55 protein-coding genes, 2 tRNA genes and 1 pseudogene (2 of these 58 running past the window's edge) are annotated in these 55,858 nt (G+C 56.6%); 31 read left to right on the plus strand and 27 right to left on the minus strand.

Going from position 1 to position 55,858, the window contains the following annotated elements; translation table 11 throughout:
- Positions 1-779: the 5' portion of a LysR family transcriptional regulator gene (locus tag Q0775_RS15240; RefSeq protein ID WP_298862713.1), read on the minus strand. Its footprint begins 145 nt before the window's first position; only the first 779 of its 924 coding nucleotides appear in the window; its start codon is at positions 777-779; its stop codon lies off the left edge, out of view.
- A 165-nt stretch (positions 780-944) separates the two neighbouring features.
- Here Q0775_RS15240 and Q0775_RS15245 point away from each other — a divergent pair, with 165 nt between their 5' ends.
- Genes Q0775_RS15245 through Q0775_RS15260 form a run of 4 tightly spaced genes read left to right on the plus strand, consistent with a single transcriptional unit; the run spans position 945 to position 4,113 of the window.
- Positions 945-1,247, plus strand: a complete 303-nt coding sequence (locus Q0775_RS15245) for a DUF1330 domain-containing protein (RefSeq protein WP_298862715.1) — start codon at positions 945-947, stop codon at positions 1,245-1,247.
- A 55-nt stretch (positions 1,248-1,302) separates the two neighbouring features.
- Positions 1,303-2,289, plus strand: coding sequence for an LLM class oxidoreductase (locus tag Q0775_RS15250; RefSeq protein WP_298862718.1), 987 nt, complete (start codon positions 1,303-1,305; stop codon positions 2,287-2,289).
- Positions 2,282-3,076, plus strand: a complete 795-nt coding sequence (locus Q0775_RS15255) for an SDR family NAD(P)-dependent oxidoreductase (RefSeq protein WP_298862721.1) — start codon at positions 2,282-2,284, stop codon at positions 3,074-3,076. The genes Q0775_RS15250 and Q0775_RS15255 overlap by 8 nt, the downstream gene beginning before the upstream one ends.
- A 23-nt stretch (positions 3,077-3,099) precedes the next feature.
- Positions 3,100-4,113 (plus strand): zinc-binding alcohol dehydrogenase family protein, encoded by a 1,014-nt coding sequence (locus tag Q0775_RS15260; protein ID WP_298862723.1) that lies wholly within the window; start codon positions 3,100-3,102, stop codon positions 4,111-4,113.
- A gap of 139 nt (positions 4,114-4,252) precedes the next feature.
- On the opposite strand, the gene Q0775_RS15265 is transcribed toward Q0775_RS15260, so the two are convergent.
- Positions 4,253-4,768, minus strand: a complete 516-nt coding sequence (locus Q0775_RS15265) for a TetR/AcrR family transcriptional regulator (protein ID WP_298862725.1) — start codon at positions 4,766-4,768, stop codon at positions 4,253-4,255.
- A gap of 74 nt (positions 4,769-4,842) precedes the next feature.
- On the opposite strand from Q0775_RS15265, the gene Q0775_RS15270 reads away from it, so the two are divergent.
- Positions 4,843-5,895 (plus strand): alcohol dehydrogenase family protein, encoded by a 1,053-nt coding sequence (locus tag Q0775_RS15270; RefSeq protein ID WP_298862728.1) that lies wholly within the window; start codon positions 4,843-4,845, stop codon positions 5,893-5,895.
- A gap of 33 nt (positions 5,896-5,928) precedes the next feature.
- Here the strand turns inward: Q0775_RS15270 and Q0775_RS15275 are convergent, their stop codons facing one another.
- Complete coding sequence (locus Q0775_RS15275) at positions 5,929-6,477, minus strand: hypothetical protein (protein WP_298862731.1); 549 nt, start codon at positions 6,475-6,477, stop codon at positions 5,929-5,931.
- 363 nt (positions 6,478-6,840) lie between these two features.
- On the opposite strand from Q0775_RS15275, the gene Q0775_RS15280 reads away from it, so the two are divergent.
- From Q0775_RS15280 to Q0775_RS15290, 3 genes are all read left to right on the plus strand, one after another.
- Positions 6,841-7,635 (plus strand): SDR family oxidoreductase, encoded by a 795-nt coding sequence (locus Q0775_RS15280; RefSeq protein WP_298862734.1) that lies wholly within the window; start codon positions 6,841-6,843, stop codon positions 7,633-7,635.
- Positions 7,636-8,207: 572 nt separating this feature from the next.
- Positions 8,208-9,938 (plus strand): hypothetical protein, encoded by a 1,731-nt coding sequence (locus Q0775_RS15285; protein WP_298862737.1) that lies wholly within the window; start codon positions 8,208-8,210, stop codon positions 9,936-9,938.
- A gap of 441 nt (positions 9,939-10,379) precedes the next feature.
- Positions 10,380-10,456 (plus strand) — tRNA-Asp (locus Q0775_RS15290).
- Positions 10,457-10,513: 57 nt separating this feature from the next.
- On the opposite strand, the gene Q0775_RS15295 is transcribed toward Q0775_RS15290, so the two are convergent.
- Positions 10,514-11,335 (minus strand): hypothetical protein, encoded by an 822-nt coding sequence (locus tag Q0775_RS15295; protein WP_298862738.1) that lies wholly within the window; start codon positions 11,333-11,335, stop codon positions 10,514-10,516.
- 89 nt (positions 11,336-11,424) lie between these two features.
- Between Q0775_RS15295 and Q0775_RS15300 the strand changes: the two genes are divergently transcribed.
- Positions 11,425-12,297, plus strand: coding sequence for a glycosyltransferase family 2 protein (locus Q0775_RS15300; RefSeq protein ID WP_298862741.1), 873 nt, complete (start codon positions 11,425-11,427; stop codon positions 12,295-12,297).
- Here the strand turns inward: Q0775_RS15300 and Q0775_RS15305 are convergent.
- From Q0775_RS15305 to Q0775_RS15325, 5 genes and pseudogenes are all read right to left on the minus strand, one after another.
- Positions 12,294-12,713: a hypothetical protein gene (locus tag Q0775_RS15305; RefSeq protein WP_298862742.1), complete on the minus strand. Its 420-nt coding sequence runs from the start codon at positions 12,711-12,713 to the stop codon at positions 12,294-12,296. The two genes, Q0775_RS15300 and Q0775_RS15305, sit on opposite strands and share 4 nt — an antisense overlap.
- 80 nt (positions 12,714-12,793) lie before the next feature.
- Positions 12,794-13,396, minus strand: a pseudogene (locus Q0775_RS15310) (PHB depolymerase family esterase); the annotation flags it as partial.
- 15 nt (positions 13,397-13,411) lie between these two features.
- Complete coding sequence (locus Q0775_RS15315) at positions 13,412-13,612, minus strand: hypothetical protein (RefSeq protein WP_298862745.1); 201 nt, start codon at positions 13,610-13,612, stop codon at positions 13,412-13,414.
- Entirely contained in the window at positions 13,612-14,355 is a 744-nt protein-coding gene (locus Q0775_RS15320; protein WP_298862748.1) for a DsbA family protein, read from the minus strand. The genes Q0775_RS15315 and Q0775_RS15320 overlap by 1 nt, the downstream gene beginning before the upstream one ends.
- Before the next feature lie 15 nt (positions 14,356-14,370).
- Positions 14,371-15,693 (minus strand): M48 family metalloprotease, encoded by a 1,323-nt coding sequence (locus tag Q0775_RS15325; RefSeq protein ID WP_298862751.1) that lies wholly within the window; start codon positions 15,691-15,693, stop codon positions 14,371-14,373.
- Between the two features lie 23 nt (positions 15,694-15,716).
- On the opposite strand from Q0775_RS15325, the gene Q0775_RS15330 reads away from it, so the two are divergent.
- The 7 genes from Q0775_RS15330 to Q0775_RS15360 all read left to right on the plus strand — a co-directional run bounded on the left by Q0775_RS15330 (position 15,717) and on the right by Q0775_RS15360 (position 25,117).
- Entirely contained in the window at positions 15,717-16,859 is a 1,143-nt protein-coding gene (locus Q0775_RS15330) for an aminotransferase class I/II-fold pyridoxal phosphate-dependent enzyme (RefSeq protein ID WP_298862754.1), read from the plus strand.
- Positions 16,860-16,934: 75 nt separating this feature from the next.
- Positions 16,935-18,149, plus strand: coding sequence for an N-acetylmuramoyl-L-alanine amidase (locus Q0775_RS15335; RefSeq protein ID WP_298862757.1), 1,215 nt, complete (start codon positions 16,935-16,937; stop codon positions 18,147-18,149).
- Positions 18,150-18,286: 137 nt separating this feature from the next.
- Positions 18,287-20,830, plus strand: a complete 2,544-nt coding sequence (locus Q0775_RS15340; RefSeq protein WP_298862760.1) for a penicillin-binding protein 1A — start codon at positions 18,287-18,289, stop codon at positions 20,828-20,830.
- Positions 20,831-20,937: 107 nt separating this feature from the next.
- Positions 20,938-22,062, plus strand: a complete 1,125-nt coding sequence (gene prfB, locus Q0775_RS15345; RefSeq protein WP_298862763.1) for a peptide chain release factor 2 — start codon at positions 20,938-20,940, stop codon at positions 22,060-22,062.
- Positions 22,062-22,874: a hypothetical protein gene (locus tag Q0775_RS15350; protein WP_298862766.1), complete on the plus strand. Its 813-nt coding sequence runs from the start codon at positions 22,062-22,064 to the stop codon at positions 22,872-22,874. Before prfB ends, Q0775_RS15350 begins: the two co-directional genes overlap by 1 nt.
- 51 nt (positions 22,875-22,925) lie before the next feature.
- Positions 22,926-24,341, plus strand: a complete 1,416-nt coding sequence (locus Q0775_RS15355) for an amidase (RefSeq protein WP_298862768.1) — start codon at positions 22,926-22,928, stop codon at positions 24,339-24,341.
- 5 nt (positions 24,342-24,346) lie between these two features.
- On the plus strand, positions 24,347-25,117 hold the full coding sequence (locus Q0775_RS15360; RefSeq protein WP_298862769.1) for a DUF2189 domain-containing protein: 771 nt from the start codon (positions 24,347-24,349) through the stop codon (positions 25,115-25,117).
- Here Q0775_RS15360 and Q0775_RS15365 read toward each other — a convergent pair.
- The 7 genes from Q0775_RS15365 to Q0775_RS15395 all read right to left on the minus strand — a co-directional run bounded on the left by Q0775_RS15365 (position 25,114) and on the right by Q0775_RS15395 (position 31,629).
- A complete protein-coding gene (locus Q0775_RS15365) occupies positions 25,114-25,332 on the minus strand; it encodes a hypothetical protein (protein WP_298862770.1) in 219 nt (72 codons plus the stop codon). The two genes, Q0775_RS15360 and Q0775_RS15365, sit on opposite strands and share 4 nt — an antisense overlap.
- On the minus strand, positions 25,329-26,492 hold the full coding sequence (locus tag Q0775_RS15370; protein ID WP_298862772.1) for an aromatic ring-hydroxylating dioxygenase subunit alpha: 1,164 nt from the start codon (positions 26,490-26,492) through the stop codon (positions 25,329-25,331). Before Q0775_RS15370 ends, Q0775_RS15365 begins: the two co-directional genes overlap by 4 nt.
- Before the next feature lie 101 nt (positions 26,493-26,593).
- Positions 26,594-27,154, minus strand: coding sequence for an acetolactate synthase small subunit (ilvN, locus tag Q0775_RS15375; RefSeq protein WP_298862774.1), 561 nt, complete (start codon positions 27,152-27,154; stop codon positions 26,594-26,596).
- A complete protein-coding gene (locus tag Q0775_RS15380; protein WP_298862775.1) occupies positions 27,154-27,438 on the minus strand; it encodes a hypothetical protein in 285 nt (94 codons plus the stop codon). Before Q0775_RS15380 ends, ilvN begins: the two co-directional genes overlap by 1 nt.
- Positions 27,439-27,441: 3 nt before the next feature.
- The gene (locus tag Q0775_RS15385) at positions 27,442-29,193 is read right to left on the minus strand and encodes an acetolactate synthase 3 large subunit (RefSeq protein ID WP_298862777.1); all 1,752 of its coding nucleotides are present in this window, start codon (positions 29,191-29,193) and stop codon (positions 27,442-27,444) included.
- A 349-nt stretch (positions 29,194-29,542) separates the two neighbouring features.
- Positions 29,543-30,187, minus strand: coding sequence for a response regulator transcription factor (locus tag Q0775_RS15390; RefSeq protein WP_298862779.1), 645 nt, complete (start codon positions 30,185-30,187; stop codon positions 29,543-29,545).
- Complete coding sequence (locus tag Q0775_RS15395; RefSeq protein WP_298862781.1) at positions 30,184-31,629, minus strand: cache domain-containing protein; 1,446 nt, start codon at positions 31,627-31,629, stop codon at positions 30,184-30,186. Before Q0775_RS15395 ends, Q0775_RS15390 begins: the two co-directional genes overlap by 4 nt.
- A gap of 259 nt (positions 31,630-31,888) precedes the next feature.
- Between Q0775_RS15395 and Q0775_RS15400 the strand changes: the two genes are divergently transcribed.
- The 4 genes from Q0775_RS15400 to Q0775_RS15415 all read left to right on the plus strand — a co-directional run bounded on the left by Q0775_RS15400 (position 31,889) and on the right by Q0775_RS15415 (position 36,751).
- On the plus strand, positions 31,889-32,977 hold the full coding sequence (locus tag Q0775_RS15400; protein ID WP_298862783.1) for a TRAP transporter substrate-binding protein: 1,089 nt from the start codon (positions 31,889-31,891) through the stop codon (positions 32,975-32,977).
- A 137-nt stretch (positions 32,978-33,114) separates the two neighbouring features.
- Entirely contained in the window at positions 33,115-34,083 is a 969-nt protein-coding gene (locus tag Q0775_RS15405; protein ID WP_298862784.1) for a C4-dicarboxylate ABC transporter permease, read from the plus strand.
- Entirely contained in the window at positions 34,083-36,437 is a 2,355-nt protein-coding gene (locus tag Q0775_RS15410) for a TRAP transporter large permease subunit (protein WP_298862785.1), read from the plus strand. The genes Q0775_RS15405 and Q0775_RS15410 overlap by 1 nt, the downstream gene beginning before the upstream one ends.
- A 95-nt stretch (positions 36,438-36,532) precedes the next feature.
- Positions 36,533-36,751: a DUF6500 family protein gene (locus Q0775_RS15415; RefSeq protein ID WP_298862786.1), complete on the plus strand. Its 219-nt coding sequence runs from the start codon at positions 36,533-36,535 to the stop codon at positions 36,749-36,751.
- A 98-nt stretch (positions 36,752-36,849) separates the two neighbouring features.
- Here the strand turns inward: Q0775_RS15415 and Q0775_RS15420 are convergent, their stop codons facing one another.
- The 3 genes from Q0775_RS15420 to Q0775_RS15430 form a co-directional block, all read right to left on the minus strand.
- Entirely contained in the window at positions 36,850-37,671 is an 822-nt protein-coding gene (locus Q0775_RS15420; protein ID WP_298862787.1) for an arginyltransferase, read from the minus strand.
- 109 nt (positions 37,672-37,780) lie between these two features.
- The gene (locus tag Q0775_RS15425) at positions 37,781-38,206 is read right to left on the minus strand and encodes an RDD family protein (protein WP_298862789.1); all 426 of its coding nucleotides are present in this window, start codon (positions 38,204-38,206) and stop codon (positions 37,781-37,783) included.
- Positions 38,207-38,279: 73 nt separating this feature from the next.
- The gene (locus Q0775_RS15430; protein WP_298862791.1) at positions 38,280-38,693 is read right to left on the minus strand and encodes a DUF2852 domain-containing protein; all 414 of its coding nucleotides are present in this window, start codon (positions 38,691-38,693) and stop codon (positions 38,280-38,282) included.
- Between the two features lie 239 nt (positions 38,694-38,932).
- Here Q0775_RS15430 and Q0775_RS15435 point away from each other — a divergent pair, with 239 nt between their 5' ends.
- From Q0775_RS15435 to Q0775_RS15455, 5 genes are all read left to right on the plus strand, one after another.
- Positions 38,933-41,737, plus strand: a complete 2,805-nt coding sequence (locus Q0775_RS15435; protein WP_298862793.1) for a glutamine-synthetase adenylyltransferase — start codon at positions 38,933-38,935, stop codon at positions 41,735-41,737.
- Positions 41,737-42,006 (plus strand): hypothetical protein, encoded by a 270-nt coding sequence (locus tag Q0775_RS15440; RefSeq protein ID WP_298862863.1) that lies wholly within the window; start codon positions 41,737-41,739, stop codon positions 42,004-42,006. The genes Q0775_RS15435 and Q0775_RS15440 overlap by 1 nt, the downstream gene beginning before the upstream one ends.
- A gap of 168 nt (positions 42,007-42,174) precedes the next feature.
- Positions 42,175-42,879, plus strand: coding sequence for a DUF6778 family protein (locus tag Q0775_RS15445; RefSeq protein ID WP_298862795.1), 705 nt, complete (start codon positions 42,175-42,177; stop codon positions 42,877-42,879).
- Between the two features lie 37 nt (positions 42,880-42,916).
- Complete coding sequence (locus tag Q0775_RS15450; protein WP_298862797.1) at positions 42,917-44,131, plus strand: RSP_2647 family RNA methyltransferase; 1,215 nt, start codon at positions 42,917-42,919, stop codon at positions 44,129-44,131.
- A 4-nt stretch (positions 44,132-44,135) separates the two neighbouring features.
- Positions 44,136-44,678 carry an RSP_2648 family PIN domain-containing protein gene (locus tag Q0775_RS15455; RefSeq protein WP_298862799.1) on the plus strand — a complete coding sequence of 181 codons (543 nt, stop codon included), beginning with the start codon at positions 44,136-44,138 and terminating at the stop codon, positions 44,676-44,678.
- A gap of 35 nt (positions 44,679-44,713) precedes the next feature.
- On the opposite strand, the gene Q0775_RS15460 is transcribed toward Q0775_RS15455, so the two are convergent.
- Positions 44,714-45,397 carry a M48 family metallopeptidase gene (locus Q0775_RS15460; protein WP_298862801.1) on the minus strand — a complete coding sequence of 228 codons (684 nt, stop codon included), beginning with the start codon at positions 45,395-45,397 and terminating at the stop codon, positions 44,714-44,716.
- 202 nt (positions 45,398-45,599) lie between these two features.
- Between Q0775_RS15460 and Q0775_RS15465 the strand changes: the two genes are divergently transcribed.
- On the plus strand, positions 45,600-46,319 hold the full coding sequence (locus Q0775_RS15465; RefSeq protein WP_298862804.1) for an FkbM family methyltransferase: 720 nt from the start codon (positions 45,600-45,602) through the stop codon (positions 46,317-46,319).
- On the opposite strand, the gene Q0775_RS15470 is transcribed toward Q0775_RS15465, so the two are convergent.
- The 4 genes from Q0775_RS15470 to Q0775_RS15485 all read right to left on the minus strand — a co-directional run bounded on the left by Q0775_RS15470 (position 46,309) and on the right by Q0775_RS15485 (position 50,514).
- Positions 46,309-47,496 carry a VWA domain-containing protein gene (locus tag Q0775_RS15470; RefSeq protein ID WP_298862806.1) on the minus strand — a complete coding sequence of 396 codons (1,188 nt, stop codon included), beginning with the start codon at positions 47,494-47,496 and terminating at the stop codon, positions 46,309-46,311. The two genes, Q0775_RS15465 and Q0775_RS15470, sit on opposite strands and share 11 nt — an antisense overlap.
- Positions 47,496-47,663, minus strand: coding sequence for an apolipoprotein acyltransferase (locus Q0775_RS15475; RefSeq protein ID WP_298862809.1), 168 nt, complete (start codon positions 47,661-47,663; stop codon positions 47,496-47,498). Before Q0775_RS15475 ends, Q0775_RS15470 begins: the two co-directional genes overlap by 1 nt.
- A 25-nt stretch (positions 47,664-47,688) precedes the next feature.
- Positions 47,689-49,047, minus strand: coding sequence for a DUF2927 domain-containing protein (locus tag Q0775_RS15480; RefSeq protein ID WP_298862812.1), 1,359 nt, complete (start codon positions 49,045-49,047; stop codon positions 47,689-47,691).
- A gap of 627 nt (positions 49,048-49,674) precedes the next feature.
- Complete coding sequence (locus Q0775_RS15485) at positions 49,675-50,514, minus strand: MoxR family ATPase (RefSeq protein WP_298862815.1); 840 nt, start codon at positions 50,512-50,514, stop codon at positions 49,675-49,677.
- 170 nt (positions 50,515-50,684) lie between these two features.
- Here Q0775_RS15485 and dksA point away from each other — a divergent pair, with 170 nt between their 5' ends.
- Both dksA and Q0775_RS15495 read left to right on the plus strand, forming a co-directional pair.
- Positions 50,685-51,107 (plus strand): RNA polymerase-binding protein DksA, encoded by a 423-nt coding sequence (gene dksA, locus Q0775_RS15490; RefSeq protein WP_298862866.1) that lies wholly within the window; start codon positions 50,685-50,687, stop codon positions 51,105-51,107.
- Positions 51,108-51,207: 100 nt separating this feature from the next.
- Entirely contained in the window at positions 51,208-52,386 is a 1,179-nt protein-coding gene (locus tag Q0775_RS15495) for an FAD-dependent monooxygenase (protein WP_298862820.1), read from the plus strand.
- On the opposite strand, the gene rocF is transcribed toward Q0775_RS15495, so the two are convergent.
- Positions 52,383-53,303 carry an arginase gene (gene rocF, locus Q0775_RS15500; RefSeq protein ID WP_298862823.1) on the minus strand — a complete coding sequence of 307 codons (921 nt, stop codon included), beginning with the start codon at positions 53,301-53,303 and terminating at the stop codon, positions 52,383-52,385. The two genes, Q0775_RS15495 and rocF, sit on opposite strands and share 4 nt — an antisense overlap.
- A 108-nt stretch (positions 53,304-53,411) precedes the next feature.
- Between rocF and Q0775_RS15505 the strand changes: the two genes are divergently transcribed.
- Positions 53,412-53,837, plus strand: a complete 426-nt coding sequence (locus Q0775_RS15505; protein ID WP_298862826.1) for an Lrp/AsnC family transcriptional regulator — start codon at positions 53,412-53,414, stop codon at positions 53,835-53,837.
- Position 53,838: 1 nt separating this feature from the next.
- Here the strand turns inward: Q0775_RS15505 and Q0775_RS15510 are convergent, their stop codons facing one another.
- Together Q0775_RS15510 and Q0775_RS15515 are read right to left on the minus strand one after the other, a co-directional pair.
- Positions 53,839-54,294 carry a disulfide bond formation protein B gene (locus Q0775_RS15510; protein ID WP_298862829.1) on the minus strand — a complete coding sequence of 152 codons (456 nt, stop codon included), beginning with the start codon at positions 54,292-54,294 and terminating at the stop codon, positions 53,839-53,841.
- A complete protein-coding gene (locus Q0775_RS15515) occupies positions 54,294-54,872 on the minus strand; it encodes a VTT domain-containing protein (RefSeq protein ID WP_298862832.1) in 579 nt (192 codons plus the stop codon). Before Q0775_RS15515 ends, Q0775_RS15510 begins: the two co-directional genes overlap by 1 nt.
- Before the next feature lie 154 nt (positions 54,873-55,026).
- Between Q0775_RS15515 and Q0775_RS15520 the strand changes: the two genes are divergently transcribed.
- Positions 55,027-55,110: transfer RNA gene (locus tag Q0775_RS15520), tRNA-Leu, on the plus strand.
- Between the two features lie 164 nt (positions 55,111-55,274).
- Positions 55,275-55,858: the beginning of an MFS transporter gene (locus tag Q0775_RS15525; protein ID WP_298862834.1), read on the plus strand. Its footprint extends 601 nt past the window's final position; only the first 584 of its 1,185 coding nucleotides appear in the window; the start codon lies at positions 55,275-55,277; its stop codon lies beyond the right edge, outside the window.

The following is a 55,858-nucleotide window of genomic DNA, read 5'->3' on the forward strand; positions in this document are numbered from 1 at the left end:
TAGTCTGGCAACACCCTTACCAGGCTGCCGCTGGCAAGCTCACGGTGAACGCTCCACAATGAATTGATGGAAATGCCGGCCCCAGCCAGCGTCGCGATCTTCTGGCTTTGCCCGTCATCGCACAGCAGGCGTGATGTTGCGGCCTTGGGATCGAAGTGCGCTTGCTCTCCAGCACGGTTCACCAAGCCCCTGATGGAGAAATCCTTGAATGCAATGAGGCGATGTCGCGCAAGGTCGCTTGGTCTTTCTGGCGAACCGTATTCCGCGATATAGGCCGCAGAAGCGCAGAGAACGCGGGTATCATCGGCAAGTTTGCGCCCCTTTAAGCTGCTATCTGAAATCTCCTGATTGCGCAGGGCCAGATCAAAACTACCCTCAATCAAGTCGAACTGCGTGTCCGACAGCCGCAGATCGAGGGTAATATCGGGGTAGGCGTTTAGAAATTTGGGCAAGATCGGCGCAATGTAGTTTTGCGCGAAGGTGCTGGGGGCAGCAAACCGCAATGTACCGCTCACAGTCGGAGTAACCATACCCAAGGCTGCAAGGGCGGCATCTTCTTGGGCCAGCATTTCCTTTGCGAATGGCAGGAAATCGGCACCTTCTAGCGAAAGGGATACCTTGCGCGTTGATCGGCGCAACAAATCCGCGCCTAGCGTTTTTTCCAGTTTAGCCAGCCGCGCACTTGCGACCGCAGGTGCCATGCCCAATTCTCGACCGGCTGCGCTGATGTTCAGCTTTTCGGCGCTCAGCACGAATAACCTGACGCTCTCTGTATCCATATGATTATATACCAAATCCGAATTATGAAATCAAATATATCTATCTTATATATTTTTCAAAGTTAATGCATATTGGGTTGGGGAACGAAAAGAAAGGGCAGCACGGGCTCATTCGTCCTAATGTCGACCATAGCGCGCAACAGAATTCTATGAGGAACTACAGCCATGTCCTACTATTCCGTTTTAGCCGTCACACCTACGTCTGAAGATTGGATTTCCGATTATATTGAGCCTGCAAACACGCTTGTTGCCAAGCACGGTGGAAAGTATCTGGCGCGCACGTCAAACCATTCACAGCTGGAGGGTGCGGACAACCCGGCGACGCTTCGTATTCTGATTGAATGGCCAACAGCACAAGCTGCACAGGCGTTCATGTCTGATCCAGAATATGTGCCGCATTTAAACGCCCGAACTGCTGGCTCTGACAGTGAGCATTTTTTGATCGAGGCAAAAGACGATCTGGAATAGTCGGATATCCGCTTTGTAACAAACACCGCTCCATGACCAGCCAAGGCTAAGCCCCATGAAGATGCACAAACCGATCGCACAGTTCGCACCCATCAACGCGGCCTATAATACCGTTTTCCAGCCAAACCTGCTGAGCCTCGGTCTGGTCGTTCCACTGGAACGCTATACCAATGGCCCAGTGCCAACCATGACCTGTCATCTGGAGCGTGTTCGCATGGCGGAAGACCTCGGGTTTGCGGCAGTGTGGCTGCGTGATGTTCCGTTCAATGTGCCTTCCTTTGGTGACGCGGGGCAAACATTCGATCCATTTGTGTATCTTGGCTTTCTTGCAGGCCAGACAAGCCGCATCGCCTTGGGCGTTGCCAGTGTGATCCTGCCGTTGCGCCACCCTGCACACGTGGCGAAGGCAGCGGCGAGCGTGGATGTGTTGTCAGGCGGACGCTTGCTGCTTGGCGTGGCATCCGGTGACCGGCCCGAAGAATATCCCGCAATGAATATGTCGTTTGAGGATCGCGGTGGCCGCTTCCGTGACAGCATTGACTATATCAGAGCTATGGCGGCTGATTTTCCCGAATATGAGACCAAGCAGGGGGTATCGCATGGAGCGATGGATATGTTGCCGAAACCAATGGGCGGGAAGTTGCCGTTACTGGTTACGGGCGGCAGTTGTCAGCATCCTGATTGGGTCGCTGCGAACAGTGACGGCTGGATCACCTATCCACGCGACGCGGGATCACAGGCTCAGGCCATTGGCGATTACCGCACGCGCGTGGCGACCTTGGCTTTGCCAGATAAACCTGTGATGCAGTCGCTCTACATCGATCTGCTAGACAATCCCGATGCTGAGCCACGCCCGATCCATTTAGGGTTCCAGTCCGGCGTTAAATACCTCCACCGCTATCTTGAGGCTTTGCAGCAGGCAGGCGTCAATCACGTCGCGCTAAATCTGCGGCTCAATTCCGGCGATACCGAAGCAACGATGAAACGGCTGGCAGATGATATTCTGCCTGCGTTTCCAACTGAAAGGGCAGCACATGTCTAAGACTATTCTCATAACGGGAGCCACAGACGGGATCGGCCTTGAGGCCGCGAAACTGCTCGCGCGTGAGGGGCACACCATGCTGGTTCACGGTCGCAACGCCGCTAAACTGGACGCAGCCCGCGCGACCATTGGGGGCAAGACCCACGGCTACTTGGCAGATCTGTCACACACCGGCGATGTTATAAAACTGGCGGACGACATCATCCGTGACCACGCCCGTATAGACGTTTTGATCAACAACGCGGGCGTTCTGAAAGCCCCTGAAACCACTACGGAAGACGGGTTCGATTTGCGTTTTATGGTCAATACGATTGCGCCGTACATACTGACCAAACGCCTGTTGCCTTTGTTGGTCAACGACAGTCGCATCATCAATCTGTCCTCAGCCGCACAAGCCCCCGTTGAAATAGCGGCCCTCAAAGGCGGGATAAAAATGGAAGATATGGACGCATACTCTCAAAGCAAGTTGGCCATCACCATATGGTCTCAATATCTTGCTACAACTCTGCCTGATGGACCAAGCTCCATTTCCGTGAATCCGGGGTCCCTTTTGGCGACCAACATGGTCAAAGAAGGCTTTGGCATAGCAGGTAATGACATCGCGATCGGTGCGAATATTCTGCGCCGCGCGGCTGTTGATCCGGAATTCGCCAATGTATCGGGCAGGTATTTTGACAACGACGCCGGCTCATTCGGCCAGCCTCATCCAGACGCGACTGATCCTGCAAAGGTCAGTGCCGTGATGCAGGCAATTGAGGCCATTACATCTCAACTTTTGACCACCTGAACACACCAGAAGGAAACTACCCCATGAAAGCCGTTGGATACAAAGCAGCAGGCGCACTTGATCGTGCTGATTCACTGATCGACATTGAGATCGATAAACCTGTCGCTACGGGCCGCGACCTGTTGGTGCGCGTGCAAGCCGTGTCGGTGAACCCCGTTGATACGAAAATCCGAATGAACCGTCCGCCCGAAAAAGACACCCCAGCGATCCTCGGCTGGGATGCCGTGGGTGAGGTTGTTAGTGTTGGAGAAGACGCTTCCATGTTTAGCGTAGGCGATCTTGTCTGGTATGCTGGTGCGATCAACCGTTCGGGCACGAACGCCGAATACCATCTGGTCGACGAGCGGATCGTGGGCAAAGCCCCAACCTCCATCACAGCGGCTGAAGCGGCATCGCTGCCCCTTACTGCCCTGACAGCCTACGAAATGCTATTCGACCGTCTTCGTGTGACCGACCCTGTCCCAGGTGCTTCCAACGCTGTTGTTATCATTGGCGGCTCTGGTGGCGTCGGCTCCATCGCTATCCAACTGCTGCGCGCTAACACCGATATGGTTGTTATCGCCACGGCATCGCGTCCTGAAACACAGGACTGGGTCAAAGAATTGGGCGCGCATCATGTCATTGACCACACCAAACCCCTAACACCCCAGATCGAAGCTTTGGGAATTGGCCAGCCGGGCTACGTGTTCTCGACCACGCACACCCATCAGTACATTGATCAAATTGCCGAGTTCATCGCCCCACAAGGTCGCTTTGGTCTGATCGACGACCCTGAAACACTTAACATCATGCCGTTCAAAACCAAAGCTGTGTCGACCCATTGGGAGCTGATGTTCACACGATCATTGTTCCAGACGGCCGATATCACGCGCCAACACGATATTCTGAACGAAGTGGCGGAGTTGCTGGATTCTGGTAAGATCCGTTCAACCGCGACGGAGACCTTGGGCAAGATTGATGCGGCCACGCTGAAACGCGCCCATGCAATACTAGAGAGCAACAAGGCCAAGGGGAAATTGGTGCTTGAAGGCTTTTAAGGTAGCGGCAGGCGGCGCTCGGAGATTAGCGCCGCTTGCACACTTCGCACGGCAAAACCGTATTAAACCGCTTTCCCCAGAAAACGGCTCTTGCGCTCAGTCCGACAAAACAGAGGTTTGCGGCGGGTGTCTCATCATGTTAATTCGATGCAGCCTCCGCCAAACATGCAAGCCTTTTTGCGCTGGCCAAGGCCGCATCTTTGGACAATGGCCAAGCTTGGGTTAACCCCTCGATAATGACCAATAGGTCGCTGGTGCTCATATCGGTTCGTGCTTTCGTGGAAGCCAACTGCGAAACCTCCTCCTTGTGTTTTTCCAGCAGTTTGCGAAGCGCAGGGTCAGTAGGGGATGATGCAACCGCCGCATGGAACAGACAGCCATGGCTTGCTTCGGCCTGCATCCAGCCCGCTATCCGGTCGAGAGTCTCGCTCAGGCTTTGGACCGATTCATCGGTGGGGTGGCCAAACACCTGTGCCAAATACCGTTGATGCCTGTGTTCCAACGCCAACCGGATCATGGCGTCACGCGATTGCGCGTATTTGTAGAGGGTGCGCATGCTGACACCCGCTGCGTCACGCAAGTCTTCGACGCTGGGCTCCGTGAACCCTCTCGCCGCGAAGGCCTGTTCTAACCCGCCTGCGATCTTGGTCATCATGTTATTCATACTTGACGTGGTAGAATACTCCCTCTACCTCCGCAAGTAGAGTGAATATTCTACCGGAGAATTGTATGACCCTCCCTGACACGATGAGCGGCGTTGTTTTGACAGGCCATGGCGGTCCGGAGACGCTTCAGGTGCGGGACAATTTGCCAGTTCCGATACCCGGTCCAAACGACGTGATTGTCCATGTGGGTGCGGCTGGTGTGAACAATACAGACATTAACACGCGCCTTGCTTGGTACTCCAAAGGCGATGTTGAGAATGCAGATGCCACGTGGTCTGGCAAGCCGCTGGAGTTTCCGCGTATCCAAGGGGCCGATGTCTGTGGTCAAATCGTTGCCGTTGGGGCGAAAGTTGCTGTGAGCCGTATCGGCGAGCGCGTTTTGATTGAACCCTGCATCCGCTTTGCAGACGGCGTGGAGCAAACGCCACCTTGGTATTTTGGGTCAGAATGTGACGGCGGGTTTGCACAATATACTCGCGTCGACACGCGGCATGCCTATGCCATAACCAGTGATCTAACGGATATTGAGCTTGCTTCGTTCCCGTGCTCATATTCCACAGCAGAAAATATGTTGACCCGTGCCAACGTGAGAGCAGGAGAGACGGTGCTGGTAACTGGCGCATCGGGCGGGGTAGGGTCTGCCGCTGTTCAGTTGGCGTGCGCACGCGGTGCGAAGGTTATCGCGGTCACAAGCCATGCCAAAATGGAGACATTGCTTGACCTTGGCGCAGAACGGACCTTGCCCCGTGATGCTGATCTTGGATCTGAATTGGGTGCAGGCAGCGTAGACGTGGTGATTGATTTGGTGGCTGGGCCAAATTGGGCTGGCCTTCTGGACGTTCTGCGTGTCGGTGGGCGCTATGCAGTTGCGGGTGCGATAGGCGGCCCCATGGTCGAACTAGATGTGCGGACCCTCTACCTCAAGGACCTCAGCTTTTTCGGCTGCACCGTTCTCGAGCCTGAGGTCTTTGGCAATCTTGTGGGCCGGATTGAGCGTTGCGAAATCAAACCTTTGGTCGCGGAGGTATTTGATCTCAAAAATATTAAGGCAGCTCAGGTAGCTTTTGGCGACAAGGGATATATTGGTAAGATTGTTTTGAAAGTGAGCCGCACTTAAAATTAGAGCAGTTCACATTGTCTTTCATACCTTTCATCGGAACTCTTCCATGTCAGGCTTCTGTCTTTGCATCGCATGAAAATTCTCCATGGTGAAGTCAACTTCCTCGCCGCTGACCCAGCCAAACAGTGACCTCTTCACTGCAGTGAGTGGTTCTTCGTAGATGTGAATAGCGTGGCTTTGCCCGAACCCTTCTGCCGTAATTGCGTGGATCGCGTCAGCACCAAGACTGGTCACTTCACCAGCTGAAATCACCTTGTTTCCACCATGTCTGAGTCGGGTCGGTTCACGCTTGTAAAGAACCTCTACTTTGGTGCCACGATAGACTGCGATATACACAGGCATGCAGTGCTCGTGCGGGGCGAGAACTACGTCTGAATTGTAACGGCAGGTCCAGATCGAACAGAACTCGTCCTCAAAAAGCATGACTTCGTCAGTTTCCAAAGATGCGATGGCATCCGCCATGGTTTCAGACTCCGAAAAACTACTCTTAAGCAATTTGCGGATTGCAAATGTGGCGTTATCAGAAGCCGCTGCGACACGAGCCCTTTCTACAAAACTATTGAGAATAGACTGAGTCATTTCAAATATTCTCTATCTGACAGTGGCGGGCGGTGTTGTTTGAAAGCACCAAATTCTGGTTTTGCGGATCACAATCAACAGCGTATAGTTTTCCTACTTCGAGCAACAGAATTGAGAAAGTATTTCAAGAAAAGAATGATAGCTTCCCTGACGATTGTCGACCTTCATTCCAGAGGTGGAGACCGGCAGCATGTTGCGCATGGGGGCCATTTATACACAGCGCTGCGCATGGCTGCTCGCCGTCCATATTTCGACCCCAATCGATCTAGGCTTGGATAATTTGGCAGGCTGTCCCCTGAACCAAAACGCGATCTGGTTGAATAGCGCTTAGAATATAGAAAACGTACACTTAATGGAGCTTTTATGCCCAGACTACAAAACAAAATAGCCCTCGTAACTGGGGGCGCGAGAGGAATCGGCGCCGCTATTGCAAGCGCCTTTCGCGATGAGGGGGCTGATGTCATCCTGACTGACATAGACGTCGAAACCGGGCAATTCATGGCCGACAGCATTGGTGCAAAATTCGAGCGCGTTGATGTGTCATCTGAGGCTGATTGGGTGGCAGTAGCACAACGCTACCCCACCCTCGACGTGCTGGTGAACAACGCTGGTATAACCGGCTTTGAAGGGCCATTTGATGGCGCGCCGCCCGCTCATGACCCTGAGAATGCGTCTTTGGCAGATTGGCGGGCTGTTCACGCGGTGAACAACGATGGTACTTTTCTCGGCTGCCGTTATGCAATCCGTGCCATGAGGGAAAAAGGCGTGGGAAGTATCATCAATATCTCGTCCCGCTCGGGGCTTGTCGGTATTCCGATGGCCGCTGCATGTGCGGCCTCGAAAGCCGCGATCCGTAACCATACCAAATCAGTTGCGCTCTACTGCGCTGGACAGGGTCTCGCCATTCGGTGCAATTCAATTCATCCCGCTGCGATTATGACGCCTATGTGGGAGCCTATGTTAGGTGATGGTCCTGACAGGGCAGACCGCGAGGCTGCGATGGTGGCAGACACCCCCATGCGGCGGTTTGGCGAAACGAATGAGGTTGCAGCGCTTGCTGTGATGCTCGCTTCCGACGAAGCGGCCTACATGACGGGCACTGAACTGACCATTGATGGTGGTATCCTCGCAGGGTCAACGGCAACGCCGGGCGGGTAATCTGTAATAGGAGCGGATGTTCGGGCACCCGTTCCGATTTCATAAATTGCGGCCCATCAAAGCGATGCTTGAAATGGTGGTAAAACTATGTACCACGATCATTTGGCCGGATAGGTTAATGCACGCTCGTCTCGCAATTGCAGTGAACGGCAACCTTGAGCCCCTTCCAAATACTTTCTGCGATGATCGAGCGCAAATACAACGCAGTCCTTATATAGGTCTATCTGTTCGGCCAATTTAGACCCGTGCCTGCGATGTGGTTGCAAAATCAATGCCGGATCTATTCCGTAGTGGAGGTGATGCCGCTGGTACCGACCCCCAGCGAAGCCCTCACCACACTTACATTTTCCAATTCATGAAACGTGTCCCATTCCTGTGGCAATGACGCAGCGCGTGTGCCGCGTTCCCTGATGTGTATTGCCCCTTCTTGAGACGCGCCGCGGTAAGCCTTTGGCAACTAAAACTCAACGATTTGGAAAAGGTTTGTCGCCATACCGTCAACAATCCAAACCCTCCGTCCCGAAGAGAGGGTGCCACTGACAGGGCCGTTAATTGTATTTGGAGTATCCAATATGCCCATAGGCAAGACCACAAAAGGTAATGACTGCATTACAGGCACAAACCGGAATGAACGACTTGAAGGCGCAAACGGTAATGACACACTGATCGGTGGCGGCGGTGCGGACACGCTGGTTGGTGATAACGGTAATGATCGGTTGATCGCAAGCAATGCCAGCGGCACAACGGGTCTGCGCGGTGGTGACGGCGACGATTACCTTTATGCGTCTATCCCGGGCAAGGGTCAGGTGCATATGTTTGGCATGGATGGTGATGACACGCTTGTCCTTGATCTGACGAAAGACCCCGACAAATTTAGCGACGGGGAGCAGATCAGTTATAACGGTCATCACGCCTATGGGGGGGTGGGTGCAGACACGTTCGCCTTTGTTAACGAAAGCAAAGCAAGCGGCGTCATCATAGGGCGCATAGATGATTTTAACGCTTCCGAGGACGTGCTGATGCTCGACGACGAAGAGCTTGATCTGCGTAACCCACCAGATGATGTGCATCTGTTCGCCTTCAAAGACCAGCAATGGATACAGATCGGTGAGAACGCATATTTCGCACTGGAAGGCGCGCGCGAAGGAGGGACGGAGCGGCACTTCCTCGATGCCACCGATTTGCAGGCGATGCTGCGGGCCAGTAAAGATCCTGATGCCAGAGTCAGATTTGTCGATCAGGTCAACGAGGTGCCCATTGATCTGCTTCCGCGAAACATGGGTTTCGACACCGACAGAAACATTGGGGGTACCAGTAGTGAGCAGAATTTTTTCGGCTCGTCTGGAAATAATGCCGTAAACGATACCCGTGTTCGCAGCGCTACGGACTTCAAGAAGGTCACGGACAACCGTTTCGAGGGGCGTGACGGCAACGATCTGATCAACGCAGGCAAGGGGCATGATACGTTGTCGGGCGGCGAGGGCAGTGACAGCCTTGCAGGCGGTCCAGACGATGATCTGTTGAGGGGCGGCAGAGGCAAAGACTTCCTTTTTGGTGGAAGCGAACATGACACGGTGCTGGGCAATACCGGCGATGATATGCTGGAAGGCGGCAGTGGCAAAGACTGGCTCGGTGGGGGGCAAGGCGATGATGTAATGCGCGGACAGTCAGGGCGCGATACTCTGCTTGGCGGTGCGGGGAACGACGTTATGAGTGGCGGTAGCAGTGCAGACCAACTCAGCGGTGACAGCGGGCGCGACCGCATCTACGGCGCGGAGGGCAATGATTTGCTGCGCGGTGGATCTGGTCGCGATACCCTTTGGGGAGGGACGGGTAGCGATAGGTTAAACGGCGGTGGCTGGAATGATCGCCTGCACGGGCAACGTGGCGACGATAGGCTGACAGGTGGCCAAGGCAATGACACGCTATTCGGCGGCAGTGGCGACGATTGGCTCCGTGGTGGAAAGGATCAGGACCTGACGTGGGGTGGCGCGGGTAGGGACACTTTCGCCTATTCCGATGAAGACTTGCTGAACTGGGTCGATCTTTCCGGTGATGTCGACAACCGGGCTGGGCAGCTTGACCGCATAGAGGATTTTGAGATCGGGGAGGACGAAATTCTGCTATCAGGATTTGCCAACACCGCTGACATATCCGATCTAGACGCCACCACTCTCATTCTCGATGGCAAAAGTTATGGCATGCTGTCTATCGAAGAGACCAATCAGCGCATTCTCGTCCAGCTCGAAAAGGAGGAGGCACTCGAAGAGCTAATGGATAAAGACAATTTCGTATTCTTCTGAGGATAACCTTTCCGATTGGGCGACTTTCGGGTCGGCTCCGCCAAGGATTTCCGCGCTGTGCACCACGCGGGTTACGGCGTGACGGGTCTGGATAACCTTTGTAAAATGGACCTTTTAGGTCTGCTTATTGTGGTCAAACGTGACAGATGAATTCAGTGGAAATAATCTCCGCATTAATGGTTCTGGCGCAGATTAGAATGCGTGGCATGGTCATACTCACATGAGAGCGTGGGGTTCAAAAATGACGTGTTGTTGAACGGTTTGCTAAACTGGAATGAGGTGCTCTTGCGGTCGGATGCGGCATTGTGAGCAAAGCTGCCACTCATCCACACCGCCCACCCAAAGAAATTCCCCAACCCGCCAACTAACCTCTTGACGCATTCCACCCTGTGCAATATCCCGCGAGGACGCTTTGGGGCTTACGCTCTAAAGGTGCAGCGCGCGGTTGTAGCTCAGCTGGTTAGAGTATCGGCCTGTCACGCCGAGGGTCGCGGGTTCGAGCCCCGTCAACCGCGCCACTGCTGCTTAAAAGGCCTTCCTTCGGGGAGGTCTTTTTGCATTCGGATGCTCAGGTTTTACGGTCGGGGCTGCGCGTTGCGGCCAAATCCCAGAATTTCTTCCAGATCATGATCAAGCTGGCTGTTCATCCAATCGCCATCTTCCTTCGACCAGGTCTCGGGGAGAGGCGCACGATGTGCGGTGCTCTTCTTCCAGTTGTTGCCCATGCGGCGTTTCTCGGGGGAGTAGCCGTGTTTGGTCGGCATGAGAGAGAATTCCGCAGCCAGATCGGCGAGGAAGCCCTCGGGATTTGCGTTGAACGCATCAAGGCGAACATAGGCGACCGAGGCACCACGTGCGCGCATCGAAAGCAGGGCACGGTGTTTGAGGTTGCGCATGGCAAATATATTCTCGAACCGCTCGCCTGTGATCGGGTGGCGCTCCCATTGAATTTCCTGCTCTGCGTAATCAAGATCGGGGTTGATATGCTCGAAGAATCCAACCTTATCGACAATGGACTCCCAGGGCGTGCGAATAAACGTAGGGAAATCAAGCGCCTGCAGCCTTGGGTTGGAGTGCCAAGGTCGTTTGTAGAATGACCGCGCCCAGTCGCTTGCGTTGCGCACGGCACAGACCACAAGGAAACTTGGCGGAATGGCGACCATAAAAGGAAAGCTGTGCTTCCAGCCCAAGGCCTCGGTACGCATGATCTTGAGACTGGTTTGCATGGATTTGCGCACGATATTGGTGCCACAGCCGCGTTCGCCCAGCACCTGATATTTGTCGATCGTGGCATCATGCGCTTTGTGAAAGTGCCAGCCTGTGGTGGTCATGTCGTTGGTCATTCTAGCAACGAAGTCGTCCGAGCCGATAGGGCGGGAGGCGAAGGGTATTGTCATTTTGTGTCTCTCACGGCTTACTGCGCGAACACCCCGCAGGTCCGACACAGTCTGGTCAATTGTACGGGAAATGAAAAGAAGGAAGAGGCATGCAGACAGCAGCAGCAGTCACAATGGTGCGCGATGACGCGTTTTTTCTGCGTGCGTGGCTGGCCCATTACGGTGAGATGTTCGGGCGGCAGAACTGTTATGTAATCAACCATGGCTATGGTGAGGAAGTGGCCGAGCTGGCCAAGGGGTGCAACATCATTGGTATTCCAGGTGATCCGCATAAGAACTTTGACGTCAAACGCTGGGGGTTGCTTAACAATCTGGTGGGCGGATTGCGCAAGTATTACCGCCATGTGATTGTGGGCGATGTGGACGAGCTGGTGATTGTCGATCCGAAGGCTGAGATGAACCTGTTGCAGTTTCTGGAGCAGGCGCCCGAAAAGCGGGTGCTGACGCCCTTGGGGCTGGAAGTAATCCACCGCGTGGATATTGAACCAGAGGTAATTACTCACCGCATCCTTGGACCGCGTCGCCATGTGCGCCCTGCGCCGCATTATTCCAAGCCTTGTATTATCTCGGCAGCGGCCAAGATTTCGCGCGGCGGACATTTCTCACAATACCCTAAGCTGCACACGCCTGAGGATTTGTATCTGTTGCATCTGAAGTTTTGCGATGTGGATCAATATACGGGGGCGATGGACCGCCGCAATGCGATCACCAAGGAGATGGGCGACGACATTAAAGGCACCTCCATCGGGCGGCACTGGTTTTCGGAGGAGCGTGGCGCGGATCGTGAGATGTTCGAGGGGTTTGCCGCGTTGACGATGGAGGAGGGGTTCGACCTCGGTTTTATGCGCAAGCGTATGCAACGCTCGTTCAAGGCGCGGGGCGAGACGGGTTTTTTTGAGTTCAACCGCCCCAGCTATGAGACCCAATATCTGTTGCCAGAGCGGTTTGTCGATGTGATCTAGGCCTGTTTGCGCAGGGCGCGTTCTGAGAAAAAGCCCATGCCGAGTGCAAAGAGTTGACCACAGACGAGCCAAATCACGACGTCCCGTCCGTTGAGCGATGACGCGAAAACGACGACCATCACCGCACTCCAGTGCAGGCCTTCGATTACATAATAGGTGTATCTTTTGCGGCCGGGCATTGTGGTCATGTCGGGTTTGGCGAGCATACCGTCGAGATGGGGCGCGCCCGCTGTCAGGGCTGTCTGTGCGAGGTTGAGAGCCGTCACAACGAGGCCGATGAGCAAAAAGAGGAAGGGCGAAACATTCCCTTGCCAAATGGCGCAAAGAAAAAGCAGCGCATAACTGAATGCAAACTGCCAGCCGTTGCGTTTTAGGCGGTCATGGAAGTCTGATTTACTTGGGAAATAATCGTGCATCACACATCCCCGAGTTGGTTGGTTTCTTAGCGCTAAGATATCACGTAATGTTAGCCGTACAAATAGAATATTGTTCTACTTTATGGACTTGCAAAAAATCGCCAGATGGCTGCGGTGGCGTCCAACTCGCGGCTTGCTGGACCTTGGATCCATCTGGCGCGGGGGCCCGCGCCGGGCCATTCGTGACCGTGGCCACGCAGCGTGATGTGCAGGAGAGGGGCGGTGCAATTTGTGTATGTGATGAAGTCGGCAGTGGTGTCGCCGCCTGTCTGGTTAAAACGTTGTACGGGCGCGGGTGGGCCGCAGTGGTTGCGATGTGCCCACTGGCCAAGGGTCTCGGATGTCGAGAGCATTCCGCCGTGGCGGCGGCTGGGCGGCAAACCCTCCGGCGGGACGATCGGATCAGCGCTGCCGTGGATGAACAGGGCGGGCATGGGCCTACCGTCCTTACAATGCGGTCTGCGGGGCGCGTTCATGGCAACAACGGCGATGGCGCGGATCAGGTCGGGGTGGGTGCAGGCCATGCGCAGGGCCATCGCGCCTCCATTTGAATGCCCTGCGAGATAGATGCGGGAGGGATCGGCGCGGCCTTCGGCAATTTGGGTGGTTATGAGATTTGTGAGTGTGGCAACATCGGTAGAGGTGGAGCTGCTGTCGTCCCAGCGCCGACGTGGGCCAGAGGGGTAAGCGACGCTAAATCAATGGGCGCGGGCCAGCGCGTCAAAACCCGTTTTGCGCTGCATCGCGGGGCCTGAGCCGGTGAAACCGTGCAGGACGACGATGAGGGGAGCGGGGGCCACATCGCCGCGCCCGTCGGTGAGGATCAGGGCAGCTCCGGCATTTGCAGGCAGTGTAAAAACTGGCAGCAGTGCAATCACCGCTGCCAGTAAGATCCGCATCAGCCGCGTTTGTCGGCGACGATGGCCTGCATCTGATCAAGGGGCAGGTAGCCGCGCAAAAGCTCGTCCTGCATGACAAAAGTGGGTGTGCCGGAAATGGCGAGAACGCCTGCCAACTCACGGGTGGTTGCGATCTCCGCAGTGACTTCGTCTGAGTTCATGCGGGCCTCAATGGCTTCCATATCCAGACCAAAGGTGTTTCCGAGACGGGCAAGGGCGGGCATGGTCACATCCCCTTTGAAGTTCATCAGCGCGTCGCCCACGGCTTTGTAGCTGTCGCCGCCTGCAATCTGTTTGACTGCGATGGCAAAACGCGAGGCCAGCACTGACGCATCGCCTAGAATGGGCAGCTCTTTCACGATGAGTTTGATGTTGCCATCGCTCTCAAGCAATTCGGCCACTTCGCCATGCGCACGTTTGCAATAGCCGCAGCGGTAGTCGAGGAATTCGACCAGAACGATATCGCCATCAGGATTGCCGCCAACCCATGAGTAGCCATCGTTAAAGATCGACTCGGCATTGTCGCTCACCAAATTGAAGTCAGCCTGTGCCTGATCTTCGGCTTCGCGGTTTTGCAGGATTTCAACGGCCTGCATGATCACTTCGGGGTTCTCGAACAGATAGGCGCGGACTTCGGCGCGAAACAGCGCACGCTCCTCGTCTGTCATGGATTTGAGATCATCCGCAAAGGCGGTTGTGGCTAGCAGCCCCAGCAGGGAGGTCGTGGCAATAAGGCGTTTCATATCAATTCACTCTCGTTATTTGGCGCGTTCGGACGCAATCAACACATCTTGGGCGCGTTGCCAAGGGCCGGAGCCCCGCGACAAAAGGCCTGTGGCGCGTTTGGCGTGGATGCCCGCGTCTTTGATCCGCCCCTGAAGGGCGAAACGTTCGGCGGTGGTGAGGGCGGCCATGCCGGTCTGGCCGCTCTTTGCATAAGCGGTGGCGAGGTCGCGCAGCATGGAGCTGTCGCGGAAGTCCTGACGGCGGGATTTTTCAAGGGCGTTCAGGGCGGATTTTACCTGACCTGAAGCAAGTAGGGCACGGCCATAGCTCGACAGTAAAAGCGGGTCGTTGGGAGCGCGTTGCACCGCACTGGCATGGGTATTGGCAGCGGTGGCAAAGTTGCGGGTTTCCAGCAGGATCTGGCCTTTTTGATCGCGTAGGAAGGGATCATTGGGGCGCGCGGCAATCGCTTTGTCGATGGCGGCGAGGGCTTTTCTGGTATTGGAATTGCGGTGGTGGGCCACCGCCTCGCGCAGCAGGCGCACATCAGCATAAGGCTCGGCGCGCAAGCGGCGCAGCGTCCAGCTGGGCGCGCGGGTATAGGCGGTGAGTTTGCCCTTGAGCCGCGCAAACCAGTACTCGGCGGTAGGGTCAGGGGGCAGCGTGCCATAGGAAGCCACGGCACCCGCCACGGCCCGCATGCGGTCACGGCTCAGGGGATGGGAGCGCATATAGGGGTCTTGGCGACCAACGCTGAGCGTCTCTTGGCCTGCAAAAACCTTGAGCGTGTCAAGCAGACCTTCGGGCGAGGCACCAGCCGATTTCATATAGCGGACGGCGGATTGGTCGGCTGAAGACTCTTCCTCGCGGGTGTGGCCACGAAATGCCCCTTGGGCGGAGCTGGTCGAGCCGAGGGCAATTGCACCTGCCGCTTTTCCGTTGCCCGACGCCGCGGCGGCCGCTGCAAGAGCCAGACCGAGACCTGCGACGGTGCGTGAATTGGCAAAGTTGGTCATGCGCCGTGCGAGGTGACCGTTGGCGATATGGGCGGCCTCATGGGCGATCACCCCTTGCAGCATGGCGGCGCTGTCAAGTTTGTTGATCAGGCCATAGTGCAAAAAGATCGCATCATTGCTCACGACAAAGGCGTTGAGGGAGCTTTCGTTGACGATCAGCACTTTGACGCGGTTGGGGTTCAGACCTGCGGCGCGCACCACGGGGGCTGCGATCTGTTTGAGCGCGTGTTCCATATCCGCATCGCGCAGCAGCCCGATGGCGTAGGCTGGCAGGGCCAGTAGGGTGGCCAAGAGGAGGGCCGCTATTGACGGCAGGTATTTGATCAGGTGAAAGCGCATGGAAGCACTCTAGGAGCAGCATCATGCGGAATTCAAGCCGATCGCGCGTCGATCCCTTTATTGTGATGGATGTCATGCAAGCCGCGACAAAGGCTGAGGCGGCGGGGCGTCATATTATCCACATGGAAGTGGGCCAGCCTGGCACGGGCGCGCCCAAGCCTGCGGCGGTTGCGCTGAGTGCGGCGATGGCTGAAGGCCCGTTGGGATATACGGTTGCCCTTGGCCTGCCTGCGCTGCGGGCGCGGATCGCGAGGATGTACGGTGAGTGGTATAATGTGGACCTTGACCCTGCGAGGGTGGTGGTGACCTCTGGCTCTTCTGCGGGGTTCTTGCTGGCCTTCACAGCGCTCTTTGATAGTGGCGACCGTGTGGGGATCGGTGCACCCGGTTATCCGAGTTATCGCCAGATTCTGGGGGCGCTTGGGATGGTACCTGTGGACTTGCCCACAGCGGCGGAAAACCGCTTTCAGCCTGTGCCAAGTGACTTTGCCGAGATGGATTTGCGCGGGTTGATGGTGGCCTCGCCTGCGAATCCGACGGGGACGATGCTGGATAAGAACGCAATGACGGCGTTGATCGACGCGTGTCACGGTACGGGGGCGTCGTTCATCTCGGATGAGATTTACCACGGCATTGAATATGAGAAGAAGGCGGTCACGGCGCTGGAGATTACTGACGAGTGCTATGTCATCAACAGTTTCTCCAAGTATTTCAGTATGACGGGTTGGCGCGTGGGCTGGATGGTGGTGCCGGACGATCAGGTGCGCGTGGTCGAGCGGATTGCGCAGAACATGTTTATTTGTGCGCCTCATGCCTCGCAGGTGGCAGCCTTGGCCGCGATGGATTGTGTGGACGAGTTGGAAGCCAACATGGATGTCTACCGTGCCAACCGTGCGCTGATGCTGGACGGATTGCCCAAGGCAGGGTTTGACAAGATTGCACCGCCTGACGGGGGATTTTACGTCTATGCGGATGTGAGTGAGATCACGCAGGACAGCCGTGTACTTGCGGCGGAGATATTAGAGAAGGCGGGCGTGGCGGTGACGCCTGGTTTGGATTTTGATCCAGCGCGCGGGCATACCACAATGCGGTTTTCCTATGCGCGTAGCACAGATGATATTCGTGAAGGACTGGCGCGGCTGGCAACGTTTATGCAAAGCCGTTGATCTGCTGGACCGCCTGCGGTGGGCAATGATATGCTGTGCAAAAGCGCCATCTGAAAAACTGTGGCTGGAGCGGTGATGAAACGAATTTTATTTAGTATTATTTTGTGCTTGTGCGCCTCTCCTTATGTAGCGGCTCAAGAGTTGAGTGCGCTTGCACGGGTCGAGCCGGACGCGAGTGTGATCAAGGATGGCTGGTTCGGGCGCACGGATTTGACGCTCAAGCTGAGCCAAGGGGTGCCGTTTCGGGTATTCACGCTGGATGATCCTGCCCGACTGGTGGTGGATTTCCGTGAAGTAGATTTTCGAGGTCTGCGGGCGGCTGACTTGCTGGAGAAAGGCGGGCGCATCTCGGCGGTGCGTTTTGGCGCGTTTCAGCCGGGCTGGTCGCGGTTGGTCGCTGATCTGACAAAGCCGATGTTGCCGCGCGAAATCGGGATGCCTGTGGACCTGAACACGGGCCGAGCCGCGCTTGAGATCATGCTCAAGACTGTGAGCGCAGAGGAATTTGCAGCGGCGGACGGGACGCCGATTGACCCCAACTGGACCCCTGCATTTTTGAGTGCGCCTAAGGCTGCGCGTAAAGGTGAGGACCGTTTTGTTGTCGTGCTAGACCCCGGTCATGGCGGCGTTGATCCCGGTGCAGAGCGCGACGAGGTGAATGAAAAGGAACTGATGCTCAGTTTTGCGCAGACGATGGCGGAAGCGTTGCGGCGTATGGATGTGGATGTGGTGCTGACCCGCGAAAGCGATGTGTTCGTCGCCCTTGAGACGCGGGTGGCGATTGCCCATCAGGTTGAGGCGGACCTGTTCATTTCATTACACGCGGACATCTTGAGGCAGGGTGGAGCCAAAGGAGCCACCGTCTATATCCTGTCCGATGAAGCGAGTGACAAGGCGACCGAGCATCTGGCCGCACGGCACAACCGCTCTGACATCATTGCGGGGGCGGATTTGACGGGATCGGATGATCAGGTGGCGCAAGTCCTGCTTGATCTGGCGCGACAGGAGACGGGGCCACGGTCTTCCGCGCTTGCGATGACGCTGGCCGAGGGTATGGCAGCTGCAGGTGGACCTATGAACCGCAGGCCGCTGCGCGAGGCAGGGTTTTCGGTGCTGAAGTCGGCGGATATACCTTCTGTCCTGGTTGAGATCGGGTTTCTCAGCTCTGATAGGGACCTGTCAAACCTTGGTGATCCGGTGTGGCGGCGCGGTATGGCAGAAGGTATGGCGAAGGCTGTGCTCACGTGGCGTGATACAGATGAAGCACGCAAAGGCCTCGTGCGGCAATAAGGCGCTTCGTTAGGGTACCGAATTTAGGCGGTTAATCGCCCTAATTCCCCTTAGAACAGGCGGTATGCCTTTTGACGATCTGCGCCTTTGCGCGTATAGACAAGGCAATACAAGCGCCATTTAAGGAGCGTTGCTGCGTGTTTCGGATGATCCTGTCGTTCTTCGGGGGTATTTTTACCACCCTGACCATGTCTGTAGGCATGGTTGCCCTCACTATTGGTGCGGTTTTCTGGATGTACGGGCGCGATTTGCCCAGCCACGAATCCCTTGCGTCCTACACGCCGCCGACGATAAGCCGGATTTACTCCGGACAGGGCCGCCTGATTGATGAGTTCGCCAAGGAACGCCGCCTGTTTGCCCCTGCCGATACGATTCCTGATCTGATTAAACAGGCTTTTATTTCGGCGGAAGACAAGAATTTCTACGAGCATGATGGATACGATCTGCGCGGCATTGGTGCGGCGGCGATTGATGCGGTGCGCACGCGCGGTCAGGACGTGCGTGGAGCCTCGACGATCACCCAGCAGGTGATGAAGAACTTTTTGCTGAGTGGTGATCGCCGTGCGGAGCGAAAAGTCAAAGAGATTATCCTCGCTGCCCGTGTGGAAGAGGCACTGCCGAAGGAAAAAATTCTCGAGCTGTATCTGAACGAGATTTTCCTCGGGCAAAACAGCTATGGCGTGGCTGCGGCGAGCCAGACCTATTTCAACAAGACCCTGAGCGAGCTGGCCCCCCATGAGGCGGCGACGCTTGCAAGCCTTCCCAAAGCGCCCTCGGATTACCATCCTGTACGCCGCAAAGATCGCCTGATGGCGCGCCGCAACTTTGTTTTGCGGGAAATGAAGGAGAACGGATATATCACCGAAGCGGCCTATGAGCAGGAGCGTAACATGCCGCTTTTGTCCGTTCAAAATGGCGATTTCGAGAGCTTCAAGGCCGATTTGCCGCCGCGCGACTACTTTACCGATGAAATCCGCCGCCAGTTGTCCGAGGACTTTGGTGAGGGTGAATTCTTTACCGGTGGTTTGAGTGTCCGCGCGACGATCGATAATGAAATGCAGCCGATTGCTGCAGATGCCCTGCGCCGTCAGTTGGAAAGCTTTGATCGCGGTCAGGGTGTATGGCGCGGCACAGGTCAGACTTTGCCTGCAGAAGCACTGGTTGACGAAGCCACATGGCGCGATGCGCTGTCCAAGCTGCGTGTGCCGCGTGACATCACTCTGGAAACACAATGGTTCCCTGCGGTGGTCCTTGAGACGGGCGGACAAGGTGCGCGTCTGGGAATCGAGAGCGTCGAAAATGTAGAGGGCGGCAACTGGGTTCCACCAAAGGACATGGCATGGGCGCGCAAGCGTTTGGAGAACGGCCGCCTTGGTAACCGCGGTGAACTGGTTCAAGTTGGCGATGTGGTGTTGGTGCGCCGTATGGTGGCCGATGCTGATGGATCATTCATTCGCTGGACACTGCGTCAGGTACCCGAAGTGCAGGGTGGCTTTGTAGCGATGGACGTTAATACCGGCCGCGTGATCGCGATGCAGGGTGGCTTTAGCTATCAGGCATCGGTATTTAACCGCGCCACACAGGCCAAGCGTCAGCCCGGCTCAAGCTTTAAGCCGTTCGTTTTTGCCGCCGCCCTCGACAGTGGCTATACGCCTGCGACGATTGTTGTGGATGCGCCGATTGTGATCGACACACCGCAAGGTGTGTGGCGTCCGCAGAACTCTTCCAACCGCTACTACGGTCCTACGCCGTTGCGCACAGGGATCGAGCAGTCGCGGAACCTGATGACCATTCGTTTGGCCCAAACTGTGGGAATGAACGTCGTTGGTGACTATGCCGAGCGGTTTGGTGTTTACGAGAATTTGTCGCCTGTGCTGGCCAATGCTCTGGGCTCGCAGGAAACGACGCTGTACCAGATGGTGGCAGCCTATGCGATGTTCGCCAATGGCGGTGAGCGGGTGGAGCCGACACTGGTGGACCGTGTGCAGGACCGTTATGGCCGCACGGTGTACAAACACGACAAGCGGATTTGTGATGATTGTAACCAGCCTACGCTGGCGGCGGGTCAGGGGCCACGTGTCACCTCCAACCGCGAGCGTGTGATGGATCCTGTCACAGCCTATCAGTTGACCTCTATGATGACAGGCGTTGTCGAGCGTGGAACGGCCCGCAAGACGGTAAACTTGCGCGTGCCAACAGCGGGTAAGACAGGGACGACCAACGATGCCAAGGATGTTTGGTTTGTGGGCTTCACCTCTAATATCGTGGCGGGCTGTTATATCGGTTATGACCAGCCGCGCAGCTTGGGGCGCTCGGCCTCCGGTGGTGGCATGTGTGGTCCTGTTTTCCAGCGGTTTATGTCCAAGGCGGTCAAGAAATACGGGGGCGGTAAGTTCCGCGTGCCCGAGGGCTGTGAGTTTATCAAGATTGACCGCTTTAGCGGTGCGCGTCTCAGCTCTGGCGCCTCGGGCAATAATGTCGTGTCCGAGTGCTTCCGCGAGGGCGAATTCATCGACTTTGGTGTGACCTTTGACGGTGGTTTTGCGATGGGCGCTGACCTGCCTCTGGTCGAAGAAGTAGGCGGGCCCAAGATTAGAGAAGTCACCACTTCCACAGGTAAGAAGGCCGTTGTGGGTAAGAAGGCGACCATCGGCAATGTTATTGGCGGCGGATTGTACTAGTCATCTTCGTTTGTAGGATGCACTGACTTGCCGCCGCTGGGGCGCTGGTCTATCACATGGGCGGCCCTTGCATGTGCGGGGGCCGCTCTTTTATTTCAGGACTGATCATGCGCGCAGAAGTACAAAGCACCGTCGATAAAATCCGCAAATCTGTGGACCTTTTGGCCCAACGTTTGAACGTGGAAACAGCGCCTTATCGGTTGGAAGAATTCAATGCGCGCGTCGAGGATCCCACGTTATGGGATGATCCTGCGGCGGCGCAAAAATTGATGCGCGACCGTCAAGGATTGGTCGATGCAATGGCGGTGCATGACGGGATCAAGACCGAATTACAGGACAACATCGACCTCATTGAACTGGGTGAGATGGAAGATGATGCGGAAGTTGTGGCCGAGGCCGAGGCCGCGTTGACCAAACTGGCGGTAAAGGCAGCGCAGAAGGAATTGGAGGCGCTGCTGGACGGAGAAGCGGATGCCAATGACACCTTCCTCGAGATTAACTCTGGCGCTGGGGGGACTGAGTCCTGTGATTGGGCAAGCATGCTTGCGCGGATGTATGTGCGGTGGGCCGAGAAGAAGGGGTATACCGTCGAGCTACAGTCCGAGAGCGCAGGCGAAGAGGCAGGGATCAAGTCTGCCGCGTATAAGATTAGTGGTCATAATGCTTATGGCTGGTTAAAGTCCGAGAGTGGCGTGCACCGTCTTGTGCGCATCTCGCCATTTGACAGTGCTGCAAAGCGTCACACGTCGTTTACTTCCGTAAAAGTTTATCCCGTGGTCGATGACAACATCGAGATCGAGGTGAATCCGTCGGATATTCGTATCGACACCTACCGCTCCTCTGGTGCGGGGGGCCAGCACGTCAATACGACCGATTCCGCTGTGCGTATTACGCATGCGCCCACGGGGATTGTTGTGACCAGTTCTGAAAAGTCCCAGCACCAAAACCGCGATATCGCGATGAAGGCGTTGAAGTCCCGCCTGTATCAAATGGAATTGGACAAACGTTCCGCTTTGGTGAACGAAGTGCATGAGAATGCGGGCGATGCGGGCTGGGGCAACCAGATCCGCAGTTACGTGTTGCAGCCCTACCAGATGGTGAAGGACCTGCGCACGCAATATGAGACGTCAGACACCAAAGGGGTGTTGGACGGTGATTTGGATGGATTGATGGGCGCTACACTTGCGCTGGCCGTCTCTGGCAAGAGCCGTGCGGAAGCGCAGGGAGATTGATGCGCAAGTCAGTTCTTGCGGCGGTCGTCCTGCTGGGTGGCGCTGTTGGGTATCTGGGGTTTCCTAATTGGGTCGGTGTGTTTCATGGGCTGTCTTCTTTGGATCGCTATGCGGCGGAAGGCTGTGTGATTGCGCCTTATGCGCCGCGCCCCACCAGTGCGAAACTGGCCCTTGCGCTGGGGCAGGCATATGAGCACGAAGGTTGGCTGCTGATTGGTCCTGCGTTTTGCACAATTGTGCCACCTCAGATCACTGCGACACTCAAAGCAACTGATCCTGATGTTGCCCCCTTTATTACTGCGGTGGACCGTAATCCCGAGTATCGAGGCTGTTTTCTGAATTCCTATGCGATGCGGTCCGCGCTTGAGGTTTCGCGGGGGTGGAGTGAAGAGCGGGCGTTTCAGGAATATCTGCGGATGTTCGGCGCAGGGGTTTTCAGTGGCGAGTGGCGCTTTTTCAGTGAAAGCCCCCTCTCGACACCCCCGAGTGTGCAATACATGGGCGGTGAATGCGCGAATGTACCCTATGCAGAGGCGCTGCAAGAAAGCCATCGCGACATGATCGCAGGATTTGACGGTTTTATCCGTGCAAACGCGCCCATGCTCCCGTGTGAGGAGGGCGGGGCGATGAAGTATAACCCTTGGGCGCAGGTCTATGAGAAGCTGGGACAAGGTCCAGTGGTCAACGGGTTTCATGCCTTCGAAGTCTATCTGGCACTGCTTGGGTCTGAATGGATCGAGGGAGAGAGCATCAAACACAAAGGGTTGCCGCGCCCGCCGATCTGTTTGAAGGTCGTCCCTGACAAAGAATAGCCACCCCTGTTAAGACTTGCACCGACGCGACAGGCGTAGTCATAATGTCGCATGGATGTATTAAGCATGGATGCGCTGGCCCAGTCTGCCGCGCTTGAAAACGGCGAGTTGTCGAGCCTTGAGTTGATGGATGCCACGCTGGCGCGGATTGAGGCGGTGAACGGTGCGGTCAACGCGGTGGTGAGCCTGCGCGACGGGGACCGTCTGCGCGATGAGGCGCGGGCGGTGGATAACAGCCCGCGCAGTGGTTGGCTGCACGGTATGCCCATCGCGATCAAGGATTTGGCAAATGCGGCGGGGTTGCCTACGTCCATGGGATCGCCGCTGTTTGCAGGGCAGGTGGCGTCAAGCGATGATCTGATGGTGGCACGGTTGAAGGCCGCAGGCGTGATTATCATTGGCAAGACGAACACGCCCGAATTCGGCCTTGGTTCGCATACCTTTAACCCTGTGTATGGCGCGACGCGGAACCCTTATGATCTGACGCGCTCCGCTGGGGGCTCCTCTGGCGGTGCTGCGGCGGCGCTTGCGACGGGCATGCTGAGCGTTGCCGACGGCTCTGACATGATGGGCAGTTTGCGCAACCCTGCGGGGTGGAACAACGTTTACGGCATGCGCCCCACATGGGGGACGATCCCGAACGAGCCTGTGGGTGATATGTTCCTGCACCAGCTTGCCACCTCTGGTCCGATGGCACGCAGCCCTGCGGATATGGCCGCACTGCTTGATGTGATGACGGGGGCCGACCCGCGTGAGCCGCTGGGCCGTGATGCGCCTGATACGTTGGCGGGGATTGATACCGCGCCAAAGGGTTTAAAAATCGGCTGGCTGGGGGATTGGGACGGGGCATTTCCCTACGAGGACGGCATTGCGGACATTTCTCAACGTGCCTTAATGCAGATGGAGGGGATGGGCCATAAGGTTGATACGCTGCCTGCGCCCTTTGATGCGGATGCCATGTGGCACGCGTGGATTGATCTGCGCTCCTTTGCGATAGCAGGCGGGATGGGACTGCTTTATGCGGATGAGGCCAAACGTGAATTCCTGAAACCTGCCGCTGTCTGGGAGATAGAGCGCGGCCTCGCCATGTCGGCGATGGATGTGCAACGGGCGAGCATGACCCGCTCTGACTGGTTCCGCAAAGTGACGCGCATGTTCGAGAGCACGGATGTGCTCGTGCTGCCCTCCGCGCAGCTTTGGCCGTTTGATGTGGCATGGACCTATCCCGAAAGCATCGCGGGCCATCCTATGGACACCTACCATCGCTGGATGCAGGTGGTGATCCCTGCGGGGTTGATCGGGTTGCCAGTCGTGAATGTGCCTGTCGGCTTTGGCGAGAATGGCCTGCCTGCGGGGATACAGCTCATCGGGCCGCGCGGCAGTGACGCAATGTTGTTAAGACTGGCGCAACAATGGCACAAAGCGACCGGATGGCCACGTGCGCAGCCGCCAAAAATATTGGGATAGATGCGATGAACCAGCCTCTTCTTCACGGTGTACCCGAAATGAGCCAGCCTTCATTTTCGCTTTTGCGCCGTGCGCTAGGGTTGGGATGGCGGGACTTTATGGCGGCACCAGCCTTCGGAATTTTGGTGGCTGTTCTGTGTCTTATCGCAGGCTTGGGGATGGCCGCGCTAACCGTCTGGGCTGGTCATACGTTCTGGCTGGTGCTGGGAGTGTTCGGCTTTCCGCTGGCAGCACCCTTTGCGGCACTGGGGACGTATGAGGTCTCGCGCCTGCGCGGTATGGGGGAGCGCCCGTCCGTGGGCCGTGTGTTGCGCGTGCTTTGGGCGGAGCGGGCGGGGCAGTTGCCGTTTTTATCCGCGCTGATGATGGTGGCGCTGCTATTCTGGTTCTTCCTTGGGCATATGATTTTTGCGTTGTTTCTAGGACTAAAGCCTATGACGAATATAATGTCCTCGGCGGATGTGTTCCTCAGCTTGGATGGCTTGATGATGCTGGGCCTCGGCTCTGCTGTGGGGGCAGTTTTTGCGCTGTTGCTGTATGCGATGTGCGTGATTGGACTGCCGTTGCTGCTCGACCGTGAAGTGGATTATGTGACGGCGATGCTGCGCAGTATATCTATCGTGCTGGCGAACCCTGTCGTGATGGTGGGCTGGGCCGCGTTTATCGCGGTGGTCCTTGTACTGGCGATGTTGCCTGCCTTTTTGGGGTTGCTGATTGTGCTGCCGTGGCTGGGCCATGCGTCGTGGCATGTCTATGCCCAGATGCGCGACACCTAAGCAGGCGTTTCGCGGCCATGGGAAACCAGTTGCGCACGCAAGTTTCCGGCGCGACTGTCCCCAAGTTCTAGCGCAAAGATATAGGCGTGGGTCAGGTAAAAACAGGCTGTGTCGATGTCCGATGCTTGGGCGGCAGCAAGGCTGTAGAGCGTGATGAGGGCATTGCTGTCTTCCTCCTCATGAGCAGTGAGGAGTTGTGCGTTGAGGTCATTCATTCAGCGGCGAGGGGGGCGCGGTGCCGCTCCATCTGACCCGCGACCCATGAGTGGAACATATGCGTCGGGCCGTCCATCGCGGGGGAGAACCGACCTCCGTCAAAGCCTACTGCGTGGCGGCCGCGCTGCATGCCTTCGACGACAAAGATATCCTCCTCGAAGACCTCTTTCCACTGGGTGGTATTGCGCGCGCGCAGTTCCGCATCTGTCCCCTGTTCGGCGTAATAGAGATGAATACTTTCGATCGTTTTCTCTGGCCCTTGCGGCGTGAGGATGATCGCAAACGCGTGGTCGCGGTGCACGCCGAGTAGGACGTTGGGGTAGGCGGTGATGTATTCGGCGGCAGTGTTCCACTTGTCGCTTAGCCCCTCGAAGTCGGGGAAGGTTTTGCCATCCTCGCCCTTGAGCTGGCGATAGACCAACGTCCCTTGACCCGAATATTTGTCCGCCAGTTCGATATGGTAGTGGTCCTCAAGGCGCGAATAGCTGTTGAGGCCGGGATGGACCCAGGGGAGGTGATAACTCTCGCAGTAGTTCTCGACGGCGAGTTTCCAGTTGCAGTTCACTTCCAGCTCGAAGCGGCTGTCGAAGCCGCCGTGGTAGAGGGGTTTGTCAAATTCTGTCCAACGAGCGAGCAGGTCGGCGTTTGCTTCTTCAAAGGGCAGGGCCGTGCCAGAGATGTTGATCCAGACGACATCCATCCAGACGTGGCTGCGCACTTCGATCAGGCCAAGCAGGTTCTTGTCGATGCCCTCATGGGTGTTTTGACCGGGGCCGCCCACATGGGGGGTGCTGATTAGTTTGCCCTCGGTCGAGTAGCACCATGAGTGGTAGGGGCAGCGGATTGCCCCCTCGATCTTGCGCGGCTCTGCCACAAGGATCATGCCGCGATGACGGCAAATGTTTTGGAACACGCGGACAGCGCCGATGCGATCACGGACCAGCAGCAGCGGCATGCCGAGGAAGGTCACAGGTTTCGCGTCACCAATATCGGGCACATCGGCACCCACACCGAGGCCCGCCCAGTTATCGAACAAAACCGCTTGGCGTTCTTCCTCGAATACATCGGCATTAATATAATGGCTGTTTGGCAGGCCGTTGGCCATGTCGATAGGGCTGCGCACGTTGCCGAGATCGGGGGATTTATGGGTAATGTCCATGGCGCTCTCCTGTTGCTTGGATCGATTCTAGCATGGAGAGGGGGAGGAGCCGTTGCCGCCAGCGACCCGCTTTGATCACTGGCGACATACGAATTGAGGCCTTAGCTGCCGCGCGAGAGGGCTGCGACACCAGTGCGGGCCACGTCGATGAGGCCCAAGGGGCGCATCAGATCGGCAAAAGCGTCGATTTTTTCGGGCGCACCTGTGATCTCGAAAACAAAGCTTTCAAGTGTGCTGTCCACAACATTCGCGCGGAAGATATCTGCAAGGCGAAGGGCCTCAACCCGCTTGTCGCCCGTGCCCGCAACTTTGAACATCGCCAGCTCGCGCTCTACGCTGGCACCTTCAACTGTCAGATCATGGATTTCGCGCACAGAGATAATGCGTCCTGTTTGCGCTTTGATTTGCTCAATCGCCTGCGGCGTGCCGCGGGTGACGATGGTGATGCGGCTCAAGTGACCTGTGTGGTCCACTTCGGCGACTGTGAGGCTGTCGATGTTATAGCCGCGCCCCGCATAGAGGCCGATAACACGGGCGAGGACACCCGGCTCGTTCTCGACCACCAAAGCGAGGGTGTGGCGTTCTTCCACGTCCGAGAAGTTGGGACGCAGATTGTAGGCGGAGTGGCTTTGAGCGCCTTTTTTGATCTTGAGTGGTGACATTATTTTATATCTCCGAAATGCGGCTCACCCTCACGGGCGCGCGATTGTTCGAGTTGTTTGGCCGTTGCAAAGAATTCGACCAGTTTGACGAATTTGGCCAAGAAGAATTGAAAAGCCAGAATCCCGAGGAGCCAAGCGAAGGCTCCCCCGAAGCCCGCGCCGCCCCAAATAAATTGGGCGATCGGCACAAGCCACAACATATATGCGGCCATAAGTACCGTGTTGGAGCCTATTTGCCACCAGCGTGGCATCAGTTGGTAGGGTGTGGAGTTTTCATCTTCCATGGCTTAAACCAGCACCTTACCTTCGGCATCAATCGCGGTGGAGGTGTCGACCTCGCCCATGATCATTTCGTTGTGCGCCTTGCCTGACGGGATCATCGGGAAGCAGTTTTCGTGCTTTTCCACGAGGCAGTCAAAAAGAACAGGGCCGTCGTGATTTAGCATTTCCATGATCGCATCGTCGAGATCGGCAGGGTCAGAACACAGGATGCCCTTGGCGCCAAATGCTTCGGCGAGCTTCACGAAGTCGGGCAGGGACTCAGACCAGCTGGAGGAGTACCGCTCACCGTGCAGCAGCTCCTGCCACTGGCGGACCATGCCGAGGCGCTCATTGTTGAGGATGAACTGTTTAACGGGCAGGGCATATTGCATGGCCGTGCCGAGTTCCTGCATGTTCATCAGCCACGAGGCCTCGCCCGCAACATTTATCACCAGCGCATCAGGGTGCGCCATTTGCACACCAATGGAGGCGGGAAAGCCGTAGCCCATGGTGCCGAGGCCCCCTGAGGTCATCCAGCGGTTCGGATCCTCAAAATCGATGTATTGCGCGGCCCACATCTGATGCTGACCCACTTCGGTACAGATGTAGCGGTCGTATTTTTTGGTTAACGCTTCAAGACGAGAAAGCGCATATTGTGGTTTGATTACAGGGCCTTTCTGCTCATACTTCAAGCAGTCAACAGCGCGCCATTCCTCGATCTGTTTCCACCATTTGGCGACAGCCTCTGAGTTGGTTTTGCGGCCGCGTGATTTCCAGACTTTGAGCAGGTCCTCAAGAACATGACCAACGTCGCCCATGATCGGGATATCAACGCGGATGACCTTGTTGATGGAGGATGGATCGATGTCGATGTGCGCTTTCTTGGAATTCGGGCTGAACTTCTCGACAACACCCGTGATGCGGTCGTCAAAGCGCGCGCCGATGTTAATCATCAGATCGCAGCCGTGCATCGCCATGTTGGCCTGATAGAGACCGTGCATGCCAAGCATACCGAGCCATTTATCACCCGAGGCGGGGTAGCAGCCGAGGCCCATCAGCGTGGACGTGATCGGGAAGCCTGTGGCCTCGACCAATTCGCGCAACAGCTGGCTGGCCGCGGGGCCAGAGTTGATGACGCCGCCGCCTGTATAGAAGACAGGTTTTTTGGCTTTCTCCATGGCCTCGACCAATTCGGTGATTGCGTCCATGTCGCCCTTAAGCTGGGGCTGGTAGTGGGATTTTACAGTCGCTTTGGGCGTGTAGGTGCCTGTGGCGAACTGAACATCCTTGGGGATGTCGATCAGAACGGGGCCGGGGCGGCCTGATGTAGCGATGTGGAACGCCTCATGGATCACGCCTGCGAGCTTGTCGGTCTCTTTGACCAGCCAGTTATGTTTGGTGCAGGGGCGCGTGATGCCAACGGTATCGGCCTCTTGGAACGCGTCCGAGCCGATCATGAAGGTTGGCACCTGACCCGTAAGAACGATGATCGGGATGCTGTCCATCAACGCATCGGTGAGGCCTGTAACAGCGTTCGTAGCACCGGGGCCAGAAGTTACGAGCGCAACGCCCGGCTTGCCTGTGGAGCGGGCATAACCTTCGGCGGCATGAACGGCGCCTTGCTCGTGGCGGACAAGCACGTGTTTGATGCTGTTTTGCTGGAACACCTCGTCATAAATCGGCAGGACAGCACCGCCGGGATACCCGAATACGGTATCGACACCCTGATCAATCAGGGCTTGAACGATCATTTTCGCTCCGGTCATTTGGCGTGTCATCTGCGTGGTCCTTTATCTCTGCGTCTGTTTTTCGCGCTTTGTCTGGCGTATCTGTGTCTTGCGTCGCGTCACATAAAAAAGCCCCCGATTTTGTCGGGGGCGCATGGGAAAAGATCTGGCTTACCGTTACCGGCCCATGCGCGTTCGATCCACAATGACGACTAGGTGCAACATGCACTGATACTCCGTTGAAGTGTGCGGCGACATTATGTGCGGGGTTTAGGGGCGTCAACCGTCTATTTGCGGGAAATGTGTCTCTGGAGGATGAATTATTGAAATATAATTACGTAAGGAGGGGTTCGGTGCGACATTTTGACAAATCAAAGCATGGATCGGGCCCGATCTGTGCTCAGAAGTCCACTCCCGTCCCCTGAAGCACACCGTGTTCCAGCGCATAGCGGGTGAGGCCAGCAGTGGAGGAGATGCCGAGTTTGCGTTTGATGTTTTTGCGATGCGTCTCGACTGTGCGCACAGAGATGTCGAGGGTGAGGGCGACTTGTTTGTTAGAGTGTCCCTGGGCCAGCTGCAAAAGGATGGTCTGCTCGCGCCCTGTGAGGGTTTCGCGTACGCCGCCATCTTTGGGAGTAAGCGACCCTTGGGCACCTGTGCATAGATACCGCTCGCCGCGCATGACTGTATCAATGGCCAGCTTGATCTCGTCCGTGGGTACATCCTTGAGCAGGTAGCCCATGGCGCCGTGGTTTAGGGCAGAGGAGATATATTCAGGGCTGTCGTGCATGGACAGGATCACGATTCGGGTGCCGGGGCGCTGTTCCAGCACGATCTCGGTCGCTGATAACCCGCCAATGTCGGGCATGTTCAGGTCCATCAAGATCACATCGGGGTTCAGGGTCTCAAGCTGCTCGATAACGGCACGGCCACTGGTGAGTGTGCCGACGACTTTTACATCATCATAACTTTCCAGAATGGACTGTATTCCTTCGGCTACCATGGGGTGGTCATCAACGATTGCGATGCGCAGCAGGTGGGTCATGCAGGTGTCTTTCCTGTTTGGCGTTTTTGGCTTTGCTTTTCAGCGTCGGGAGTGGCTGGTGCGGGGGGCAGCATATGGGTGAGCGGGGCGATGGCCTCAATCTCGACGCCATTTGACGGGCTTGTACGCAGGGTGAGTGAGCCGCCAAGCTGATCCATGCGTTCTTGCATGTTACGCAGGCCAAGACCGGGGGTGCGTGCATTGACGCTAAACCCGCGCCCATTGTCGGTGATGCGCAGGGTCGCCCCGCGTTTATGGCCGCGCAGGTCAATGGTGACATGGGTAGCATTTGCATGGCGTTCAATATTGGTGAGCGCCTCTTGGGCGATGCGGTAGAGCGCAATCTTGGCGTTGTTATCAAGGCGGTTGCGGAACACGACAGTCGAGAATTCGACAATGATGCCAGTGCGGGTGCCGAATTCCTCCGACAGCATCCGCAGGGCAGGGCCGAGGCCAAGATCATCCAGAACACCGGGGCGCAGATCGCGGCTTATGCGGCGCACTTCCGATATTGCCTCGCCCAATGTTTCGATCCCTTTGGCGAGTGGCGCATGAGCAGAGCCGTCACCTCGATCAAGGCGGCGGCGGGCATTGTCGAGAGCATAGCGCACGCCGACCAAAATCTGGCTGATCCCGTCGTGGAGTTCGCGGGCCACGCGGCCACGCTCTTCTTCCTGCGCATCAAACACCCGCTGGGTCAGCTTCTTGAGCTTGGCATCCGCCAGACGCCGTTCACGCAGGTTAAGGCCCATGCCCGTGGCAAAGACCACAAGCAGGGCAATAAAGGTAATGGCCCCGATATAGAGGAATGTCCGCTCGACCCGCGCCTCGACCTCAGCGCGGGAGGTGGCGACGGAGGCAAGTATATCGTCGATAAATACACCTGTACCAACAGCCCACTGCCATGAGGGAAAGGACGTCACATAGACGATCTTCTGCGCGATTTCGCCGGTGGAGGGTTTGGGCCACATATAGGTGTGATAACCCGCACCATCGCGGGCAATCTCGATCAGGCGGTCCACGACGGGGGTTCCTGTGATATCGCTCTCTCCGCTAAAGTCACCACCGATACGCGCAGTTTCACGCGGGGAAACAATGGCGGTACCGTCATAGGAGTAGACAAAGAACTGCCCTTCCTCGCCATAGATCATGGCAGAGAGAATCTGCTCGACCTGTTTTTGGGCCTCAAGGTCATCAGGGGCGGCATTGCCGTAGATAAAGTAAAAGCCGTTGCGCGCTTGGGTTACATAGTTGCGCAGCTCGACCTTCTTGGCCTCAATAAGTTGGGTCTCAAGCGTGGTAATCTCACGCTCGGCCAAGGCACGCGATTGGGCCGCCACCACCACGGCAATCGCCGCTACTGCCACGATGAGCGGGACAGAGGCCAAAAGCGTTAGCTTTTGCGCGTAGGGGATGTGCAAACGCAGGCGATGGACATTCATGACGATTCGATACGACGAATCTGACCTATGAGCAAAGGTTAAGGGGGGCCACGCGGCGGTAAGATGACTGGCAAAGGGGGCTCGAACCCTTGGAAAGCAGGGAGAAGTCAGAAATATCTATGCTGAAATGGGTAGTTTCGGCCTTTCTGCGTAGTAGTAGGTATTTCCAATCCCGTATCGCCCGTTAGTGTTGGGACACTTGAAACGACCTGCGCGGGCGTAATCCGTGCGGGCGCAATAATCCCGGGAGGATACCTATATGGATCGTCGTTCATTTTTGAAGACATCTGCCCTTGGTGGCACGGCAGCAGCCGCATCAACGCTTGCGGCACCTGTTTACGCCCAAGGCAAAAAGACACTAACAATGGTAACATCATGGCCACGCGGTTTCGCCGTGCTGGACGATGCGGCCACATACCTCAACAACATGGTTAACGAGATGTCTGACGGCACGCTGACCATCGACAAAAAAGCCCCCGGTGAGCTGGTCGGCGCGTTCGAAGTATTCGACGCCGTATCCTCCGGTCAGGCTGACATGTACCACTCTGCCGATTACTATTTCATCGGTCAGCACCCAGCGTACGCCTACTATACTGCCGTACCATTCGGTGGCACAGCACAAGAGCTGACAAACTGGTACCTGCACGGTGGCGGCCACGAGCTGCACAACGAGCTGGGCGAGATCTTCAACCTCAAGTCCTTCCTTGCGGGTAACTCCGGTTCACAGTCCGGTGGCTGGTTCCGCAACGAGATCAACTCTGCCGCAGACTTCAACGGTCTCAAGTTCCGCATGCCGGGTCTTGGTGGTAAAGTGTTGGGTAAAATGGGCGCATCTGTTCAGAACATCCCCGGTGGCGAACTGTACCAAGCGCTGTCTTCCGGCGCTCTGGACGGTCTGGAGTGGGTTGGTCCCTTCGCGGACGAACGCGCCGGCTTCCAAGAAGTTGCAAAAGTCTACTACACAGCGGGCTTCCATGAGCCAGGTTCCGGCCTTGCAGCGGCAGTTAACCTCGACGTCTTCAACGAGCTGTCCCCAGCGCACCAGAAGATCATCGAGTATGCAACAATGGCGACAACGCACACCCAGCTGGCAGAAACACTTGCCAACAACGGTGCCGCACTGTCACGTCTGCAGCAGCAGGGTGTTAAAACCATGCAGTTCTCCGACGATGTATGGGACGCATTCGGTAAAGCATCCGCAGAAGTCATGGACGAGAACATGGGCGACGAGCTGTTTGCAAAAACACGCGCCAGCTTTGAAGCGTCACTGACGTCTTCCGCCGAGTGGCTGTCCAAGTCCGACGCCTTCTACGTCGAGCAGCGTGAGCGCGTCCGCGCCTCCATGTAAGTTTACTTTTTTAAGGGCCGTGCAGTTTGCGCGGCCCTTGATCTATCTCTAAGACGCGACTGCCCAGATGCCGAAAAACGGCACAAGGACACTTAAGGACGCGCACCCGCTAAGGGTGCCACCCGGGGAGGGGACACATGGCTGACGATATTGTATGTTCGGGATTTTTCCGTGCAGCTGAGGGCGCAAAGCTCAGCTGCCTCGACAAGTTCCAAGATAGCGGCTTTGTCCAATTTGTGACGGGCAACGTGTTGGAAGCCTTCTATAACTTCTTCGCGGCACTGCTCAATCCGGGGATGTGGCTCAACTGGACCGATCCGCAGGCGATGATGCGGTTTATCTATTACGGTGCTTCCACCGAGCTTTTCTTTGTGCTGGCCACGGCGTTGGTCGTTTTGACCATTGTTGGCATGCGCAAGCGGGCGGTAATGTGGGGCGTTGTGCGGGGCCTCGAAGGGTTCGCCAACGGGATGGGCCGTCTGTTTGCATGGGCGGGCCTGATCATGGTGATCCAGCAGATCATCATCGTTTTTATGCAGCGTATATTTACGCGTCCCGACATCTCCATCGGGTTTGGCATTCCACTCCAGTTTGACATCAGCTGGTTTGCGGAAGAACTAAAGCTCTTCAATGCTTTGGTCGTCTGTCTTTGTGTGGCCTATACCTTCGTGCAAGGTGGCCATGTCCGGGTTGATCTATTTTATGCGGGTGCGAAGTTCCGCACCAAGAAGATTGTCGATATGTTCGGCGCGGTCTTCTTTATGATGCCGTTTGCGATCGTGGTTTGGCTTTACGGCTGGTTCTTTTTGTGGCGCCATCTGGTGACACCGAACCCCTCGGCCTCCGACAGCTTGGAGCTGTTGCTGCGCAAGGCGCGTCTGCTTAAATGGAACGTGGAAACCATCGGTTTCTCGCCAAACGGCTTTAACGGCTATTTCCTGTTCAAAATTCTGCTGTGCATGTTTTGCATAATGGTGATGTTGCAGGCGATTGCACTGTTCTACCGCTCATGGTGTGAACTTCGCGAAGGCGAAGCGAGCGAAGGTAAATATCTCGACAAGGACACCCTTGGCGAAGGCGAAGAAGCCTATGAGGGAGCACACTGATGTTTTTTGGTCTCGATGGGGTCGAAGTAGGCCTGATTATCGTATTCATCTGCCTGTTTGGCGGTATTCTGTCAGGCTTTCCAGTGGCGTTTGCCATTGGTGGCGCGGGGATGATTTCGTTCGGTATTATTGCGGGTTTGGACAGTGCAGGTTTGCTGATCCACCAAGCGATTGATACGTCATCAGAGGCCTACCGTGCGCTGGTGAACTCGGGAATCAAGGAGGACGCGATATCGGTCTTCCGATACCCCGAACTGGCACGGATCGGGGAACCCGTTTTCCCGCAGGGCTGGGAAGTCGCGATGGACCGCAATGTGTCCTTTGTTGTGAACCGCATGAACGAGCGTGTTTTGGCGGGCCAGTCCATTGAGACGCTGCTTGCTGTTTTGATGTTTGTTCTCATGGGTATCACGCTGGAACGCTCCAAGATTGCGAATGACCTGCTGACGTCGATGGCGAAGGTCTTTGGGCCGCTGCCCGGTGGTCTGGCCGTGTCTGTTGTTGTTGTGGGTGCATTTCTTGCCGCCTCCACAGGGATCGTTGGTGCGACTGTTGTGACGATGGGTCTGCTGGCGCTGCCAACGATGTTGCGAAACAACTATTCGCCGGAACTGGCGACGGGGGTCATTGCGGCCTCGGGCACATTGGGGCAGATTATTCCGCCCTCGATTGTGATTGTTCTGCTCGGCACGCTGGCCGGTGACTTGTACTCCTCCGCACAAGAAGCGCGTGCCTCCTCGCTGGGCTGTACCGATGCTTTGACCTATCTGGGTGAGCCTGCTGTTGTATCCGTTGGCACATTGTTCCAAGCAGCACTGCTGCCCGGTATTTTGCTCGCACTTCTTTATGCGCTTTACGCCTTTGGTTACGCACTTGTTAATCCAAGTAAGGCGCCTGCCGTTGAAATGGGTTCCACCAATGCGGAACCCGTCACACGCAACGAGGCCTTTACATGGTTTATCGGCGCACCTGTGCTGATGATTGTGGGCACGATCTTCCTCGGTAACCTCGGTGTTGTCGGGTCGCAGAACACGCGTATTTCCAGCTTCTCCGACATCGGTGAAAGTGCGACGTTGCGCACCAACGTTGGAGCCGAGTGCCAAGCCGCGATGATCGACTTGCACGGTCAAGAGCGCTGGGACCTTGCGGTACAGCAGCAGCAGGTGATCGACGATGCGGGTGGTTTGACACAAAGTGCGAAACTGACCGAGGACGAGTTCGCCGCAGCACAGGCCGCAAAGATTGACGGTGCCGCCCCCATCGGAACAGGTATCGCGATCATGATGATCCTACTTGGTCTGATCCTGACCACGGCGCGGGGTGTCTCACCTTCGTCAGATACCAAGCCGCTGATCATTGGGGGCATCGGTGTGGTCCTCCTGTTGCTGGTGGATATTGTCCTTGTCTCTCCCACGACGTCTCCAGGCACGATGGTTGTGTTGATGGCACTGCCCTTTGTGGCCGTGATGTACGGGGTGGTCTATGCGACGGGTCTATGCGCCAAGAACGAGCTGATCCGCGTTGTCTTCCCACCGCTTGTCCTCATCGTGGCAGTGCTTGGCTCTATCCTTGGTGGCATTACCAATCCGACGCCTGCCGCCGCACTTGGTGCGGGGGGTGCGATCATGCTGGCGGCCTACCGCAAGTTACGCGATCTGGACCGCTCTCCCAAAGTTGTGATCTGGTCAACGCTGGCGATTATCATTTGTATCCTGCTCGGTGTGAATTTCGATTTGCGCATCAATCAGGATGAGGTGGGCTTTGAGAACTGGGTCGCGTTCTTTGCCGCGTACGGAGCCTTCCTCTATGCGGTGTTCGGTCTGTTGTTCAGCTGCTACATCCTGTTCACAAACGGTGTTCTGACACCTGTTGTGCGCGAGACGGCGAAAGTGACCTCGATGGTGTTTACCATCCTCATCGGTTCGCAGCTGTTGAACCTTGTGGTCATCAGCTTTGGCGGAGAGCACTATATCCAGCAATTCCTCAAGTCGTTTGATAACGAAGTAAAGGTCTTCCTGATTGTGATGCTGGTGCTGTTTGTACTGGGTTTCGTGCTCGACTTCCTTGAGATCATCTACATCGTGGTGCCAATTGTCGGACCTGTGATTTACGGAGGTACGTTCGATCCCAAGTGGGTGACGATCATGATCGCAGTAAACTTGCAGACGTCCTTCCTGACGCCACCCTTCGGATTTGCGCTCTTCTACTTGCGCGGGGTCGCCCCGCCGAGTGTGACGACTCAGCACATCTACCGCGGGATCATACCGTTTGTATTGATCCAGGTGGCGGGTTTGGCGATCCTATGGTTCTTCCCTGCGATTGTGACCATCGTCCCCGATCTGATCCCGAACTGATCTTACGGTTCGCCAAGAAAAAAAAGGCTGCTCCGGTTTGGGGCGGCCTTTTGCGTTGTTTAAGTGTTTGCGAGCCGAGATTGGAAGACAAGCCTATGCGTGCCTCCCTCAGAACAAAAGCCATTGCCGTTTGCGAAGCCAAGGTCACGAAGAAAGGGGAGGGTGTGGGGCTGTCGTTTTATGCATTCTTTGCGAACAGGAACGAAGATCCCGAATTGCTCATGGAAGCGGCAACATGGTGGATTAAGACCCACCATTTGGATCATTTTGAAAAGGCCATCAAGATTCGCAAAATGATCGCGTCTGGGATGTAGTGCTCTCTACCGTGGGGATATCGTCATCTGGCTGCGGTACGGTTCGAGCATATGGGCCAGATGAAGGAGTCACTTGCTTTGCGTGGTCTTCAACAAAGTCAAACAGGCTTCGACCCTAGATCGGGTAGCGAGATATTTGCGACTTGTTCTGCGATCGGATCATTGCTGAGCGGAGCGATGTTTTGTGCAAAGGTTTCGGGGTCGCGCATGGGTTGCCATGCGCCGCCCATAAAGACCTCAAGACCTGAAAATTTGGCTTTATAGCCCATCTTCTGGCTGCCTGGCACCCAGTAGCCAAGATAGACATAGGGCAGGCCAGCATCGCGAGCGATCTCGATATGGTCGAGGATGATGTAGTTGCCCAGACCGTTTTGCGGCAGGTCGGGAGTGTAGAAGGAATAGACCATGCTTACCCCGTCACCCAAGACGTCTGTGAGGCAGACGCCGATCAGGTCATTTGTGTCGGCATCAGTATATTCAATGACACGGCTGCGGATCGGGGTTTCCTCGATCATGGCGGCGAATTCGAACACATCCATATCGGCCATGCCGCCATCCGCATGGCGGCTGTCGAGGTAGCGGCGGAACAGGTCATATTGATCCTCAGTGGCCCATGGCGATGTGGCGCGGCGCTTCAGCGTCACATTGCGTTTGATCGTGCGCTTTTGGCTTTTCGTCGGCTGAAACTTTGACACGTCAATGCGGGCAGACAGGCACGAGGCGCAATCAGCGCATGAGGGGCGGTAGAGCACATTCTGGCTGCGGCGAAACCCTTGGGAGGACAGGCTGTTGTTGAGCTTGTCCGCATTCTCACCCTGCAACGCAGTAAACAGCTTACGCTCCATCCGGCCCTCAAGATAGGGGCAGGGCTGGGGGGCAGTGACATAGAACTGCGGTGCGATGGGAAGCGTGTGACGCATCAGGTGATCCGGCTGTTGAACTGAACGGCAAGATAGCGCGATGGTGCAGGGGCGCAAACCCTAAATTTATATTGTGATAAAAAGGGGATGGCTGGTGCAGACCAGTTGCTTAGGCGCGGCGGTTGAGCGCTACAGTTCCCATCAGCATATCGGTGAGGCCCTGACGGCGCTCGGTGCTGAGCATCAGGACCATAGAGATCAATTGCAGTGGGGCGATCATGATCGAAAGGGAGTAACCCAGTGTGTGCAGGAAGGCTTGGGACACATCAAAGGGCGCGTCGTCAGCGTCGCGCAACTCTATCGCCATGACCCGCATTCCCCAAGTGGCTGAGCCGCGCGAGAGTGTGACGACGCGGTAGGCAAAGCTGATCATAAAGAAAACGAAGGGCAGGAAAAACAGGCTGATGAAGAACGTGAAAGGGATGGTAAGCAGTGCGAGAAACCCGACAATCAATGTGTCCACGATCCACGCGAGCAGGCGTTTTGTCGGCACACCTTCATAAAATTGGGGCTGCATGTCCGGATCAGGTGTCATTGGAGGCTTTCAAAACTGGGATAATGGGGTGCGCCCACCCGATGTGGGAGGGCGCGGTGTTGGTGTCAAGGCGTTACGCTTCTGCTTTGTCGTCCTTGCGGGTGGCACGCTCGTCCATAAAGGCGTCGAACTCGGACTTGTCTTTGGCAGCGCGCAGACGCTCTAGGAAGCTCTCGAAGCTGTCTTGCTCTTCTTGCAAGCGGCGCAGGGTATCGGCCTTGTAAGCATCAAAAGCTGCGTTGCCTGTGGGGCGGCTCATCGCGAAAGACGGGCTACGGGTCATGCGGCGGGAGGATGATGAAAACATGCGTTTACTCCAGATCATATAGGCCAGCAGGGCAAGGCCAACGGGCCAGAAGAAGATAAAACCGATAACCATTGCGGCAATCCATGCGCCCTTGCCGCGCGCATCAAGCCACTTCTCGGAGCGCACAAACCAGTTCTCACGGGGTGTTGCGCTGGATGGGTAGGTTTCAGTGTAGGTCATAAGAGTCCCTCAAGATGGCGGTGTGCTGCCGCCGTAGGTGGGGCGCTTCACCGGAGAAAGACTTGAATGTAAATGCCTTTCACATCTTACAATTTGGCGACCTTTAGGAAATTTGCAAGGGTCTATGTGAAGGGTATTTACATTATTTTTAATTATCTATGTTTATCATAATGTTGCGCGACTATGATTTTTGAAATCAGGGCATTGACGCGGCCTCGGACACAGGCAACTGTACCTATATGGTTGATATTTCCCTTGTTAAACGCCTCACCCGTTGTCCGCGCTCATCTGCGCCGGAGGACGCCGATCTGCCGCTTGAGCAGTTTGATACTGCACTACGCCCCTTGATTGGTGCAACGGCGGTATTGTCACCTTATCTCGCGCTGCTTATCGTTAAGGAGGCCACTTGGCTGGAGGAGGCCGTTGAGGCACCAGAGGCCGCTTTGGCGCAGGTATTGCACGCTACGACACTGTTTGAGGCGGATACTGTGAACGCGGGCCTGCGAGAGGGCAAGCGGCGCGTGGCGCTTTTGTCGGCGCTGGCGGATCTGGGGGGCGCATGGTCACTGGAGGAAGTGACGGGCGCACTCACTGATTATGCCGATGCGGCGACGCAGGCGGCGTTGCGCGTTGCTGTGGCAGCGCAAATTAGACGGGGGAAGCTGCCCGGGCTTACGCCAGAAGATGCACTGACAGGCGGCGGCATGACTGTGCTTGCCATGGGAAAGATGGGCGCGGGAGAGCTGAACTATTCCTCGGACATTGACCTGATTTGCCTATTCGACGAGAGCCGGTATGCGCCAGATGATTTTCAAGACGCCCGCGCAGGGCTGATAAAAGCGACCCGCGCCATGGCAGCAAGCCTGAGCGAGATTACCGGCGATGGATATGTCTTTCGCACCGACCTGCGCTTGCGGCCCGATCCGTCGGTGAACCCTGTCTGTCTGGGGCTGTTGGCGGCGGAGCGGTATTACGAGAGCTTGGGCCGCACATGGGAACGCGCGGCCTATATCAAAGCGCGGCCTTGCGCGGGGGATATTGGCGTGGGGAATGCGTTCTTGAGTACCATGCGCCCCTTTGTCTGGCGCAGGCATCTGGATTTCGCGGCCATTCAGGATGCCCACGACATGCGCCTTGCCATCCGCGAGCATAAGGGGCTGGGCGGGGCGATCACGCTGCCGGACCATAATATGAAGCTGGGGCGGGGCGGTATCCGCGAGATCGAGTTTTTCACCCAGACGCGGCAGTTGATTGCAGGGGGGCGTGATCCAGACCTGCGGGTGCGCGGCACAAAAGAGGGTCTTAGTATCCTCGCACATAAGGGGTGGGTGCCGCAGGAAGCCGCAGATGAGCTGAGTGATCACTACACTTTCCACCGCACGGTCGAGCACCGTTTGCAGATGGTACGCGATGCACAGACCCATACATTGCCTAAATCGCCCGAAGGCATGGCGCGGATTGCGGCGATGATGGATATGGATGTGGACGCGTTAGAGAGCACACTGCACGAGCGGCTGAGTGCTGTGCACGAGATTACCGAAGGCTTTTTCACCGAGGCGCGGGGCGATGTGGTCCTGCCCGATGCGACCCATACATTTGACGCTTCGGTGACCGAGAAATGGCCCAGCTATCCCGCGCTGCGCTCTGATCGGGGGGCGGAGTTGTTTGAACGGCTTAAGCCGGAACTGCTCGCGCGGCTGGCGCAGGCGGACAAGCCGGATGAGGCGCTGCTGGCGTTTGATGCTTTCTTGGCTGGGTTGCCTGCGGGTGTGCAGCTTTTCTCGCTGTTGAAATCAAACCCGCAGCTGGCGGATTTGCTGATAAATATCGTATCGGTGTCGCCCATGCTGGCGGATCATTTGTCGCGCAATGCTGCTGTTTTGGACGCTGTGATAGGCGGCGACTTCTTTAGCGACTGGCCGGGGCAGGAGGCATTGTTCGAAAGCTTGTCGGTGCGGCTGGCGACACTGGATGACTATGAATTGCAGTTGGACGGCACGCGGGCATGGGCGCGCGAATGGCATTTCCGAATTGGCGTCCATCACCTGCGCGGCCTGACAGGGGCGGTGAAGGCGGCAGAGCAGTATAGCGATTTGGCGCGCGCGGTGTTGCGCGCTCTTTGGCCTGTAGTCATTGCAGAGTTTTCGCGCCGTCACGGGTCACCTCCGGGCAAGGGCGCTGTGATCGTGGGTATGGGGTCTTTGGGGGCAGGGCGTCTAACAGCGCAATCCGATCTCGACCTCATCATGATTTATGATGCGGATGGTGTTGAGGCCTCTGACGGTAAGCGACCGCTGCCCGCGCGGCAGTATTATGCACGCCTGACCCAAGCGATGATCACGGCGATGAGTGCGCCGATGGCTCAAGGGCGGCTTTATGAGTTGGACTTGCGCCTGCGCCCTTCCGGAAACAAAGGGCCGGTAGCCACGTCGATCGAAAGTTTTACCGCCTACCAGCGGGAGGAAGCGTGGGTTTGGGAGCATCTGGCGCTGACCCGTGCGCAGGTTATAGCGGGGCCAGAGGTGCTTGGGGATGTGGTGGAGGCATTGCGTCGCGAGATCGTGCAAGGGCCGCGTGATATCGCCAGTGTGTGTACACAAACAGCCGAAATGCGTGCACGGATTGCTTCGGCGAAATCTCCTGATGGCGTGCTGGACGCCAAAATTGGCGCTGGCCGCTTGCAAGATATTGAGCTGTTTGCCCAAGCGGGAGCGCTCATCGGAGGGGCGTTGGAGCGCGACATTCCACAAGGATTGATCGCAGCGCGTAAGGCAGGGATTATTGATGCTGCAGGAGAGGATGTTTTGATTACCGCCTATGAGCGGTTGTGGGCATTGCAATCTGCTACGCGGTTGTTGTCATCGCGCCCCCTCAAGACTGAAGCGCTGCGCGAAGCCTCGCGGCAGTTTTTGATCCACGCAGTCGGTACGGGGAGCGAAAACGACACGGCGGCCGATCTGGAGGCGCGATTATTGGAGACTTACGCACGAGCGGATGCAACCATCAGCAGCGCCCTTGGCGCCCACACTACCGGAGAGACATGATGGAAAAAGCAACGCCAGACGATCCGAAGGGCCTAATCTTTGAGGCCTACCGGATCGAGGGGATCACCAAACCCGAATGCCGCTCCATCTTTTTGGATTGGGCACTTAGCCTGAGTGCAGAGCGTGATACCCATATGGCCATGCGGGCGTTGCTGGCGCTTCATGGCTCCGACCCTGCACATCCGATGTCCGAGGTGCTCTCGGAAGGGTTGCTTACGATTGCCACGCCGCGCCGTCGCGGGGGCTGGCGCAGCCGCCCGAGGGATTAATTCTTTGTCGAAGGCAATGTGAACTTCCTTTAGGTAAGCAATAAATCTCGGCTAATACCGCGAATTTGTGCCAAGTTTGGCCTGAATTTGTCTAAAACCTGCCTCATTCATCCTCCAAACAAGTTGCTGTAACAAGTGGACGGCCAACTCGGCCTGAGGAGTAACGAGATGAAACTGATCAAGCTGGCATGTGCATTGACCCTTGGCGCCGCATTGAGCGCATGTGGATCAACCGATGTGGTAACACGCGCGGCCCCGATTGGCGGCTCAAGCACAACGGCCACCGTCAACTACGGCACGCAGGAATTTGCGCCTTCCCCTGAATTGCTCACTGCCGAAGCGTTGCAAGCCGCGATTGTGCGCCAGATCAACGTCTCCCAGATCAATGTTAACGTGCCATCCTCATTAAAGGCCTCTGAGGCGAACCGCTATTACCCTCACGGTGATATCGTTTGGCGCGAGGATCCGATTGGCGACCGTCACGCACAGGTTGGTAAAATTATTAAAGACGCGATGCTTCAGGGTACAGCAAAGTTTGAAGGCCCCGTGCCGATCATCCTCGACATCCAGCTTGTCCGCTTTCATGCGCTGAGCGAAAAGGCCCGCTATACCGTTGGCGGTGTGCACCATGTTGTCTTCGACATGATGCTGCGCGACGGCAAAACAGGGGAGCATCTGTCCAAGCCGCGCCGCATCGAGACCGACTTGGAGGCATTTGGTGGTCAACAGGCAAAGACCGCCGAAGGCCGTGGCCTGACGCAGAAGGTTCGCCTGACTAACCATCTCGCCGAAGTGATCCGCCAGCAAATGGTCAAACCCGCAGGGTACGAGAACGCCAGCCATGGCTTCTTCCAGTTGGTTAACAGAATCTAGCTTTCCCTTTCACTGGGAACCGACTAGGGAAGGCGCTATGACAATAGCGCCTTTTCCCGTATCCGCCCCACTTCCCGTAGTTCGCCTTATGCCAAAGGCCAATGCACGTGCCATCCGGCATGGTGCACCATGGGTTTATGCCAACGAGTTGGTCACCGACCGCCGCACCAAAGGTCTGCCCGCAGGATCCATGGCTGTGCTGGAAGACGCATTGCGCCAGCCATTGGGCGTGGTGACAGTTAACAACAACTCCAAGATTATCGCGCGGATGATGGATCAGGATCCAGAGGCGTCGATTGATCAGGCATGGATGGCGCGGCATTTGCGCCGCGCACTGAGCTTGCGCGAGCGGATGTATGATGCGCCATTTTACCGTCTTGTGCACGCCGAAGCCGATGGTCTGCCGGGTGTGATCATTGACCGTTTCGGCGATACTTGCGTGATCCAACCGAATGCGGCGTGGTCTGACGCGCTGATTGAGCCGCTTACCGCAGCGCTGATTGAGGTTACCGGTGTAAAGAATGTTCTTAAAAACGCCTCTGGCCGCACGCGCAGCCTTGAGGGGCTGGACGATGTGAGTGGCGTTCTGGCGGGAGCGGCCCCAGAGGGTGCAGTACCCGTACTGATGAACGGGGCCACCTATATGGCGGACCTCACCGGCGGTCAAAAGACAGGCATTTTCTATGATCAACGGCCCAATCACGCCTTTTCGGCGTCGTTGTCGCGCGGTGCGCGGGTGCTGGATGTATTTGCCCATGTGGGCGGCTTTGGTCTCGCTGCGGTTGCTGCGGGTGCGCAGTCCGCGCTGTGTATCGACGGCTCTGCACCTGCGTTGGCTTTGGCCGAACAAGGAGCCGCAGCGATGGGGATCTCCGACAAAGTCAGCATCCGTCAGGGCGATGCTTTCGACGTGCTGACAGCCCTGCGTGCCGAAGGTGCGGAATTTGATGTGATCATCTGTGATCCGCCCGCCTTTGCCCCTGCGAAACCTGCACTTGAGGCTGGCTTGCGGGCTTATGAGCGGATTGCGCGGCTCGCGGCACCTCTTGTCGCCGAGGGCGGTATTCTGGGACTGTGCTCATGCTCGCATGCAGCTGACCTTGCTGCGTTCCGGTCGGCATCGGTGCGCGGGATTGGCCGCTCAGGGCGACGTCCTTCGTTGATCCATACCGGATTTGCGGGTGCTGACCATCCCCAACTGCCGCAGCTGGCCGAAACGGGCTACCTCAAGTCTCTGTTCTTCCATCTCTAACCCGATGAAGATGCTACTGGACGCCTGCGTGATCTATCCCACCGTGATGCGGGAGATGTTACTGGGTGTGGCACGCACAGGGGCTTATACGCCGCTGTGGTCGGCACGAATCCTTGAAGAATGGGCGCTGGCAGCCCGAAAGCTGGGGCCACAAGGCGAGGCCGTGGCGCGAGGCGAAGTGGCGATGGTGCAAGCCGCGTTTCCCAACGCAAGCGTGCCTGTGCATGCAGGGCTGGAAGCGCGGTTATGGTTGCCGGATGCCAATGACATTCACGTATTGGCGGCTGCTGTGCATGGAAACGCAGATGGTATCGTCACGATGAACGCCAAGGATTTTCCGCGTGGTATACTGGCCGAAGAGGGGCTGAGCCGCAACGACCCCGACGTCTTCCTGCTGGGGCACTTCCACGGCGATCCTGACGGTGTAACTGCTGTGGCGCAAGGTGTTGTGCAAGAGGCGCGGCGGCTATCGGGTGAGGATTGGAACATGCGCTCGCTGATGAAGAAAGCGCGGTTACCACGGCTGGGCAAAGCGCTCAATGCTTAAACGATTGCGTCAGCTTTGCGACGCAAGTATCTGAATTAATTATCCCATTTCACTTGCATCTTGGTGAGCGCAGCAATCCGTTCTTCTGTCTTGGGGTGCGTCATCAACCATGCAGGTGCTGTGCCGCCACCAGATTTTGTAAGCGCGTTAAGTTTGTGAAACAGGGAAATTTGCGGGTCAATGCCGATCCCTGCTTTCGTGAGCAAGGCGGCGGCATATGCGTCTGCCTCGAACTCGTCGCTGCGCGATAGCTTGGCCGCGAGCAGTGATGTTAGGGTATTGGCGATCCAGATGCCAATGCCGGGGATAAAGCGGCTCAGCACCATTCCCAGTGCAGCACGCATCGCATTCTGGCCTGAAAAGTCGATCATACGGCGGCGGGAATGGCCCAAGGCGACATGGCCTAACTCATGTGCGATGACCGAGGCCAGCTCCTCCGCTGTGACTTCGCCTACGCGGAATTTGTTGTAAAAGCCGCGTGTTATGAAGATGCGCCCGTCAGGCGCGGCAAGGCCGTTCACAGGCTCGATCTCGTAGATGTGGACATTGATGCGGGGCAGATCAAGCGCTTTTGCCATCTGCTTGCTCATGGCGACCAATTTCGGGTCCGCCAGCACGGTAGATTTTTCGTCGAGTTCTCGTCCCGTGCGCCACACGGAAAAGCGGTACATGGCAAGGCCGTAGAGCACGGCGAGCAGGATCGGAAGAACTTTTATCATAAGGTTAATATGGGGGGGCTGCGGGCAGGGGCAAGGGGCTATTTCCCAATCCGTGATCAACAAAACCGTTTGATTTGAGCGAGACAGCTATGAGCAACGCCGCCCGTTCTATTGGCGATTGACTTGTTAGTCTGTTTGCAAGAGGACAGCATGAGACTAAGTCTGTTACGTTTCGATAAATGACCAAACTGCGAAAGTTGATATGCTCAATAGACCTGTGTTTGAATTTTCGATTGCGACCAACCCGCACGGAAAATTCTGCATCCCAAAAGAGTATCAGCACCGCCCGGTCCCAAAAATGCTCCTGCGCGGCGAAATCTATGAGCCCGAGACACAGGAATATTTGGCCAGCCTATCCGAAAAGGGCGATATCATTTGCGGCGGCGCCTTTGTCGGAGATTTCTTGCCGCGCCTTGATAGGGCTGCGCGGTTCGGTGGGCGGGTGCATACGTTTGAGCCGAACCCGACAAGTTTTGCGTCTGCGCAACACACGATTGAACTGAACGAGTTGAAAAACTGCATCATCCATCAATGTGGCGTTGGTCAGACATCTGGCACGTTGAACTTGCAGGTTGCAAAGCCGAACGGATCGGCGATGGCTGCGAGGGCCCGTATTGTGCCGGACAAAATCGAGGGTCAGACCATCGAGATACCGATTATATCCCTCGACAGTCTAATTCCCGCTGATCGCCCAATCGCTGCGATCCAACTTGATATTGAGGGACATGAGGAAGAAGCAGTCAAAGGGGCGCACAGGATTATTCAAGAGAATAGACCGGTCGTTATTATCGAAGCTGAAAGGCCTCATAAACAGCAAAGATTTTTGAAACTGCTGAATGATTTGTTTCCCGAGGCGGGCTACCAACTTGACCTTATCATTGAGCGAAATTCAGTTTTCCTGCCTCGAGCTGCTACCGCGTAAGCGTCTTCATACCGCGCGACAACCCCTCCAAGGTCATGGGCACCATGGCATCTTGCCCGAAAATTTCCTGAACCATCGTGATCGACTGAGTATAGGACCAGTATTTCTCTGGGATCGGATTGATCCAGAGGTTTGATTTCCACTGCTCACGCGCGCGGTTGAGCCAGACGGAGCCCGCCTCGGGGTTCCAATGCTCATTGGCACCACCAGGGTAGGCGATCTCGTAAGGGGACATGCTCGCGTCCCCCACAAAGATGCAGCGGTAGTCAGGGCCATAGGTGCGTATGATCTCGTGCGTTGGGGTCTGCGCATCCCAGCGACGGCGGTTGTCGCGCCAGACACCTTCGTACAGGCAGTTGTGAAAGTAGAAGGATTCCATGTGCTTGAATTCGGAGCGGGCAGCAGAGAACAGTTCTTCTACGACTTTGATATGAGGATCCATGGAACCCCCTACGTCGAGAAATAGCAGCACTTTGACGGCATTGCGCCGCTCAGGACGGGTTTTCACGTCGAGATAGCCTTGCTCGGCAGTGGAGCGGATGGTGCCGTTCAGGTCTAGCTCTTCGTTAGCGCCGTCACGCGCCCAGCGGCGCAGGCGTTTGAGCGCCACTTTGATGTTGCGTGTGCCCAATTCGACGCTGTCGTCGAGGTTGCGGAATTCACGCTTGTCCCAGACTTTGACGGCCTTGCCGTGGCGGCCTTCTTTCTGGCCGATCCGTACACCTTCGGGGTTGTAGCCGTAAGCCCCGAACGGAGAGGTGCCGCCTGTGCCGACCCATTTGTTGCCGCCCTCATGGCGCTTCTCTTGTTCCTTGAGCCGCTCCTTGAGCGTTTCCATCAGCTTGTCAAAACCACCCATGGCTTCGATCTCGGCTTTTTCTTCGGCGCTGAGGTGCTTTTCCGACATCTTGCGGAGCCATTCTTCGGGAATGTCCACTGCTTCAAGAACTTGCTCTACAGTGATGTTTTCCAAGCCGGAAAAGGCTGCGGCAAAGGCTTGGTCGAACTTGTCGATATTGCGCTCGTCTTTCACCATACTGACACGAGCGAGGTAATAGAACGCCTCGACGTCATAGGTCGCGAGACCAGCGGCCATACCGTCTAAGAATGCCAAAAATTCCCGCATGGAAACGGGAACTTTATGGGCGCGCAAATGCTCGAAGAAGGGCAGAAACATTAGCTTGCCAGTCTGTCGATGATGACTGTGAGGAACATCCCCACAATCAAAAAGGCAAGGCCATACCCGACCGCATATTGTGCGATGTCCTTGCGGTTGCCGCGGCGTTTTTTGGCGGTCATGCCGCCGATGATAATGCCGAGTATCGCCAACCCAATAACAATCATGCTCTTAACCCTTTGTGTTTGCGGGCTATCCTTTGAGCGGGTTCAGCGATGAAATTTCACGCAATTTGGCCCGCACAGCCCAGTCAGAACCAAATCCGTATCGCGCCCAACCCAAACTGTCCAGACGTACAGCTTGTGCTTCGGAGGAACGATTTTCCAGATCCAGCGCCTCGGCACGTAGCAGCAGAAGGGTTGAAAGCAATGCGGCGTTCTCGCTGCGGCGTGCAGTCTCGATATGCGGTTGGACAAGTTGGAGCGCTTCGGCTCCTTTGCCCTGGCTGATGGAGTAGGCGGCCAGCTGTGTTGCGACAAATGCCTGATGCAAGCGCGTGCCAGGTGTGGCGGCGTAATAAGCCTTGGCTTGGGTATAGTGCGCCTGCGCCGTCTTAGGCTCGGACCGTTGCAAGACGCGGCCCATGGCGTAATGGGCGAATGCGCGGCGCTGGTCCTGCCAACCCATGGCTTTTGCGATGCGCAGCGCTTCGGCTGCGCCTTTGCGGCGCTCCGCGCCAGAGGCGGCGGGGCCCAAAGCGGTCTCAATGGCGCGTTTCCACTGGATTGGCGTGCGGGTCGAAAATTTGGCGGCTGCAAACTCTCCACGCGGGTTAATCTCGCGCAGGATATGGGGCAGGGTGGCGGCAACCTGACCGCGTGACATGCCGTTGTGCAATTTGGGCGAGTAATAGGCCCGCAGCATCAGCGTATCAAAGCCGGTGAGCACAGTGTGCACGTTGTCGTCATTAAACACGGAATCGGGCAAGCGATACAGATCGTTGAGCGGTCCGAGCGATTGCGCCAGTTCTTCGTGAAGGCAATCACGGACTTCTTGTGGACTCACGTCGTTGGGTAAAAAGATCGCCAGTTTTTCGCGTTTGCGCAGCTGGGACCAGTTTGCCTTCTTGGTTTTGCGCGCTTTGCGGTATTCCTCCATGGAGGAGACATTGGGTGCGACAAAGCAGGCGGCCTGTGGCAGCACCGAGCGGATTTCTTTGCGCGGGACTGCGTTGATGGTGATGTTGGCGGGGCCGTTGGTGATCTGGCTGATGTTGATCCGTGCTTCACTTCGCAGACGGCCAATCAGACGGGTGAGGTCATGCTGCAAGGATGCAGGTTGATCGCCGACGACCTTGACGCTGATCGGACCTTCAAAGCGGGTGAAGACGGGCAACTCTCGACCACTCTCCAATTTGAAAGACAACTCGATGAAATCGAGAGCCAGATCGTTGTTGGCCCGAAGGGGTCCTGCGTGACTGCCAGAGGCAAATACTTTTACCGGCGGAAGGGAGCTGTCCGAAATTGTCATCAGGCGGGATACATCGCCGCCTGTTGTGGGGGTACAGGCGTTGAGGGCCATGGCGAGCATCAAGGCTATGCGCGACTTCATGGAGTGCGCCCCGAGATGAGGTGTGATGCGGAAACTGTTGAAAAGCGTGCAACATGCACGCGCACCAATGGTGCGTTCTGGATACTCATAACTCTGCCTGCCTGCCTTTGTGGCCTCAATTGGAGATCTTTTCGCCTCTCAACCCGTCACGGGTATGGAGCAATTAAGGCAAAATCAGGGCAAATTTTATGGAATAAGGCACACCTGCGGTTGTGACGCGAAAAAGCCACAGTTTGAATGATGTAGCGCAGAGGGTTCAGAGAGTCCGAATTAGCCAAGCATGGAAGGCGATCAGGGCAAGTGCGCCAAGAACGAGCGCCTCTATTGGAGTCGCATAGCCGGAAAAGACTGCCATGATTGCAAGTCCATTGGTGCCAATCGCGCCAAGGACCGATGGCACCCTCAGAGATGCGATTCCATTAATGGTGAAGGGAAAACCTATCAGACGCTGAAATTTAGGGATACTCCACCAGACCCCCGCTGCGAAAACGGGCGTAATAAGGAGGAGTTGGACCAAGAGATTTGAAGGCAGCACAAAGGCTGCGGGTATCGATGCCAATATGAGGGCCAGATGGTGCAGCGGCGCAATCAGGATCAGATAGACCGTCTTGCGCCGCCATGACATTGTTAGCGACCGCCGCGTGCCATAAAGGCGAGGCGCTCAAAAAGATGCACGTCCTGCTCGTTCTTGAGCAACGCGCCGTGCAGTTTCGGGAGAGCGGAGGTGCCGCTCGCCTTCAGGTCCTTGGCATCCATATCTTCGGCCAGCAGCAGTTTGAGCCAGTCGATGACTTCGGAAGTGGAAGGTTTCTTCTTGAGACCTTGTTGGTCGCGGATCTCATAAAACTGGGTCAGCGCGGTGGTCAGCAACTCAGGCTTGATGCCTGCATGGTGCACTTCGACGATCTTTTTAAGCGTCTCCATGTCGGGGAACTGAATGTAGTGGAAGAAGCAGCGGCGCAGGAAGGCGTCGGGCAGTTCTTTTTCATTATTGGAGGTGATGATGACGATGGGGCGCACCTTTGCCTTGATCGTTTCGCCAGTCTCGTAGACAAAGAATTCCATCTTATCAAGTTCTTGCAGCAGGTCGTTGGGGAATTCGATGTCGGCTTTATCGATCTCGTCGATGAGAAGAACGACTTTCTCGCCCGCCTCGAATGCTTCCCAGAGCTTTCCCTTGCGGATGTAGTTGGAGACGTCGTGCACCTTTTCCTCGCCCAGTTGGCTGTCGCGCAGGCGGCTCACGGCATCATACTCATAGAGGCCCTGTTGCGCGCGGGTGGTGGATTTGATGTTCCACTCAATCATACGTAGGCCTAAGGCAGCTGATACCTGACGGGCCAGCTCGGTCTTTCCTGTCCCAGGTTCCCCTTTAACGAGTAGAGGGCGCTCAAGCTGCACCGCTGCGTTGACCGCAATTTTCAGATCATCTGTTGCGACATAGTCTGCGGTACCTTGGAATTTCATAGTCGGATCAACTTTCTGGCTTGGTTTTCTTATGTAAATCACGATTCATAATAGCGTATCATTGAGTAGTGACAATCGCTGATCCATCGGGTAAAGACCGCGCAAATGGGAAATGTCGTGAGGGGAGTTGCCACGTGACACTTACAGAATCTGTAAAAGATACCGGTAAAATCAAAAAGAAAAATAGCCTTCCTGCGGATTACGTTCCGTCAGAGGATGAGCCTTTCATGAACAACAAGCAGGTCGAGTACTTCCGCTGGAAGCTGCTGGATTGGAAAGCGGAGCTGCTGGAAGGTAGCCGTGAGATGATTGAGACGCTGCAAGACGGGACGCGTAACATTCCTGATGTGAATGACCGCGCCTCCGAGGAGACGGACCGTGCCCTTGAACTTCGCACACGCGACCGCGCACGCAAACTCGTAAACAAGATTGAAGCTGCCTTGCGCCGCATCGACGAAGGTGAATTTGGTTACTGCTCGGTTACGGGCGATCCGATTTCGCTTAAGCGGCTTGAAGCGCGGCCCATCGCGACGATGAGCCTTGAAGCACAAGAAAAGCACGAGCGCCGCGAGAAGGTGCACCGCGACGAGTGATCCGAGGTGCAGCCTTGCTGTGCTGATGCAGTTTTAGGTCTTGAATAATAAAGGCGCCGCAGTGAAAGCTGGGGCGCCTTTTGTGTAAGGGAATGCGGGTATGGCCAAGATAAGCAATGCAATCGTGATCGGGGCTGGCATCGGCGGTCTGACGGTGGCTGCGGCCCTTGCACGGCGCGGCGTTGCGGTCACTGTGATTGAGCAGGCGGCGCAAGTCCGTGAGGTTGGTGCAGGCCTTCAGGTCAGCCCGAATGGTCTTGCGGTGCTGCGTGGATTGGGTCTGGAAAAGCGGCTGGTCGAGCGCGGAGCGGTGCGCGGACAAGCCGTCGTCATGCAGGCCCATGACCGTGCGGGGGATGTGGCGCGGCTGGACCTGACACGGCTCCCGCCCGAACAGACCTACTACTTTATGCACCGCGCCGATCTGATCGAAGTGCTGCGTAAGTCTGCGCTTGAGAACAATGTGAGCTTCGAGATGGGCCGCACGGTCGAGACTGTGGCAGCGGGCGAAATGCCGGAATTGACGCTCACCGACGGGACCACACGGCGTGCAGAGCTGATTGTGGGGGCCGATGGCATCCATTCGCGCGCCCGTGTGGCGCTGAACGGAGCGGATGCACCAATGTTCACCGGACAGGTAGCGTGGCGTGCCATTGTGCCGAACACAGTGGGGCACGGTGATGTCGCGATGGTCACCATGGGGCCAGGGCGACATCTGGTGAGCTATCCTTTGCGCGGGGGGGCTTTGGTCAACCTAGTGGCGGTGGAGGAGCGTGAGGCATGGGCCGAGGAAGGCTGGAACCATGCGGATGACCCAGCCCATTTACGCGCTGCGTTTGACGGGTTCGGCGGACTTGCGGGGGAGATGATCACCGCTGTTGAGACGCCGACCCTTTGGGGGCTGCACCGCCATCCCGTGGCCCCTGTCTGGCAAAAGGGTGGAGTGGCGCTGCTGGGGGATGCCGCCCATCCGACGCTGCCGTTTCTGGCGCAGGGGGCGAATATGGCGCTTGAGGATGCTTGGGTGCTGGCCGATCATGTGGTGCGCGGTGGCACTGCTGCGCTGTCGCAGTACCAGAGTGTGCGGATGCCACGGGTTGCCCGTGTCATCAAGGCCGCCGAGGGCAATGCGTGGCGTTATCACTTGCGGGCAGGTCCTGTCCGCTTTGCGGCGCACAACTTGCTTCGTTTGGGAAGCCGCTTTGCGCCCATGCGGATGCTGGGGGCGTTTGACTGGCTCTACGGGGTGGATGTGACCGCTAGTGCACCGCGGCTTTAGAAAGCGCGGGTCGGCCGGTCAAATACGTTGCGGCCCAATGCGGAGGCTGCAAGATCTACCATAAGCTGTGCTGTGCGGCCCCGCTCGTCCAAAAATGGATTAAGCTCAACCAGATCAAGCGATGTCATCAACTCGCTGTCGTTGATCATTTCCATCACCAGATGCCCTTCACGCACGGTCGCACCGCCTGGAACTGTGGTGCCCACAGCGGGGGCGGCGGCGGGGTCAAGGAAATCCACATCCAGCGAGACATGCAGCATGCCGCCTGCTGCTTCGACACGTTCAAGAAATGCGCCTAACGGCGTGGCGATCCCAGTTTCGTCGATCTGGCGCATGTCAACGCGGGTGATTGCGGTATCCTGCAAAGCGGCCCGCTCGGCTGGATCGACGGAGCGCAGGCCGATCATTGCGATATTCTCAAAGGGGAGCGGTGCGGGCAGGGCAGGCCAATCGGGGAATTCCGAGCGCCCTGTGACGTATCCCATCGGCGTGCCATGTAAGTTGCCGCTGTCTGTTGACTCCAGCGTATGAAAATCGCTGTGCGCATCGAGCCAGAGGACAAAAAGCGGGCGATCTACTTTTGCCGCAAAGCGCATTGCACCAAGGACAGTACCAGCGGCCAGTGCGTGATCGCCGCCCATAGTGATGGGCATCCCACGCGCAAACGACGACTCTGTCGTGTCGGCAAGCGCATGGGTCCATGCAATCGTCTCTGACAGGCGATGCAACTTGGGGTGGGAAGTGTCGGTATAGGGGATCGGGGCCACATTACCGATGTCCGTCACCGTGTGTCCAAGGCTTTGCAACGCTTCGCCAAGGCCTGCGGTGCGGTAAGCGTCAGGCCCCATGATACAGCCGCGACGATTTTTACCACAATCAAGTGGTGCGCCTTGAAGAATACAGTGCTGGGGCTTCATGAGGGGGATTCCTTTATGTGTTTGATCTGGTATATCTTTCACATACGGGAAAAGAATAGGGCGTATTTTGACCGTATTGCTATAATCCTGTGCAAATCGGAGGCGAATATGGACAAAATGGACAATGCCCTGCTGGCAGCGCTGCGCCATGATGCACGTGCCTCTTTGTCGGATTTGGCGGCCCGTCTGGGCGTGTCTCGCGCCACGGTACGCACGCGGTTGGAACGGCTTAAAACGCGCGGTGAGATTGTTGGATTTTCAGTCATCACGGCGGCAGATGTGGCGCGGGACCCCGTGCGCGGCCTGATGATGATCGGGATCGAGGGGCGCGGGGCAGAGCGGATCAAACGCCAACTTGCCGCGATGTCAGAGCTGCGGGCGGTTCATTCGACCAACGGGCGGTGGGATTTGATTGTGGAAATCGGCACAGCGACTTTGGGCCAGTTCGATCTGGTGCTGGACCGTATCCGCCGTCTGGACGGGGTAATCGCGTCGGAGACAAGTCTGCTTCTCAGCACGCAAAAAGCGGGTTAACTCAATCCTGAACCTTGCGCATCGCCTGTATCCACATGGCCGCAAGGCCCAGCGACAAGATTGCATTCCAGCCTGCCATACTGATGCCTGCCAGCTGCCATGCGATATCGTCACAGCGCACCAAGGGGGCGGCGAGGATCTGGTTGAGCAGTTCCTCGGCGCTGACATTATCAACACCGCTTGAGGTGCAGCTGGTCGGACCTTCCCACCAGCCTTGTTCAACGCCGACATGATAAAAACCGATCCCAGCGGTGGTGAGCGCAGCAACAGCACCCATCCATGCCATACGGATTTCTCCTGTAAACAGAATGGCGAGGCCAATGAGGATAGCACTCGCATGGGGCCAACGCTGCCAGAGGCACAACTTGCACGGGGCCATATCGCCCAGATGTTGGAACCCGTAAGCGCCGAGAAGGACCGCAGCAGAGCCGAGAGTGGCCATAAGAATAAATCGCATCACAAAACCTTTATGACAAGGAAACCGCCAACCAACAGGGCGACGGCGAGAGTGAACATTAAGGGCAAGCGTTTTTCGATGAAGTCGCGCACGGGTGCGCCGAATTTATAGAGCAGCAGCGCCACAAGGAAGAACCGCAAACCGCGTGCGAGGATCGAGGTCGCTATAAATGTGCCAAGCGGCATGGCGGTGACGCCCGACATGATGGTGATGACTTTGTAGGGGAAGGGTGTGACACCCGCGATCAGTACGGCCCAGAAACCGAAATTGTTGAACCGCTCCGAGAAGGCCTCCATCGCGTCAGCCTTGCCAAGGGCGTTCAGGATCGGCTCTCCCAAAGCGTCAAAGGCAAGCGCTCCGATCGCATAACCCAACATCCCGCCCAAGACCGAGGCCACCAGTGCGACACCCGCAATCATGAAGGCCCGGCTGGGACGGGCAAGGATCATCGGGATCATGATAATATCGGGCGGTATCGGAAAAACAGAGCTTTCGATGAACGACACAAACGCAAGCACCCAAAGGGCGTGGCGGTGCTCCGCAAGGCTAAGCGTCCAGTCATAAAGGCGTTGGATCATGGCGCACGCTTCCCTTGTCTGCGGGGCTGGGGGTTTCGCCTTCAAAACCATCATGCGCAGGTCAGGTCAAGGGAGTTGCAGCCGAGATGATCAGCGCTGACTTTGACGTTTTTTGACTTGCCTCGCGATCAGCGGCAGGCTACATCGGCGATGTGCCCGAGTGGCGGAATGGTAGACGCAGGAGATTCAAAATCTCCCGCCGCAAGGCGTGCCGGTTCGAGTCCGGCCTTGGGTACCACATACCGCATTTTGATATGGGGCAAACTGCGGTTAAACGGTTTGCCCCCATATCCCTTTCCCCAATATATGACATTTTGCAGTTTAATTCGGGTGTACCGCCCGCATGCAGGGTGTAGCCTTTTCAAAAGCGCTAGTTGGCGTGATCTGTAAGGGGCAGTCGGGATGTCGCGGTTTTCAGTCTTCTTTTTGTATTTTGCTGCGGTATTCCTTCAGGCGGGAGCTTACGGGCTGACCTTCATGCTGCCGCGTTTGTTCGAGAGCTTTGGCGCGAATGAAAAAGTTGTGGGGCTTATGCTCGGCGTAACTGCCGTCTGCACTGTGGTTACTGTGTATTTCTCGGGGCATTTGTCGGATAGGTTCGGACGGCTGAGGACGCTGGGGTGCGCCTGTTTGGCGATTTCGGTGGCACTTGTGCTTTACGGGACTGTTGCAGTTGTCGGCATCTGGCTGGTGGTGGCGAGTGTGCTTCTCGGCTTTGGCTGGGGCCTGACCTACTCCTTGGGGCCGATTGTGCTGACCCGATTGGTAGGGGCTGATGACCGTGTCCGTTATTTTACGCTGCTGTCGGTTTTTGTCATGGCCGGGTTTGGCCTCTCGCCTGTATTGGCTTCTGTGCTGGAAGGCTTTGGCTATTCGGTACGCGATGCGTTTTTGCTCACAGGGGTATTTTGTCTAGTAAGTGCGGTGCTGTTTTTTGTATTGGATGCGCCGATCAAGATCCATGCGCTCGGCCAGCGGGCCGAGGC

The organism is uncultured Sulfitobacter sp., assembly GCF_947499945.1.
Classification (GTDB): domain Bacteria; phylum Pseudomonadota; class Alphaproteobacteria; order Rhodobacterales; family Rhodobacteraceae; genus Sulfitobacter.

Bases quoted from the DNA above. Each gene is read 5' to 3' on its own strand.
- Q0775_RS15440 (WP_298862863.1), top strand. From the start codon at position 41,737: ATGGAAAAAGCAACGCCAGACGATCCGAAGGGCCTAATCTTTGAGGCC.
- Q0775_RS15405 (WP_298862784.1), top strand. From the start codon at position 33,115: ATGGCTGACGATATTGTATGTTCGGGATTTTTCCGTGCAGCTGAGGGC.
- Q0775_RS15420 (WP_298862787.1), bottom strand. From the start codon at position 37,671: ATGCGTCACACGCTTCCCATCGCACCGCAGTTCTATGTCACTGCCCCC.
- Q0775_RS15385 (WP_298862777.1), bottom strand. From the start codon at position 29,193: ATGACACGCCAAATGACCGGAGCGAAAATGATCGTTCAAGCCCTGATT.
- Q0775_RS15465 (WP_298862804.1), top strand. From the start codon at position 45,600: ATGCTCAATAGACCTGTGTTTGAATTTTCGATTGCGACCAACCCGCAC.
- Q0775_RS15495 (WP_298862820.1), top strand. From the start codon at position 51,208: ATGGCCAAGATAAGCAATGCAATCGTGATCGGGGCTGGCATCGGCGGT.
- Q0775_RS15320 (WP_298862748.1), bottom strand. From the start codon at position 14,355: ATGAAACGCCTTATTGCCACGACCTCCCTGCTGGGGCTGCTAGCCACA.
- Q0775_RS15305 (WP_298862742.1), bottom strand. From the start codon at position 12,713: ATGCACGATTATTTCCCAAGTAAATCAGACTTCCATGACCGCCTAAAA.
- Q0775_RS15265 (WP_298862725.1), bottom strand. From the start codon at position 4,768: ATGATGACCAAGATCGCAGGCGGGTTAGAACAGGCCTTCGCGGCGAGA.
- Q0775_RS15295 (WP_298862738.1), bottom strand. From the start codon at position 11,335: ATGACAATACCCTTCGCCTCCCGCCCTATCGGCTCGGACGACTTCGTT.
- Q0775_RS15505 (WP_298862826.1), top strand. From the start codon at position 53,412: ATGGACAAAATGGACAATGCCCTGCTGGCAGCGCTGCGCCATGATGCA.
- Q0775_RS15485 (WP_298862815.1), bottom strand. From the start codon at position 50,514: ATGAAATTCCAAGGTACCGCAGACTATGTCGCAACAGATGATCTGAAA.
- Q0775_RS15415 (WP_298862786.1), top strand. From the start codon at position 36,533: ATGCGTGCCTCCCTCAGAACAAAAGCCATTGCCGTTTGCGAAGCCAAG.
- Q0775_RS15515 (WP_298862832.1), bottom strand. From the start codon at position 54,872: ATGATCCAACGCCTTTATGACTGGACGCTTAGCCTTGCGGAGCACCGC.
- Q0775_RS15365 (WP_298862770.1), bottom strand. From the start codon at position 25,332: ATGAATGACCTCAACGCACAACTCCTCACTGCTCATGAGGAGGAAGAC.
- Q0775_RS15430 (WP_298862791.1), bottom strand. From the start codon at position 38,693: ATGACCTACACTGAAACCTACCCATCCAGCGCAACACCCCGTGAGAAC.
- Q0775_RS15445 (WP_298862795.1), top strand. From the start codon at position 42,175: ATGAAACTGATCAAGCTGGCATGTGCATTGACCCTTGGCGCCGCATTG.
- Q0775_RS15450 (WP_298862797.1), top strand. From the start codon at position 42,917: ATGACAATAGCGCCTTTTCCCGTATCCGCCCCACTTCCCGTAGTTCGC.
- Q0775_RS15260 (WP_298862723.1), top strand. From the start codon at position 3,100: ATGAAAGCCGTTGGATACAAAGCAGCAGGCGCACTTGATCGTGCTGAT.
- Q0775_RS15460 (WP_298862801.1), bottom strand. From the start codon at position 45,397: ATGATAAAAGTTCTTCCGATCCTGCTCGCCGTGCTCTACGGCCTTGCC.
- Q0775_RS15355 (WP_298862768.1), top strand. From the start codon at position 22,926: ATGGATGTATTAAGCATGGATGCGCTGGCCCAGTCTGCCGCGCTTGAA.
- Q0775_RS15275 (WP_298862731.1), bottom strand. From the start codon at position 6,477: ATGACTCAGTCTATTCTCAATAGTTTTGTAGAAAGGGCTCGTGTCGCA.
- Q0775_RS15455 (WP_298862799.1), top strand. From the start codon at position 44,136: ATGAAGATGCTACTGGACGCCTGCGTGATCTATCCCACCGTGATGCGG.
- Q0775_RS15300 (WP_298862741.1), top strand. From the start codon at position 11,425: ATGCAGACAGCAGCAGCAGTCACAATGGTGCGCGATGACGCGTTTTTT.
- Q0775_RS15350 (WP_298862766.1), top strand. From the start codon at position 22,062: ATGCGCAAGTCAGTTCTTGCGGCGGTCGTCCTGCTGGGTGGCGCTGTT.
- Q0775_RS15480 (WP_298862812.1), bottom strand. From the start codon at position 49,047: ATGAAGTCGCGCATAGCCTTGATGCTCGCCATGGCCCTCAACGCCTGT.
- Q0775_RS15250 (WP_298862718.1), top strand. From the start codon at position 1,303: ATGAAGATGCACAAACCGATCGCACAGTTCGCACCCATCAACGCGGCC.
- Q0775_RS15425 (WP_298862789.1), bottom strand. From the start codon at position 38,206: ATGACACCTGATCCGGACATGCAGCCCCAATTTTATGAAGGTGTGCCG.
- Q0775_RS15510 (WP_298862829.1), bottom strand. From the start codon at position 54,294: ATGCGATTTATTCTTATGGCCACTCTCGGCTCTGCTGCGGTCCTTCTC.
- Q0775_RS15270 (WP_298862728.1), top strand. From the start codon at position 4,843: ATGACCCTCCCTGACACGATGAGCGGCGTTGTTTTGACAGGCCATGGC.
- Q0775_RS15370 (WP_298862772.1), bottom strand. From the start codon at position 26,492: ATGGACATTACCCATAAATCCCCCGATCTCGGCAACGTGCGCAGCCCT.
- Q0775_RS15395 (WP_298862781.1), bottom strand. From the start codon at position 31,629: ATGAATGTCCATCGCCTGCGTTTGCACATCCCCTACGCGCAAAAGCTA.
- Q0775_RS15410 (WP_298862785.1), top strand. From the start codon at position 34,083: ATGTTTTTTGGTCTCGATGGGGTCGAAGTAGGCCTGATTATCGTATTC.
- Q0775_RS15335 (WP_298862757.1), top strand. From the start codon at position 16,935: ATGAAACGAATTTTATTTAGTATTATTTTGTGCTTGTGCGCCTCTCCT.
- Q0775_RS15315 (WP_298862745.1), bottom strand. From the start codon at position 13,612: ATGCGGATCTTACTGGCAGCGGTGATTGCACTGCTGCCAGTTTTTACA.
- Q0775_RS15325 (WP_298862751.1), bottom strand. From the start codon at position 15,693: ATGCGCTTTCACCTGATCAAATACCTGCCGTCAATAGCGGCCCTCCTC.
- Q0775_RS15380 (WP_298862775.1), bottom strand. From the start codon at position 27,438: ATGGAAGATGAAAACTCCACACCCTACCAACTGATGCCACGCTGGTGG.
- rocF (WP_298862823.1), bottom strand. From the start codon at position 53,303: ATGAAGCCCCAGCACTGTATTCTTCAAGGCGCACCACTTGATTGTGGT.
- Q0775_RS15400 (WP_298862783.1), top strand. From the start codon at position 31,889: ATGGATCGTCGTTCATTTTTGAAGACATCTGCCCTTGGTGGCACGGCA.
- Q0775_RS15285 (WP_298862737.1), top strand. From the start codon at position 8,208: ATGCCCATAGGCAAGACCACAAAAGGTAATGACTGCATTACAGGCACA.
- Q0775_RS15435 (WP_298862793.1), top strand. From the start codon at position 38,933: ATGGTTGATATTTCCCTTGTTAAACGCCTCACCCGTTGTCCGCGCTCA.
- prfB (WP_298862763.1), top strand. From the start codon at position 20,938: ATGCGCGCAGAAGTACAAAGCACCGTCGATAAAATCCGCAAATCTGTG.
- Q0775_RS15475 (WP_298862809.1), bottom strand. From the start codon at position 47,663: ATGATTGTTATTGGGTTGGCGATACTCGGCATTATCATCGGCGGCATG.
- Q0775_RS15330 (WP_298862754.1), top strand. From the start codon at position 15,717: ATGCGGAATTCAAGCCGATCGCGCGTCGATCCCTTTATTGTGATGGAT.
- ilvN (WP_298862774.1), bottom strand. From the start codon at position 27,154: ATGTCACCACTCAAGATCAAAAAAGGCGCTCAAAGCCACTCCGCCTAC.
- Q0775_RS15390 (WP_298862779.1), bottom strand. From the start codon at position 30,187: ATGACCCACCTGCTGCGCATCGCAATCGTTGATGACCACCCCATGGTA.
- Q0775_RS15280 (WP_298862734.1), top strand. From the start codon at position 6,841: ATGCCCAGACTACAAAACAAAATAGCCCTCGTAACTGGGGGCGCGAGA.
- Q0775_RS15360 (WP_298862769.1), top strand. From the start codon at position 24,347: ATGAACCAGCCTCTTCTTCACGGTGTACCCGAAATGAGCCAGCCTTCA.
- Q0775_RS15255 (WP_298862721.1), top strand. From the start codon at position 2,282: ATGTCTAAGACTATTCTCATAACGGGAGCCACAGACGGGATCGGCCTT.
- Q0775_RS15245 (WP_298862715.1), top strand. From the start codon at position 945: ATGTCCTACTATTCCGTTTTAGCCGTCACACCTACGTCTGAAGATTGG.
- Q0775_RS15470 (WP_298862806.1), bottom strand. From the start codon at position 47,496: ATGTTTCTGCCCTTCTTCGAGCATTTGCGCGCCCATAAAGTTCCCGTT.